General features: G+C 50.7%; 38 protein-coding genes and 16 tRNA genes (1 of these 54 cut by a window edge). 14 read left to right on the forward strand and 40 right to left on the reverse strand.

The annotated features are described in order from the left end of the window. Positions 1 to 2,995, forward strand: partial view of an efflux RND transporter permease subunit gene (locus tag UNDKW_RS29115; protein ID WP_162061634.1) — the 3' portion only. 245 nt of this gene lie to the left of the window's left edge; only the last 2,995 of its 3,240 coding nucleotides appear in the window; its start codon lies off the left edge, out of view; the stop codon is at positions 2,993 to 2,995. Between the two features lie 217 nt (positions 2,996 to 3,212). On the opposite strand, the gene UNDKW_RS29120 is transcribed toward UNDKW_RS29115, so the two are convergent. Together UNDKW_RS29120 and UNDKW_RS29125 are read right to left on the reverse strand one after the other, a co-directional pair. Next, complete coding sequence (locus tag UNDKW_RS29120; protein ID WP_162061635.1) at positions 3,213 to 4,229, reverse strand: LLM class flavin-dependent oxidoreductase; 1,017 nt, start codon at positions 4,227 to 4,229, stop codon at positions 3,213 to 3,215. 208 nt (positions 4,230 to 4,437) lie between these two features. Continuing rightward, a complete protein-coding gene (locus UNDKW_RS29125) occupies positions 4,438 to 5,256 on the reverse strand; it encodes a nucleotidyltransferase domain-containing protein (RefSeq protein WP_197893051.1) in 819 nt (272 codons plus the stop codon). 139 nt (positions 5,257 to 5,395) lie between these two features. Between UNDKW_RS29125 and UNDKW_RS30740 the strand changes: the two genes are divergently transcribed. Continuing rightward, positions 5,396 to 6,745, forward strand: coding sequence for a hypothetical protein (locus UNDKW_RS30740; protein ID WP_232063165.1), 1,350 nt, complete (start codon positions 5,396 to 5,398; stop codon positions 6,743 to 6,745). A gap of 26 nt (positions 6,746 to 6,771) precedes the next feature. On the opposite strand, the gene UNDKW_RS29135 is transcribed toward UNDKW_RS30740, so the two are convergent. The 19 genes from UNDKW_RS29135 to UNDKW_RS29225 form a co-directional block, all read right to left on the reverse strand. Continuing rightward, on the reverse strand, positions 6,772 to 7,827 hold the full coding sequence (locus UNDKW_RS29135; protein ID WP_162061636.1) for a hypothetical protein: 1,056 nt from the start codon (positions 7,825 to 7,827) through the stop codon (positions 6,772 to 6,774). Positions 7,828 to 7,834: 7 nt separating this feature from the next. Continuing rightward, the gene (locus UNDKW_RS29140; RefSeq protein WP_162061637.1) at positions 7,835 to 8,863 is read right to left on the reverse strand and encodes an RNA ligase (ATP); all 1,029 of its coding nucleotides are present in this window, start codon (positions 8,861 to 8,863) and stop codon (positions 7,835 to 7,837) included. Positions 8,864 to 8,949: 86 nt separating this feature from the next. After that, positions 8,950 to 9,025 (reverse strand) — tRNA-Met (locus UNDKW_RS29145). A gap of 74 nt (positions 9,026 to 9,099) precedes the next feature. Beyond that, positions 9,100 to 9,336 (reverse strand) — tRNA-Arg (locus tag UNDKW_RS29150). A gap of 9 nt (positions 9,337 to 9,345) precedes the next feature. Beyond that, positions 9,346 to 9,433 (reverse strand) — tRNA-Ser (locus UNDKW_RS29155). A 5-nt stretch (positions 9,434 to 9,438) separates the two neighbouring features. Continuing rightward, a tRNA-Asp gene (locus tag UNDKW_RS29160) sits at positions 9,439 to 9,513 on the reverse strand. 5 nt (positions 9,514 to 9,518) lie between these two features. Continuing rightward, positions 9,519 to 9,595 (reverse strand) — tRNA-Thr (locus UNDKW_RS29165). Positions 9,596 to 9,601: 6 nt separating this feature from the next. Beyond that, positions 9,602 to 9,690 (reverse strand) — tRNA-Ser (locus UNDKW_RS29170). A 78-nt stretch (positions 9,691 to 9,768) separates the two neighbouring features. Beyond that, positions 9,769 to 9,844: transfer RNA gene (locus UNDKW_RS29175), tRNA-Arg, on the reverse strand. Positions 9,845 to 9,853: 9 nt separating this feature from the next. Beyond that, positions 9,854 to 9,929, reverse strand: a tRNA-Trp gene (locus tag UNDKW_RS29180). Between the two features lie 41 nt (positions 9,930 to 9,970). Next, a tRNA-Ile gene (locus UNDKW_RS29185) sits at positions 9,971 to 10,047 on the reverse strand. A 10-nt stretch (positions 10,048 to 10,057) separates the two neighbouring features. Next, a tRNA-Ile gene (locus tag UNDKW_RS29190) sits at positions 10,058 to 10,132 on the reverse strand. Between the two features lie 4 nt (positions 10,133 to 10,136). Beyond that, positions 10,137 to 10,212 (reverse strand) — tRNA-Asn (locus UNDKW_RS29195). A gap of 50 nt (positions 10,213 to 10,262) precedes the next feature. Next, positions 10,263 to 10,336 (reverse strand) — tRNA-Lys (locus tag UNDKW_RS29200). A 78-nt stretch (positions 10,337 to 10,414) separates the two neighbouring features. Further along, positions 10,415 to 10,490, reverse strand: a tRNA-Ala gene (locus tag UNDKW_RS29205). Between the two features lie 141 nt (positions 10,491 to 10,631). Next, positions 10,632 to 10,716, reverse strand: a tRNA-Tyr gene (locus UNDKW_RS29210). A 16-nt stretch (positions 10,717 to 10,732) separates the two neighbouring features. Beyond that, positions 10,733 to 10,807: transfer RNA gene (locus tag UNDKW_RS29215), tRNA-Glu, on the reverse strand. Between the two features lie 52 nt (positions 10,808 to 10,859). Beyond that, positions 10,860 to 10,933 (reverse strand) — tRNA-Gly (locus UNDKW_RS29220). A 268-nt stretch (positions 10,934 to 11,201) separates the two neighbouring features. Then, the gene (locus UNDKW_RS29225; RefSeq protein WP_162061638.1) at positions 11,202 to 11,465 is read right to left on the reverse strand and encodes a hypothetical protein; all 264 of its coding nucleotides are present in this window, start codon (positions 11,463 to 11,465) and stop codon (positions 11,202 to 11,204) included. 727 nt (positions 11,466 to 12,192) lie between these two features. Here UNDKW_RS29225 and UNDKW_RS29230 point away from each other — a divergent pair. Both UNDKW_RS29230 and UNDKW_RS29235 read left to right on the forward strand, forming a co-directional pair. Next, on the forward strand, positions 12,193 to 13,797 hold the full coding sequence (locus tag UNDKW_RS29230) for an alpha-amylase family protein (protein WP_232063166.1): 1,605 nt from the start codon (positions 12,193 to 12,195) through the stop codon (positions 13,795 to 13,797). Beyond that, entirely contained in the window at positions 13,782 to 14,357 is a 576-nt protein-coding gene (locus UNDKW_RS29235; protein ID WP_162061639.1) for a carbohydrate-binding module family 20 domain-containing protein, read from the forward strand. Before UNDKW_RS29230 ends, UNDKW_RS29235 begins: the two co-directional genes overlap by 16 nt. A gap of 90 nt (positions 14,358 to 14,447) precedes the next feature. Here UNDKW_RS29235 and UNDKW_RS29240 read toward each other — a convergent pair whose 3' ends face one another. From UNDKW_RS29240 to UNDKW_RS29255, 4 genes are all read right to left on the reverse strand, one after another. Continuing rightward, positions 14,448 to 15,701, reverse strand: coding sequence for a hypothetical protein (locus tag UNDKW_RS29240; RefSeq protein ID WP_162061640.1), 1,254 nt, complete (start codon positions 15,699 to 15,701; stop codon positions 14,448 to 14,450). After that, on the reverse strand, positions 15,698 to 16,471 hold the full coding sequence (locus UNDKW_RS29245; protein WP_232063167.1) for a sigma-70 family RNA polymerase sigma factor: 774 nt from the start codon (positions 16,469 to 16,471) through the stop codon (positions 15,698 to 15,700). Before UNDKW_RS29245 ends, UNDKW_RS29240 begins: the two co-directional genes overlap by 4 nt. Beyond that, positions 16,435 to 20,706, reverse strand: coding sequence for an MG2 domain-containing protein (locus UNDKW_RS29250; RefSeq protein ID WP_162061641.1), 4,272 nt, complete (start codon positions 20,704 to 20,706; stop codon positions 16,435 to 16,437). The genes UNDKW_RS29245 and UNDKW_RS29250 overlap by 37 nt, the downstream gene beginning before the upstream one ends. 101 nt (positions 20,707 to 20,807) lie before the next feature. Next, positions 20,808 to 21,632, reverse strand: coding sequence for a hypothetical protein (locus tag UNDKW_RS29255; RefSeq protein ID WP_162061642.1), 825 nt, complete (start codon positions 21,630 to 21,632; stop codon positions 20,808 to 20,810). A 226-nt stretch (positions 21,633 to 21,858) separates the two neighbouring features. Here UNDKW_RS29255 and UNDKW_RS29260 point away from each other — a divergent pair, with 226 nt between their 5' ends. Both UNDKW_RS29260 and UNDKW_RS29265 read left to right on the forward strand, forming a co-directional pair. Then, entirely contained in the window at positions 21,859 to 22,569 is a 711-nt protein-coding gene (locus tag UNDKW_RS29260) for a YceH family protein (RefSeq protein WP_162061643.1), read from the forward strand. Between the two features lie 214 nt (positions 22,570 to 22,783). Then, positions 22,784 to 23,536: an AAA family ATPase gene (locus UNDKW_RS29265; RefSeq protein ID WP_162061644.1), complete on the forward strand. Its 753-nt coding sequence runs from the start codon at positions 22,784 to 22,786 to the stop codon at positions 23,534 to 23,536. Positions 23,537 to 23,751: 215 nt separating this feature from the next. Here UNDKW_RS29265 and UNDKW_RS29270 read toward each other — a convergent pair whose 3' ends face one another. After that, entirely contained in the window at positions 23,752 to 24,834 is a 1,083-nt protein-coding gene (locus UNDKW_RS29270) for a hypothetical protein (protein ID WP_162061645.1), read from the reverse strand. A gap of 69 nt (positions 24,835 to 24,903) precedes the next feature. Beyond that, on the reverse strand, positions 24,904 to 26,058 hold the full coding sequence (locus UNDKW_RS29275; protein WP_162061646.1) for an SPFH domain-containing protein: 1,155 nt from the start codon (positions 26,056 to 26,058) through the stop codon (positions 24,904 to 24,906). Between the two features lie 475 nt (positions 26,059 to 26,533). Between UNDKW_RS29275 and UNDKW_RS29280 the strand changes: the two genes are divergently transcribed. The 3 genes from UNDKW_RS29280 to UNDKW_RS29290 all read left to right on the forward strand — a co-directional run bounded on the left by UNDKW_RS29280 (position 26,534) and on the right by UNDKW_RS29290 (position 33,721). Beyond that, entirely contained in the window at positions 26,534 to 27,487 is a 954-nt protein-coding gene (locus tag UNDKW_RS29280) for an IS30 family transposase (RefSeq protein ID WP_162058632.1), read from the forward strand. 151 nt (positions 27,488 to 27,638) lie between these two features. Further along, a complete protein-coding gene (locus UNDKW_RS29285; protein WP_162061647.1) occupies positions 27,639 to 32,207 on the forward strand; it encodes a hypothetical protein in 4,569 nt (1,522 codons plus the stop codon). Then, the gene (locus UNDKW_RS29290) at positions 32,204 to 33,721 is read left to right on the forward strand and encodes a metallophosphoesterase (RefSeq protein ID WP_162061648.1); all 1,518 of its coding nucleotides are present in this window, start codon (positions 32,204 to 32,206) and stop codon (positions 33,719 to 33,721) included. The genes UNDKW_RS29285 and UNDKW_RS29290 overlap by 4 nt, the downstream gene beginning before the upstream one ends. 143 nt (positions 33,722 to 33,864) lie before the next feature. On the opposite strand, the gene UNDKW_RS29295 is transcribed toward UNDKW_RS29290, so the two are convergent. The 5 genes from UNDKW_RS29295 to UNDKW_RS29315 all read right to left on the reverse strand — a co-directional run bounded on the left by UNDKW_RS29295 (position 33,865) and on the right by UNDKW_RS29315 (position 40,202). Then, positions 33,865 to 35,100: a type II toxin-antitoxin system HipA family toxin gene (locus UNDKW_RS29295; RefSeq protein ID WP_162061649.1), complete on the reverse strand. Its 1,236-nt coding sequence runs from the start codon at positions 35,098 to 35,100 to the stop codon at positions 33,865 to 33,867. Then, the gene (locus tag UNDKW_RS29300) at positions 35,097 to 35,414 is read right to left on the reverse strand and encodes a helix-turn-helix domain-containing protein (protein ID WP_162061650.1); all 318 of its coding nucleotides are present in this window, start codon (positions 35,412 to 35,414) and stop codon (positions 35,097 to 35,099) included. Before UNDKW_RS29300 ends, UNDKW_RS29295 begins: the two co-directional genes overlap by 4 nt. 180 nt (positions 35,415 to 35,594) lie before the next feature. Beyond that, the gene (locus UNDKW_RS29305; protein ID WP_162061651.1) at positions 35,595 to 36,953 is read right to left on the reverse strand and encodes a sugar MFS transporter; all 1,359 of its coding nucleotides are present in this window, start codon (positions 36,951 to 36,953) and stop codon (positions 35,595 to 35,597) included. Positions 36,954 to 37,105: 152 nt separating this feature from the next. Beyond that, entirely contained in the window at positions 37,106 to 38,383 is a 1,278-nt protein-coding gene (locus UNDKW_RS29310; RefSeq protein WP_232063168.1) for a TonB-dependent receptor, read from the reverse strand. A 319-nt stretch (positions 38,384 to 38,702) separates the two neighbouring features. After that, complete coding sequence (locus UNDKW_RS29315) at positions 38,703 to 40,202, reverse strand: glycine betaine ABC transporter substrate-binding protein (protein WP_162061653.1); 1,500 nt, start codon at positions 40,200 to 40,202, stop codon at positions 38,703 to 38,705. Positions 40,203 to 40,604: 402 nt separating this feature from the next. On the opposite strand from UNDKW_RS29315, the gene UNDKW_RS29320 reads away from it, so the two are divergent. Next, positions 40,605 to 41,411: a dienelactone hydrolase family protein gene (locus UNDKW_RS29320; protein WP_197893236.1), complete on the forward strand. Its 807-nt coding sequence runs from the start codon at positions 40,605 to 40,607 to the stop codon at positions 41,409 to 41,411. Between the two features lie 66 nt (positions 41,412 to 41,477). Here UNDKW_RS29320 and UNDKW_RS29325 read toward each other — a convergent pair whose 3' ends face one another. The 4 genes from UNDKW_RS29325 to UNDKW_RS29340 all read right to left on the reverse strand — a co-directional run bounded on the left by UNDKW_RS29325 (position 41,478) and on the right by UNDKW_RS29340 (position 46,677). Next, the gene (locus UNDKW_RS29325; RefSeq protein WP_162061655.1) at positions 41,478 to 42,641 is read right to left on the reverse strand and encodes a glycerophosphodiester phosphodiesterase; all 1,164 of its coding nucleotides are present in this window, start codon (positions 42,639 to 42,641) and stop codon (positions 41,478 to 41,480) included. Between the two features lie 247 nt (positions 42,642 to 42,888). Further along, positions 42,889 to 43,953, reverse strand: a complete 1,065-nt coding sequence (locus tag UNDKW_RS29330; protein WP_162061656.1) for an alkene reductase — start codon at positions 43,951 to 43,953, stop codon at positions 42,889 to 42,891. 235 nt (positions 43,954 to 44,188) lie between these two features. Further along, entirely contained in the window at positions 44,189 to 44,776 is a 588-nt protein-coding gene (locus tag UNDKW_RS29335) for a TetR/AcrR family transcriptional regulator (RefSeq protein ID WP_162061657.1), read from the reverse strand. A 497-nt stretch (positions 44,777 to 45,273) separates the two neighbouring features. After that, positions 45,274 to 46,677 carry an aspartate kinase gene (locus tag UNDKW_RS29340; RefSeq protein ID WP_162061658.1) on the reverse strand — a complete coding sequence of 468 codons (1,404 nt, stop codon included), beginning with the start codon at positions 46,675 to 46,677 and terminating at the stop codon, positions 45,274 to 45,276. 228 nt (positions 46,678 to 46,905) lie between these two features. On the opposite strand from UNDKW_RS29340, the gene UNDKW_RS29345 reads away from it, so the two are divergent. The 3 genes from UNDKW_RS29345 (at position 46,906) to UNDKW_RS29355 (ending at position 52,382) form a co-directional block, all read left to right on the forward strand. Continuing rightward, a complete protein-coding gene (locus UNDKW_RS29345) occupies positions 46,906 to 48,387 on the forward strand; it encodes an FHA domain-containing protein (RefSeq protein WP_162061659.1) in 1,482 nt (493 codons plus the stop codon). A gap of 213 nt (positions 48,388 to 48,600) precedes the next feature. Then, positions 48,601 to 50,856, forward strand: coding sequence for a hypothetical protein (locus tag UNDKW_RS29350; protein WP_162061660.1), 2,256 nt, complete (start codon positions 48,601 to 48,603; stop codon positions 50,854 to 50,856). Positions 50,857 to 50,948: 92 nt separating this feature from the next. Continuing rightward, entirely contained in the window at positions 50,949 to 52,382 is a 1,434-nt protein-coding gene (locus UNDKW_RS29355; RefSeq protein WP_162062161.1) for a protein kinase, read from the forward strand. 55 nt (positions 52,383 to 52,437) lie between these two features. On the opposite strand, the gene UNDKW_RS29360 is transcribed toward UNDKW_RS29355, so the two are convergent. From UNDKW_RS29360 to UNDKW_RS29375, 4 genes are all read right to left on the reverse strand, one after another. Then, on the reverse strand, positions 52,438 to 53,205 hold the full coding sequence (locus UNDKW_RS29360) for an alpha/beta fold hydrolase (protein WP_162061661.1): 768 nt from the start codon (positions 53,203 to 53,205) through the stop codon (positions 52,438 to 52,440). 164 nt (positions 53,206 to 53,369) lie between these two features. Beyond that, positions 53,370 to 53,804 (reverse strand): MarR family winged helix-turn-helix transcriptional regulator, encoded by a 435-nt coding sequence (locus tag UNDKW_RS29365; RefSeq protein WP_162061662.1) that lies wholly within the window; start codon positions 53,802 to 53,804, stop codon positions 53,370 to 53,372. 83 nt (positions 53,805 to 53,887) lie between these two features. Continuing rightward, positions 53,888 to 54,667 carry a tRNA-uridine aminocarboxypropyltransferase gene (locus UNDKW_RS29370; protein WP_232063169.1) on the reverse strand — a complete coding sequence of 260 codons (780 nt, stop codon included), beginning with the start codon at positions 54,665 to 54,667 and terminating at the stop codon, positions 53,888 to 53,890. A 187-nt stretch (positions 54,668 to 54,854) separates the two neighbouring features. Continuing rightward, positions 54,855 to 55,103 (reverse strand): DUF3297 family protein, encoded by a 249-nt coding sequence (locus UNDKW_RS29375; protein WP_162044265.1) that lies wholly within the window; start codon positions 55,101 to 55,103, stop codon positions 54,855 to 54,857. 351 nt (positions 55,104 to 55,454) lie between these two features. Here UNDKW_RS29375 and katG point away from each other — a divergent pair, with 351 nt between their 5' ends. Then, positions 55,455 to 57,644 carry a catalase/peroxidase HPI gene (gene katG / locus UNDKW_RS29380; RefSeq protein WP_162061664.1) on the forward strand — a complete coding sequence of 730 codons (2,190 nt, stop codon included), beginning with the start codon at positions 55,455 to 55,457 and terminating at the stop codon, positions 57,642 to 57,644. The last annotated feature ends 27 nt before the right edge of the window (positions 57,645 to 57,671 follow it).

Genomic DNA, 57,671 nt, shown 5'->3' on the forward strand with positions numbered 1-57,671 from the left:
CACGGCGTCAGAAAACAATGGCCGCTTCGACATGCGTTTCAGCTTCAAGAAAAACATGATCGAGGCTTCGGATGAAGTCCGCAATGTCATTTCTGGCTTGCGCTATAAAATGCCGACAGAAATGCGCGAACCCATGATACGCCGCTGGGACCCGGGATCACAGCCTATCGTCAATATGGCTCTGTCGTCGAACAAGCAGACCCATGCAGAGATTTCCCGTCTGGCTGAAGATACGCTGGCCGACAAACTGCGCAGTATCAATGGTGTGGCAACTGTCGAAGTCAGTGGCTCGCTGAAACGTGAATTATCTGTGCTCTTACGTGCAGAAAAACTGCGTGAATTCAATGTATCCGTTGGCGAAGTCGTCAATGCGCTGCGCAACCAGAATACCAATGCCCCGGTAGGCAAGATACGCGGCACGCTGGATGAAGAAAGCATACGTCTGGTGGGCCGTATAGAAACACCGGAAGAATTCCAGGGCATCGTCATCAAACGTACTGGCGATCAGGTCGTGCGCCTGTCACAGGTAGCGACCATAGAAGACAGTTTTGCTGACAAGGATGGCCTTAGCATACGCAGTGGCAAACCGAATGTCGGTATCTTTGTGACCCGTGCACGTGATGCGAGTACCGTCAGCGTCGCAAAAGCTGTCAATGATAAAGTTGAAGAGATCAACAAGGAACTTGAGAAAACACAACCGGGTACCAAGCTGGAAATCACCCGTGATGGTGGCAAGGATGCACAACGCAGTCTGAACAACGTTATCGAATCCCTGGTACTCGGTGCTGGCCTGACCATCTTCGTGGTGTATGCATTTTTGAATTCCTGGCGTTCTACCCTGATCACGGCACTGAGTTTGCCAACTTCCGTCATCGCTGCTTTCATCGCCGTCTGGCTGTGTGGCTTTACACTGAACTTCATGACTTTGCTCGGCCTGTCGCTGGCGATTGGTGTGCTGATTGATGATGCGATTGTGGTGCGGGAAAATATCGTGCGTCACATGCAAAATGGTTCAGACCGCCGCACTGCCGCACTTGAAGGCACGGCAGAGATAGGCCTGGCCGTTGCTGCAACGACTTTCTCCATCATCGCGGTATTTATTCCTGTCGCTTTCATGCCTGGCATGCCGGGTGAATGGTTCCGTCCGTTTGCCTTGACCGTGGCCTGTTCTGTGCTGGTCAGCCTGGGTATCTCGTTCACGCTTGATCCTATGCTGTCGGCATACTGGGGTGATCCACCGGATCATCATACTGCGCCGAAAAAAGGCATCAGCAAGGTACTGGCACGCTTCAATGACTGGTTTGATCATCAGTCTGACCGTTACGGTAATGTGATTGCCTGGGCCCTGCATCACCGTCGTTCCATGGGTGCGATTGCCCTGTTGACGCTGGTAGCTGCGCTGGCTGTGCAAGTCAAATGGGGTGGCACCAGTTTTCTGCCAGCCTCTGACTCCGGCAACCTGATGATCACCGTGCGCACTCCTGCTTCATCTTCACTGGAGTATGCACGCCTGAAAATGGAAAGGGCCGCCGAAATAGCACGTACCTTGCCAGAGACTAAAGAAACCAATAGCAATATCACGCCTGCCGGTGGCCGCATCTATGTCGATATCGGCAAACGTACAGAACGCAAACGCGGTGCCAAAGAAATCGCGGCTGAACTGCGCGAGAAAGTACGTGTCTTGGTTGGCGCAGAATATGTGGTGCTGGATGATCTCAACAATGGCGCACAAAAGCCGGTGCAGATAGAATTCACCGGCCCCGATTCACGCAAGCTGCTGGAAATTACCAGTGCCTACATGGATAAATTGCGCCAGGTGCCAGGTGCCGTCGATGTCGGCTTGTCTGAGCAAGACCCGAAGAAAGAACTGAAGATAGAACTGAACCGTGGCCTTGCAAATTCCATGGGTATTTCTTCCAATGATGCAGCACAGGCCTTGCGGGTTGCCTTTGCCGGTATCGAGGTCGGTGACTGGGTAGATCCTACTGGTGAGACCCGCGACGTGGCAGTACGCCTGCATCCTGACGACCGCGTCAGCAAGGAAAACATAGAACGCCTGCCTATCGCTGTATCCGGCACAAGCCAGATGGTTCCGCTTGACCAGATCGCCACCATCACCATGGGCAAAGGACCATCAGGTATCGAGCATGCGAATGGCAAACGCACGATTACCGTGTCTGCCAATGCGCAGGGCCGCTCCAACGGCGAAGTGATTGATGACGCCATGAAGCTGGCCAAGTCTTTCGATTATCCACCTGGCTATGGTCTTTCACTCGGTGGTTCTGGCCAGGATCAGCAAGAAGTATTTGGTGCCATGCTGATCGCATTGTTGTCTGGCATAGGTTTGATGTATCTGATACTTGTGATACAGTTCGGCTCCTTCACGGCACCGCTGGGCGTCATGTTGTCCTTGCCGCTGTCACTGATAGGTGTGGTTCTGTCCTTGCTGGTCACAGGCAGTACCCTGAACCTGATGAGCTTTATCGGCATCATCATGCTCATGGGTCTTGTCGCAAAGAATGCGATTCTCTTGCTTGATGCTGCCCGCAAACAAGAGGCCGAAGGCTATGACCGTGAAGAGGCATTGATGCATGCAGGCCGTGTGCGTCTGCGCCCTATCCTGATGACAACCTTTGCGCTGATTGCAGGGATGTTGCCAGTGGCCTTGGGCCTGGGTGAAGGTGGTGAGTTCTACCGCCCGCTGGCGATTGCGATTATCGGTGGCACCATCACTTCGACGATTTTGACCTTGCTGGTCGTGCCAACTTTCTATGACAGCATAGAAATTTCACGTGACCGCATGATGGCAAAAATGCACAGGCGCATGGAAGAACGCAACCCATTGTTGGGATTTTGCATGACCATGCTGGAAGCATTGTTCACTTTGCTGTTCATACGCTTTATATATCGCATGTTGATGAAACTTTTTGGTCTCGTCACTGGTCGAAACCGTAAAGCAAATGCAGGTATGGATATCAAGGCAGAAAATGCCTGAGGCACAACTCAGGGAAGCTTGAAAGTGTGAAGCATTGCAGCAGTAAAGGATTGTAGTAGTGAAAATTTGCAGTAGTAAAATTTTGAAGTAGTAAAAAATTGAAGTAGTAAAAAATTGAAGTAGTAACGCTTCCCTCTTGCTGATAGATCATTGTTCTCTGGTCAGCAATTTAGTAGCCTGCGCAACGAGGTGTGCGCAGGCTTTTTTTTATTCCAATTTATATTGCGGCTGTTTTGGGGCGCAGATTTTTACTGACTTGCGCCGCAATCTCATAAGAACGCAAACGCGCAGTGTGATTGTGGATTTGCGCTGTGATCATCAATTCGTCTGCGCCGGTGTAGTTGATGAAGGCCTGCATTTTTTCAGCAATGGTATCCGGCGCGCCGAGTGCGGAGCAGGACAAAACCTGCTCCAGCAAGGCATGCTCTTGCGGGCCGATTTTTTGCAGAAAACCATGCACAGGCAAAGGCAGCTTTGCCGGGCGGCCACTACGCAAATTGATAAATGCCTGCTGGGCAGAGCTGGCCAGGTAATAGGCTTCATCATCCGTATCAGCCGCAAACACATTAAAGCCCAGCATGACGTAGGGTTTGTCCAGTTGGGCTGAGGGGCGGAAGGTGGCGCGGTAAATTTCTATCGCCTGCATCATTTGCTGAGGCGCGAAGTGCGAAGCAAACGCATACGGCAAGCCCATGGCTGCCGCAAGTTGTGCACCAAACAGGCTGGAACCCAAAATCCAGATAGGCACTTTCAGACCATGCCCGGGTACGGCGCGTACTGCCTGCTGTGATTCTTCACTGAGATAATCCATGAGTTCAGCCACATCCTGCGGGAACTCATCTGCATCGCTGGATAGGTTGCGGCGCAAGGCGCGGGCAGTGCGCTGGTCTGAGCCTGGTGCACGCCCCAGACCCAGGTCTATGCGGCCAGGGTAGAGCGATTCCAATGTGCCAAATTGCTCCGCGATAACGAGTGGCGAATGATTTGGCAACATGATACCGCCAGCCCCCACGCGTATGCTTTTGGTACCGCCAGCAATATGACCTATCAGTACAGAGGTGGCTGCACTGGCAATGCCAGGCATGCCGTGGTGTTCTGCCAGCCAGTAACGCTGATAGCCCCAGCTCTCGCCATGTTGCGCCAGGCTGAGGGAATTGCGGAAAGATTGCGCAGCATCACTGCCTTCGGCAATTGGTGACAGATCAAGTATGGATAAGGGATATGGAGAAGACATAGCCTGCAATTTCAAATGGAGAGAAAACCATTATGGGTGAAATCGCGATTCTCTGTTGGCAGGCTCAATTTTCTTACGATTGTTGCAAAATTAATTGAGCTGCTTGTGCCAGTTATTTTAATGCCGGTCTGCGTCTGGTAGGGTGCGCCGTGCGCACCATTTTTTTTCGTCGGCAAGGACAACGGTGCGCACGGCGCACCCTACCAATTTACGCAGTCTTCTTCATCACGGTATCCAGCAACAGACGGTCAAGCACCGAGAAATCCATATCGCCAGTACTGCTGGTCCTGACACTGTCCAACCTTTCCAGCTGGCTTTCAATAAAACCGTTAATGACAGGCATGGGGACTGATAATTCTGATTCCTTGGCGCGCCGTTTGATGACAAGCAATTCGGCGATGGCTGCCAGCAATTCCTGGTCTTCAACAGTCGCATCCACCATGTCCTGAAAACGCATGGGCACGGGTCCCAGGTCCCGTTCTATCCACAAACAAGCCAGCAAAGGGCGCAATACATACAGGTATTTTTTCAGCTTGACCATTTCGCCTTGCAAGTGCTCGCGATAGTTTTTGCTGGCCATGTGCAGGTAATGGTAGTAAGCCCTTTCCGGCCTGTGCACTTCTCTTGCTGCCGCCTGCAAGGCTTGCAGAAAACCCGGATCAGCGGCATACACTACCGGTGAAGACAACCACTCTATCAAGGTCGCATTGCCATTGCGCAGCAAGCCCAGGGCCTTGCGCACATCCCAGCCGCTGACATCATAGACTTCATTGACAGGCAATTCGATAACATCGCGCCCAGGGAAGACCGTCAGGTACCAATCGAGCTTGTTGGCATAGATAAAGCGCACATCATAATCACTGTCAGGTGAGGCAAAGCCCCAGCCACGGCTGCCTGATTCGCAGGCAAACAAGACTTTGACATCATGCATCTGCTCTATGCGCTGCAGGGTAGCATTGATCTCTGCGCGTATCGCCGGGTCTATGGGATGTTCTTGTTCTTCCATTGGCTGGGTCGTCGTGTTCATGGTGATCTTTGATAATGGTTTTGCAAAAAATGATACATGTTTTCAGTCTGGCAATTTGTAAGGAAATGCAATTCGTATTGTCGGCACAGGATTTCAAGACTAGCCTGATTTTCCCGTGCCGTATGCCAAGAATAAAATCATGCTACCAAATTACTCAGCAAAACTGTCTGCTCTCGCACTGATATTGACTCTCGCCGCTTGCGGAGGCGGTTCTGCGCCTGCCAATACGGGCACGACTGGCACAGGCACAACGGGTACTGGTGGCACTACAGGCACAACAGGAACCACGACTGCCACTGCGCCAGTGATCAATAGCTTCAGCGCCAATCCTGCCAGCATCAATACCGGGTCAAGTACGCAACTGAGCTGGACAGTCACTGGTGCGACCAGCCTGACGCTGAATGGTACTACGCTTACTGGCAACAGCCTCGCAATCAATCCGGCTACGACCACGACTTATACGCTGACAGCCAGTAATTCTGCCTGCAGCACAGCCTGCAATACCAGCGCTACGGTCACAGTGACTGTGAACAGCGCAGGTACAGGTAACACGGCAGGCAATGCAGTGTATGGCGATTTGCGCAAGGCTGACCTCGGTGCCGGTGCCAATCTGAATGGCAGCCTGCCTTTCCCTGCCAATAATGCGTGGAATACGGATATCTCGACTGCGCCAGTCGATCCTGCATCCGACGCACTGATTGCCAGTATAGGCCTTGGTACAGGCTTGCACCCTGATTTTGGTGCTGGCCTGTATGACGGCTCACCGATAGGCATACCCTATGTCGTTGTCGCTGGCAGCCAGCCCAAGGTCAGTGTGCAATTTACCGACTATGGCAATGAGAGCGACCCCGGCCCTTATCCCATACCAGCCAACGCACCGATAGAAGGGCAAAAAGCCAACGGCAGCAGCTTTGATGGCGACCGCCACGTCCTCGTCATAGACCGTGATGCCAATCGTCTGTATGAAGTCGGCAATGCCTACCCACAAACAGGCGGTAGCTGGAAAGTCAGTGGGGGTGCGATATTCGACCTGACATCCAATATAGTCAGACCCGGTGGCAAACCAGGCTGGACCAGTGCCGACGCAGCAGGTCTGCCCATCTTCCCCGGCCTGGTACGTTATGACGAAGCTGCCAGCGGCGTTATACGGCATGCCTTCCGCTTTACTGTCAGCCGCACCCGCCGCGCCTATGTGCCACCAGCGACGCATTACGCTTCATCGAACACCAGCAATACCCTGCCACCCATGGGCATGCGCGTGCGCCTGAAAGCGAGTTACCAGATACCTGCGAATTTTTCAAATGAGAGCAAAGCCATCCTGCAAGCCATGAAAACCTATGGCATGCTGGTGGCAGACAATGGTTCCAACTGGTACATCAGCGGCGCACCAGATGCACGCTGGAATAACAATAAACTGTTGTCAGAACTAGGCAGTGTCAAAGGCAGCAGTTTTGAAGTAATCCGCATGGACGGCCTGGTTACCCCCTGATTGCGCAGGCAGCCTTATTGGGAAGTTCATGACGGCCTGAGTGCAGCCGCTTCCTTTAAAAACCTGGCTTTGACAGTATCAGAATCAGCTTCAAGAAAGAAGTTTTCAAAGCTGGTTTCATCTATAAATGAATGACGCACTTGCGCCATTAACTCGCCTAGCCGTTTGCCAGACAGACCGGTGATGTCAGCCGCAAGTTCACCATTGAATTGTTGTTTCAATCGTTTCTTGCGAGCGTATTTTTCCAGCGCCTGATCATAAGCCCGCTTGAAATCTGGAAAGCGCAAAAAAGTCGTTTCCAGAAATTTCTGCTTTTGCTCATCACGTGCGGCCGTGCCTGCTTCTGCCCAAAGGTAGGCTGGCAGTGTGATTTCATCCTGCTCATCCAGCCACAACAAAAAGGAGTTATAAGTCGCGCGCTTTGCGTCGCGTATCCTTGCCTTATGATTACGGTTATCCAGCAGATAAATCTCGCGATTCACATACGGCGAAGACACAACATAGCGAAAGATATCTTGCAGGTTTTTGAATTGCCCACTCGCGCGCATGCTCTCATACAGAGGGGCATCATAGCCCAACAGCTTCAGTGCCTCACTAAAATCCCTGGTGATGCATAATTCTGCAAGCAAATGATCTTTGTCGTCTGGTGCCCGTAATGGATACAGCAAGCCCAGATGACCAAACTTGGTACCAAATTTATGCGCTATGCGGCCTATCAGATTACCAAAATCATTGTAGCCAAAATAGCGTGAAGCAAAATCAAATGAGTCAGATTCTGTTCTGATCAGATCAAGCTGGAACACGCCTTCTGCTACCGCCAGGCCTATGCTGGTGATGTCACCATTCAAGACGATTTCGGTCGCCTGCAATGCTGTAGCAAATTGCGCTGCATCGTAGTCACCACCAGCTTCGATCAAAATATCGAGATCACCAAAGTCTGCCTTGTCAGCATAAGCGATGATTGCCTCGATACGGCGTTGTGGAAAATTCCGCTGCAATATAGCGACAGCTTCATGTTCCACTTCGCGATAGCGTGCAGCAGGCAAACGAACTGACTCAGCTTTTAATGCATTACCACCCATGATCTTCCTACCTGTCTCCGTGTTTCAGCAAATATGTGTTTGAAATCGCCTTGAACGACATGCTGCCATCCAGACGCTTGAAGACTACACCTTCCCTGGATGTCGCCGTGTTAAGCGAACCACCCTCAGCATAATCCAGCACTTTATTCACATCGCCAGCAAAGCGTTCCAGTGTCATGTTTTCCAGCCAGGGCACTTCATGTACAGTAGCACCCAGGGCACGCAGTGCTGCCAATACATCCTGACGCTCAGCCCTGCCCAGATATCTACTGGCATCAATATCAAAAATATCGAACAGATAAAAATCCTGGCCGCGCAATTTCTCAGGGTTGCCTTGTACACCTTCACCGATGATCTCACCTTGCAGTGCAAGGTTGCGGCCATAAGCAAGCAGCGCAGTCAGTATCTGATTTTGCTTTGCCACGCGCCACAGACTATTGGCTTCAGATTCCCTGATCCACCAGTTCCTGCCGCACACACCAGAGACGCCAGCATTGTGAAAGACCGTCATACTGGAACCATCGAGCTTGATGGTGACTTCAAATTCTTCCTGCGCCTGAGTGCTCAAGATTTCAGTCAGGTTTTGTATACGCTCTTGATCGGTCTTGCGTATGTATTCAGGAAAAGCGCCTTCCACTTCACCAGACAGTGAGGCTGGAATGACTGGCTCCCATTTTTCTATACCCAGCATTTCACTGAAATCCATATCTTTGGCATTGCTGTGCTCAGCCAGTTCCGGGAAATTTTTCAGCGGTAGTATCATGCCCTGTGAAATTTGGCCACGCAGTTTAATGGTGCGCAGCCTTATTCCGTTTTTTTCATTCCAGATGATTTTGTTTTTTTCAAGAAAAGTAAAACGTGTATCGCTCAAGGGCAGGAAGGAATCGATCTCAAAATAGACACAGGCATCACCAACCTGGAATTCATTTTTCTTGACGACCACAGACCAGCCATCCACGCTCGCGCATTCTATGGCATCTGCATCAGGGATAGGCCTGATGCTGCTGACGGTTCTGATAGTGACTAATTTTCTCATAGAGATTCCTTTTTATTTTTATGTATTTTTGATTGACGGCAATTGTAAGCGAATGGAATTAAGTGGGGGATGAAAACAGGAAATAGTGGTCGAGATTGCTGGATTTGAACCAGCGACCGCTCGCATATGAAGCGAATGCTCTGCCAACTGAGCTAAATCTCGTATGGTCAAGGGATGGAGGAATGACCGCCACGAATCGGCAAAGCCGAAACGGGTCTGTGTGTGGCGATCAAAGATGGTGCGTCAGGCGGGATCAGTGGACTGTAATAGTGAAAGCGAAAGTGAAGGACATGTGCCCGGCGAACCAGGGCTAGGCGCAAAACACAGCGATAGCGGGGCTATCGCGAGTATTTGCAACGCCGCCATGGTCGGCGCGCGCATGGCAGGCACTTCGCTTTTCACTGTTGCAGTCCACTACAACCTGCAACAGTCGGTGTAGAAGACCGGGGCTCTATCCTTTGAGCTACTGACACGAATTGAAATGGAGGAAGCGGTGAGATTCGAACTCACGGGCCCCATCGGGCCTACTGTTTTCAAGACAGTTGCAATAGACCACTCTGCCACGCTTCCATAGATGGCGCCCTATAGCGGAATCGAACCGCTGGCAATTCGCTAGACAGGCGAACACTCTACCATTGAGTTAATAGGGCAAAACTGGTGCCGGCTGCAGGATTTGAACCCGCGACCCACTGATTACAAATCAGTTGCTCTACCAGACTGAGCTAAACCGGCGAAAACTGGCGGAAGATGTGCGACTCGAACGCACACAGGCTCGTGAAAACCCTCCGGATTAGCAATCCGGTGCAATACCATTATGCGAATCTTCCTTCTAAAAAATACCGCGCATGTGTGTGCACACATCCCACTGGTGAGGTAGTGAGGATCACATGATCACACGGTAAAACTGGACCCGCCTGCAGGGGTCGAACCTGCGGCCTCAACATTCGTATTGTTGCGCTCTTCCAACTGAGCTAAGGCGAGAAAAATGTTTGGCATCCCAGGCAGGACTTGAACCTGCAACCTTCGGTTTTGGAGACCGCGACTCTGCCAATTGAGCTACTGAGATAATGGCTGTGCATTTCATGCTGATGAAATGCATACAAAAACTGGTACTTGCAGATGGAATTGAACCATCAGCCTCTGCCTTATCAAGGCAACGCTCTGACCAATTGAGCTATGCAAGTAAAGATAAAATGGTGCCCCTTGCTGGTGTTGAACCAGCGACCCACCGGTTATGAGCCGGTTGCTCTCCCACTGAGCTAAAGGGACCTTATGGCTCCTCGACCTGGATTCGAACCAGGGACAAATGCATTAACAGTGCATCGCTCTGCCAGCTGAGCTATCGGGGAATTCTTAAAAACATCGGTTAAAACGACTACGCTTTAATCGATATTCTTGTTGGTCGGGATAGAGAGAATCGAACTCTCGCCGTCCGGTTAAAAGCCGGATGCTCTACCTTTGAGCTACATCCCGTGAGATGATTAAGTGTGGCATCTGACGATGCATGGTCTTTCGCTTCATGAATTACTCCTGTTATTGAAATGAAAAAAATGGTGGAGGTGGACGGAATTGAACCGACGACATACTGCATGCAAAGCAGGCGCTCTCCCAACTGAGCTACACCCCCATAATCTGTAAGGCAATTGCACGTGACATTGAAAATGCCATGTTATTTACTGCGAATAAAATGGTGCGTCCCCGTGGTAACGATCCACGCTCTCCGATTCTTCAAAACGGCGCTTTCACCTGGTTAGCTTGAGACACAAAATGGTGGATGGTGATGGAATTGAACCACCTACGTCTAGCGTGCTTGCGGGTTACAGCCGCACCCCTTACCGTTCGGGCAACCATCCTTAAAACTGTTGATACTGGAGTCTCTGAGCGGAATCGAACCGCCATTTACTGAATGAAAATCAGTTGTCCTCACCATTAGACGACAAAGACATCATGAAAAAAACCTCGGCAATAGCAAGTACTTATAAAGTCACTTTCATGATGGAGCGGGAGAAGGGAATTGAACCCTTATCTTAAGCTTGGAAGGCTTCAGCTCTACCTTTGAGCTACACCCGCATATAAACGTGTTTCATCTTCAATGATGAAACGAGTTTTTGTATTCAGCCTTACCCCAAAAGCAAATAAATTTGCCCTTGGGATAAAACTGTTTGAACTTCCCAAATTGTTAAAGAGCTTCCATGATCCGGTGTTGTCCGGTCACGACCGCGGTGGCGGGTTTAACTACTGTGGTTTGCCTTGTAATAAAACATGCAAACCAAAAAATCAAAAAGCCCGGAGCTTTTCAGGGCATCCGGGCTTTTCAGCGCTAGGGTCTTGGGTGGCTTTAACTGCCGCCTGTGACCTTCAGGGTTTCCCCTCGAATGCTTGTGTTGCTAAACCATGTGGCCGCAAAATTAATTGGGCTGACATCATTGAACATCTCACTATCGGTATCTTTAGTTGTGCGTGTATCTGTACTCGTACGATACGAGGCTTCATAGGTATTCCATGTGCCGCCTGCTGCACCGCCAACTTTGGCAACCGACGCCAAAGCCCGCGCTGTCTTGCGCAAGTTTTGTATCAGTTGTTGTGTCAAAGTTGTTTTCACGATCATTCCTAAATAGTATGGTGTTGCTTGGTTGATGTACGTATCTTGCCACAGCTTTTTTATAAAAACAAGCATGGCATGAAGAATTTATTCAATTTAATGATGTTTTTTTGCGACTGATGCAAACGTGAGGTTTGTTACTCCCTATGTGCAAAAGCGCTTGCTGGCCCTCGCCGCACTATGAAAAGCTGGCCCAAATCGCATCCCATTGATCGCCCTGGCCATCGCGCCTGATTTACGCAAAAAAGTTTTGAGCGAATTTTTTCGACCTCATCTATAGATGCGGGCTGTCAGACACCTATATTTGCATAAAGCATTCAACTACAAAAATAATGTAGTCAAATTACTTAATATGCATTGTTGTGCGCCAACAACCGGAAATACACTTGCTTTCAAAGCATTCTAGGATGAATTTCCGACTTGCATACTAAATCCTTGCTGCATAACAGCATGAATATATTTATATATTGATAGTTTTTGTATTAAAACTACTGCACAATTTTTAAGCTTATCAAAATCTCATGTAGCAAATCAATTGCCGCAGAGGTAGGTAAGCCTTGCAGCTGAGGTGGATTTTTCACCTTGGCTTGCATCAATGGTGCCGTCGAGCAAGACGGGCGGTGAGTTTGGGGCTGTTGAGGCAGGGCATAAATCAGGCTGCATGAAATTGGGGGCAATTCAAATCCTCAGGGTTTGAGTTTGCCAAGGCAAATAGTGAGGGGACAATATGAATCAAAATATAAGCAAAGAAAGTAGCAGAGGCGGTATCAAAGGCAGTATCAGGCGCGCATTACGAAAAGCATTTCTTTATAGTGTGGCCGGCATGACTGTGGCGGCGGCGAGTGCGCCTGCTCATGCCTTTAATCCGCGTGACACTTCGGTGCAGATGTTTCACTGGAAGTGGACTGATATCGCCAAAGAATGCAGCAGTTTCCTCGGCCCGCAAGGCTATGGTGGTGTGCAGATATCACCACCCAGTTCAGCCAATCGTGGCAGTAACTGGTGGGATATTTACCAGCCTGTTGATTACACCAATCTGACCAGCAAGATGGGCACGGGGGCCGAGCTGCAGGCCATGATCAATACCTGTCACGCTGCAGGCGTGCGTGTGTATGCGGATATCGTCGTCAATCACCTGGCAGCAGGCAGTGGCACTTCTACTGCTGGTGCAAACTGGGTAGCTGCCAGCAGCTACCCTCGTTTCAGCGCTGCTGATTTTCATCCTGCCTGCGATATCCAGGGCAGTGATTACAGTAATAACCGCAATGCCGTCACCCAGTGCCGTCTGGTCGGCCTGCCTGATCTGGACACGGGGGCCAGCTATGTGCAAGGGCAGATCAGGAATTATCTGAGCAGCCTGATAGGCATGGGTATAGATGGCTTTCGCTTTGATGCAGCCAAGCATATACGTCAGAGCGATTTGCAAACCATCGTGAATGGTGTGACGCATACGACCACTGCTGGCGAGCCTTTATGGATCACGCAAGAAATCATTACCGATGGCACGGTAGATCGCAATTCTTACCTGAGCATAGGCACCATCAATGAATTCAAGTATGCAACGGCGATGAAAGAAACCTTCCGCAACCTCAATGGTGCCAGCATTTCGCAAATGCGCAGCATCATGGGCACGCCTGGTAACTGGGGTGGTACCTGGGGCTTTTTCACAGACAGCAGCAAGGCCACCGTGTTTATCAATAACTGGGACACTGAGCGCAATGGTGATTCCATGAATGCCAGTAACCGCAGTGGTGCGACCAATGATACGCAGGGCAGCAAACGCTATGACCTGGCGAATATCTTCATGCTGGCCTGGCCTTATGGTGAGGCGCAAGTGCATTCCGGTTTTATCTTCACGGACACCAATGCCGACGCGCCAGCCGCCAGTCCCTTTGATGCGAATGGCAATCCACTGATCAACCAGCAATGGGATTTCATCCATCGCTGGGCTGACATCGCCAATATGGTGGCTTTTCGTGCGGTGACATCGGGCCAGGGTGTCGATAACTTTACCAGCGGTAGCGCCAACCAGATTGCCTTTAACCGTGGCGGCAAAGGCTTTGTCGCTATCAATAATGAGTTCAGTGCATGGAACCAGAGCTTCCAGACCTTGCTACCTGCCGGTACTTACTGCAATGTCGTGCATGGTGTCGCCAACGCTGGCAAAACCGCTTGTACGGCGGATGCGGTGGTGGTGGCGGCAAATGGCACGGTCACGCTCAGCATACCCGCAAATGGAGGCAACACGGTACCGGCAGTGGCTTTGCACATCAACCAGAAACTCGGTGGCGCATCGAATGACACGACCGCCCCTCGGTGCCAACTGGCCTGACGGCAACTGCCGCCAACAGTAGCAGCATCAGTCTGAGCTGGAATGCTGCTACCGACAATGCTGGTGGCAGCGGCGTGAAGGGCTATAACATTGCACGCAATGGCGGCAGCCCTGTGTTCAGTGCCAGCACCAGCTTTGTTGATGGCGGTTTGTCGCCAGCCACCACGTATAGCTACACCGTTGCAGCGGTCGATAATGCTAATAATGTGTCAGCCAATAGCATTACGGCCAGTGCAAAAACGCCGGCGGGTGCTTGTCAGGTACAGGTAAATTTCCAGGTGACCAATAACACTACCGTGGTCGGGCAGGACGTATACCTCACCGGCAGCGGGGCAGAACTGGGTAACTGGAATACCGCAAGCGCCACCAAATTGTCAGGCAATCTCTGGCCCTTGTGGACAGTGTCGCGCAACCTGAATGCCAATACGACTTATGAATACAAATACCTGACCCAGGGCGTCAAACCTCTGGCATGGGAAGTGGGCGCAAACCGTGTCATTAATGTACCTGCCTGCGGCAGCGCGCCAGTGACTGTACCGGCCAGCACTTTTCGCCAGTAAGTTATATCAGGTAGCAATTTTGTCCGGTAGAAAAGAACCTAGACCAAGGTGAGTATGGGGATCAATGACAAATGCTTGTCATTGATCCTTTTATTTTTGCAGCGCGTCTATCTGCTTTTGCAGGGATTGATCAACAGTGAACCCCGGATAGCTGGCACGGAATTTACGCCACTCTTCCAGTGCTTCCTTGTTACGGTGGTTCTTCAAGAGCTGTTCAATTTTCTCCTGCCACTCATAGGCACCTGGATGTGCCTCTGGTGCCAGTGCGGCTGACAGCGGCGGTGCAGCCGCCACAGGTGGTGGCGCCATGACTAAGCGTGGCGCTGACGGTGCGGCAGGGAATGGTACAGCCGCAGGCATATCAGCTTTTTTATCTGCCGATGCTGTCATTACTGGCTTTTCTGCCATGGCTGCTGATGACCGGGATTCTGTTTCACTGGTTTTCGCCAGCATGCCTGTAGCCTCTGCTTTGGCGGCACTGGCATTCGCCGCTGGAGAACGCATTTTTGCATTACCGGCATATTGGCTGTCTGCTGCCACTTTGTCTTCAGCGCTGACCACTTGCGCGGGTGCCGCAGCAGACATGTCTTGCCTGCGTATTGCCGACCCTGTGACTGTCACCCTCGCAGGCTCTGGTGCTGCGGCCACCATGGGGGCTGGAGCCGGAGCGGATTTTGAAGCAGATATTGGAGCAGGCGGCGATTCGGCTTGCTGCTCAGCTGGCTTGAATTCACTGCGCGGTTTTGCGGCACTGGCGCGTCTGGCGTCATCGGCCACCTGGCTTTCATTGGCTTTGCTGGCTTCCATGACAGGTGACGCTGCATTGCTCGTGCTTGCTACCGGTGCCGCTGGTGCGGCAACTTCTGCGGCGACCTTTGCCCTTTTCGTCAAGTCTGCTTGTGCCAGTTGTGGCAATGCTGACTTGTCGTTTTCTTGTGTCGCAGGTGCGGCAGGTGCCGTAGGTAGCGCCCGTGCATTCGATGCAGACGCAGTCACAGGTTCTGTTGGATAGGATTCCTGATGCTGCTGCATGACCACGGGTATGGCAAACAGTATGCTGGCAGCCAGGCTCAGTGGCAGCTTCCAGCGCCATAAAAATGATGGCGGTTTCCCGTTGCCTTCAGGGCCTGTGGCATCATTGGCTGCGGGTGGCACAATGGCTGGTGCTGTCCTTGTTGCTAACGGGACCGCAAGGGCAAGTTCTGCCTCAGCGATGATCGCCGCATCCAGCTCTGCCGACGGTTGTGCTTGCGGCAAATCTTGCAGCAGGCTGGCGAGTTCGCCCTTGCCTTGCAGGAAATCCTCAAATTCAGCTTCGCGCATATCGTCATTCCTGGATGTCATGCTGGCTCCCTTTGCGTCTGGGTATGCAATTCGGCACGCAATTTTTGCATGGCATAACGTAATCTGCTTTTGACGGTCTCCGTGGATACGGCGGTAATGGTGGCAATTTCTTCCAGACTCAGGCCATTGAATTGCTGCAAGACCAGCGCTTCTTTCTGTTCGCTGGGCAGGCTCCTGATGGCTTCATGCAGACGCTCGGTCTGCTGTTTTTTTTCCAGCCGGGTTTCTGGTGACCTGGTCAGCGGCGTCGATTCCTGTGTGCTTTCCAGCGTGTGTTCATACTGGTCAGGGTCGGCGTCAAGCAGGCTTTCGCGCTGGCGCAGTATGTCGATCAAACGGTTGCGGGCGATCTGGTACAAATAGGTTTTGAAACTCGCAAGCGCTGTGTATTGCGACCGCGCCGCATGCAGTGCAGCCCAGCTGTCCTGCACGATTTCATCTACCCATTCCTGACGTGGCGAACGCCAGTCGATAAAACGGTACAAACCCAGGCGATGACGCTGATACAACTCTTTGAAGGCGAGCAGGTCGCCATCGCAATAGAGCAGCATCAGTGCCTCGTCTGTTTGTGGTTCGGTCATCATGGCCGCTAGTTTAACGGAAAATCCCGTCTCACCAGCATAATTTCCATGTACTGTCAGGGTAAAACTGTCATGCATCCAAGCCACTTCCGGCGTTTTTCTGACAATAAGCAACTTGCCAAAAAAACGCCCTGATATTGCTTTAGCTGATGCTAAGGCGCGATGCGTATTGCCAGCGGAGTTGTCCACGTCTTGTCCGTATCGTTATAGTACAGATAGGCAGAAGAAGCGGGCCCGGTATAGCTGCCTGGCACTGTTGCCACCAGATCTACCGCCAGTTTTTTCACTTCACCCGGTTTCATGTCACGGAAATACAGTATCACTTCACGGGCACGGGTTTCATAAAAATCTATCTGTCCTTTCTCACGCATTTCTTTCAACTGCCAGTTCTGGAAAGTCAGCCCACCAGGCAAGCCCAGACGTACCAGGCTCATGGGCTGGCCGGTTTGTGTCTTGTTGCTGATAACCGCATTCAACCTGACGGTCTCACCCATTTTCAGATCAGCTTTAGCAAGGCTGGTGTTCAGGTTGATGACGGCGGTACTGGAAGATGCAGGTTCATTGCTGCGGTATTCAATCGCCATCGAATACGGCAAGGCAGATCCGCTGCTGGTTTTGAGCGTGATATTGTGCTTGCCAGGTGTCAGCAAGTTTTCAGAATCATTAAACAACAAAGGTTCACGCCTGCCAGCTTCATAGCTCTTCTCGCTGACCACGACACCATCAACCAGCAGGCTGACTTTGCCAGCCGTGGGTGCAACCCTGGTCGCCTCATCAAAAGCGATCATTGCCTTCAAAGCCAGCACAGTGGCCTGGGTTGCACCCCATTGACCAAAGCCGCTGCGGTTTGCCTGCAACCAGGTGATACCTTTGCGTGCCTGTTCCAGGTGGCCATCTGATTTGAGCATGGCCAGTATCGCCAGTGAGGTGGTTTCTATATGCAGATTGCTGCCGCCGCTGCGGGTGATGGAATGATCTGCATTCGTCCAGGAACCATTGGCATTTTGCATGCCCACCAATTTATCCACTGCTGCGCGCCGTGCCTTGTCTGATACCGCCGTTTTTGCAGATGGTGCCAGCATGGTACCGCTGGCCAGTGCCAGTTGATACGCATCTTGCGTGGTTTCCGCCAGTTTGACGGATTTGCCTATTTCTTTATCCAGCCCGGTTTCGCCAGCGCTGACCAGGGCCCAGGTGATATAGGCATCAGTCACTTCTGGTGCAGCACGGCCAAAGCTGTCGAGCGCCTTGGCATCGCGCTGGTAACCGCCATTGCCATCACGTCTGGCTTTGAGCCAGTTTGCAGTACGCGCCAGCATGGCGGTATCGACGGAACCATAGATATTTTTCATATCGGCAAATTCCAGCAAGCCATAGGCAGTCAGCGCTTCATGGCCGGGGTCACCACCAAACCATTCATAGCCTTTTTTCGGTGATTCAAAGCCAGCCAGTTTCTTGTAGCCGCTATCGAGTAATTTTCCGGTACGTTCCAGCAAGGCGCTGTCGGCCACATCATGCTGCTTCAGGTATTGCATGATCATGACGTTAGGGTAATTGGTCGATGAGGTTTGTTCAAAACAGCCAGACGGTTCACGCAACATGCCTTCCAGGCCAGATACCATGGTAGCGAGTGGCGAGGTATATACCTTGATGAATGTCTGCACGCTGCCCTTATTGGCCTTGCTGAGATCGATGTCATGCGTGACCTGTCCCTTGATTTGTCCTGACTTCTCCAGCAATTGCGGAAAGCCAGGGGCGACCACTGGTATGCTGCGCAAGACTTCATCTTTCAAACCCGATGCAGTCGCTGACAACTGCACCTGAGACAAACCCTGTGTGCCTGTGATCTCAAGCGGGATGAACATGCTCTTGCGCTGGCCAGCAGCGATAGCACCCACTTTGTTATTACTGTCACTGGCTTTCAGGAGTTTGCCAAAATTGCTGTTGAGCGTGACATTGACAGCCTGCTCGCCTTCATTGCTCAGGGTGACGGGAATCAGCGGTTTGTCACCGGCAGAAATTTCGAGTGGCAGTTTGGCCGACAAAGAAAATGGTAAGGAAGATTTAAGGATATTTTCACTATGCCCTGCCTGCCCGCCACCGACACCTTCTGCGGTGACGCGGAAAGACGTGACGGCATCCGACAAGGCCAGCTTCAAGGTGGCCTTGCCCTGCTTGTCGGTTTTTACTGAAGGAGCCCACATCACGGTATCGCGGTAATCATCACGCGGACCGGCATAATCAGGCGTATAGGCTGGAACCGGAAACACCCGCACCGCTGCCCAACTTGGCGCCAGCTCTGCCATAGGCGCTGCCATTTTTGCATCGGCACGAGCGAAGTCCTTGTCAGCCATGGGTTCTGCCGGAAAATATCTGGCTTCCATCTGTACTGGAGCCGCGGCCACAATGCGGCCCGCAGCAAATTCTTCTTTCATTTTTGCCAAGGCAGGTTTTTGCGGTGCCATAGCTACCATAGGTGCTGCGGGTGCTATGGCGGCAGCCAGTTTTTTCAATTCTGGTGCTGCTACTGGAGCAGGCACAGGCATGGGTGCTGCCGCATTCATCTCCCGCCGCCGGATATTGCTGCCAGTGACTGTCACCCTTTCCAAGGGGGTCAGCACCTGTACCCAGTCAAAGCGGCGATAGCCGCGCGTACCCATCAGCATATCCAGTGCCAGGGCACTTTTGTCTTCACCCAGGTCGGTATAAAAATTAGGCTCTTCTATCTTGCCGGGTAATTCACTTTCCAGCAAAAGACGCGACAGCATATTGGCGCTTTTGTCATCGGCAAACGACAACACCGTGTCATCGACAACCGACAGGGCCAGTTCTGCTGGCACGGCTTTGCCGCTGGCATCTTTGGTTGTGATGTTCAGGGCGACTTCGCCGCGCGGTACATAGGCCTTTTTGTCTTGCTCTACCTTGATCTCAAGCCGGTTACGGCGATTGCGGAACACCAGGCGTTCTGCCAGCGGGTCCAGATTCTGGTTAAACAGGGTAACGCGGGCGATGCCTGCAGTAGCTGTCGTGGCCTGGTCTTTGGCTTGTAAATACATGACAGCCGGTTTACCCGGGCCGGCTTCCATGCTGCCTGCATCAAATAATTTGTCGCGCACGGTGGCCGCGACCACGACCTTTTGCGTGGCGCTGCATTGCACGGCTATACGCAAGGCTTTTTCCTGTCCATCCAGATCATCATAGCTGCGCATGACACAGCCCGTTTCTTCTGCCAATGGCAAAGCATAATGCTCAGTCACGCTGCTGGGTTTGCTGATTTCTGCATGATAACGGCGACCCGTAGCTGGCGTAAACGCGACACGGCCCAGGCCATTTTTATAGGTATTGAATCTGGCAATAGTATTACCCAGATCATCCACCAACTTGCCCTCGGCATCTGCCGGTTTCCCCAGCCTGGTTTTGGCTTCAAAATAGAGACGCGCAGGCAAACCTGCCACCATCTTGCCACCTTCAGGGAAGAAAGACAGTGCCAGCTTGTTTTGCAGGATGGGTATGGATTTTGAAATCGATTCAGTGACGCCGCCATCTTCTACCAGTATCGTCAACAAGCCATCGCCAGTGTTGATGTTCTTCGGTAAATCAAATTTCACCAGTGCCTCACCCGTGGCATCTGTCGTGACATTCACGCGGGGTAATTCCACGCCATCGACAGTCGCAACTGCGACCAGGCGCTTGCCCGACATTATCTCGCCAGTAGGGCGTTTGACGGCGATCGTGGCACTGACCTGTTCACCCGCACCATAGGATTTCTTGACGAATTCCAGGGTTTTCTTCATGCGTGGAGCTTCAAATGCAGAGACGATGATGGCGCGTTCCAAGGTTTTTCCGTCACTGCTTGTGATACGTATTTTGTATTCACCACCTTGCGCCTCAGGTGGCAATTCAAAATCATTGGCAGCACTACCCGCCTCGACACGCAAGCGTTTCTTGATCACGCTGGCGCCTTTGGGCGAGATCAGTTCCACCGTTGCCGCTTGCATTTCGCTGCCAGTCAAATTGCGGGCTTTCAAGTCCCAGCTCTTGAACCAGATGGTTTCACCGGGTTTGTAAAGCGGCTTATCTACCTGTATATACAGATTGCGGCTCTCGTGCGTGTCGAAATAACTATTGATCAGGGCCGGCAATTCCTCAGCGCGCACTTGTTTGATCCTGGTCGATGCCGCCGGGGCTGGTTCAGCCGCAACCGGGCCCAGTACTGGTTTTTGCCCATCCTGGGCTGCAATCGTTTTGTTCTTCTTGTTGCCAGTTTGTCGGGAAGCTGTTGTGTCAGACTGCGGGCTTATCATCACATCACCGGTGGCAGCCACGGTCTCTGCGACATCACCAAACTGACAACCGCCCAGCATCAGTAACAGCAAGGGGCACAAAATAGGTGCTTTAAAGTAGTGACCAGATTTTTTCATCATTGACAATTTCCTGTATTTTTAGTGAGAACGGGGGCCTGGGAAACCCCCATGAAGGTGCTGCATGACATCAGGTATTTGTGGTGCGCTATATTTGCCGCGCTTTAATTCGGGTCAGGTACGAAACCGCCAGGGAAGGGATTGGCATCCTGATGGCGGCCACGCGGGATAATGCCGCGTGCTACCAGATGAGCGTAGGTGTCATACTGGATGCTGATTATTTCGTCAGGCTGCTGGCTGGCACGGCGAAAATCGGTGTTCCGCACGCTGCTGTCTATGCGCTCACCATGGCCTGTACCTATCCTCGCATCCATGGATTTTTCTGCCATGTCAGACTTGCTTTTTGCCAGGTTGCCGGTCACTTCAACAGGAGGCAAGGCAGAAGCAGTTGGGGCAGGTGGAGGTACAGATGCAGGTGCAGCAGATTCAGCCCGGCGTGAATACCATGGTTCTACAGGTACAGGCTCTCTATACTCTCTGAACTCCCTGAAAAGGGCCACGCCGATGACGCCGACATTGTCTGGCCTGCCTGTGCGTGCCGCATACGAATCAGGCAACTGGGTGAAATAAAAAGCTGCCACTTCATCCATATTCTTGCGCCAGCCCTTGATTTCTACTGGCTGCCTGCTCGCCAATACATAGCCCGATTGTTGTGGCGATGCTGTGGCACCCGTCAATACATTGACACCATCGACAGACAAGACCGACAAAATACGCCCACCAGTCTTGTTGGTGATTTCTACCGCATAACGCTCACCGGGCTTGCCCGCCACATAATTATTGCCCTGATGACGCCATATAGGCAGCCTTTCACCCGTGCTTTGATTGATGATGCTGATGCTGGCAAGCTGGCCCGCATGTGCGAATGTGCTCAACGTCGCGGTCGCTCCTATTGCCAGGGCTGCAAGTAAAGATGTCCATTTATTCATTTTGTTCTCCATAAAAAGCGCGTTCATACTCATTAAACGGAGCAGCAAAACAAAAGGGGTTAAGATTTTTAAAAAATAATCGAATAGATGGCTGCGTTCTTATGATCCAGTGTCACATTTTCAATTTTTAGGGATAATATGAAGCCATCGCGAGCTTAAGTTTCTTAAATGGGCCAAGTTACCTAAGTTATTTGAGTTGCTCGCAGCAATCACCTCAGGAAGAGCCATGAACACAGAAAACACCAGCGAATCGGCTAGCACAACGGCCAGTCCGGCAGCAGATGCACAATACCTCGACGCAGTAGAAGTGCGCGTCCTTGGCGTACTGGCAGAAAAAGAAGCCGCCACGCCCGACAATTATCCCCTGTCACTCAATACCCTGGTGAATGCCTGTAACCAGCTCACCAGCCGCGACCCCGTCATGTCAGTGACCGAGTCTGAAGTGCTGGAAGCCATAGACAGGCTGGCCACCAAGAAACTGGTCAATGCCATCCACCAGGCCGGTGCCCGCGTCGCCAAGTATGAGCACCGCATGCGTATCAAATGGATGCTGGATCAGCCCAAGGTGGCGGTATTGACCATACTCATGTTGCGCGGCTTCCAGACCGCAGGCGAAATCCGCGCCCGCGTTGGCCGCCTGCATGAATTTGCCAGCGTCGCCGATGTAGAGAAATGCCTGGACTACCTGATGGACAAATACCCGCCACTGGTCGCCCGTTTGAACCTGACACCAGGCACCAAGGAGCCGCGTTACGCGCATCTGCTGTCCTGTGATGAAGCCAGCCTGGATCAGGCAGAAGCTTCCAGTTTTGCCAGCGGCGGCGGTGCTTCAAAAAATGACAGGGTCAGCCAACTGGAGACAGAAGTCGCGCAACTGAAGCAGCAGGTAAGCGATTTGAGTGCGCAGTTTGCAGAGTTCAAGAAGCAGTTTGAATAGGTAGTTATAAGACTAAAAAGCTCACCACAGAGACACGGAGCGAGGAAAGGCTGCTTGCAAGCAGCCTTCGTTACGCAGGCGAACGACATGTCGTTCCAATTCCCTGCTACACCACAGAGGGGCACAGAGGAAAAATTTTCTGTTGAATGAATTTTCTCTGATGATCTGTTTGAGTAGCAAGAGGCGGTATGAACTCTGAATTACCCGAGGCAACATGATTTCAAAACAGTATGTCAGCCGCGTCAGCCTGCGGAGGGATATCGTCGAATCGTTTGATCGTTACCCCTTCTCTTTGCCCGCGATAAAAAACTTCGAGTATGTCGATCTGCATCCCAAGATCACTTACTTTGTTGGTGAAAATGGTTCGGGCAAATCTACCTTGCTCGAAGCGATCGCGGTTTCTTTGGGTTTTAATGCCGAGGGTGGTACCAAGAACTTCAGCTTTGGTACACGTCGCTCACATTCAGTACTGGATGAGTATCTGCGTATTGCCAAAGGCATACGCAAGCCGCGTGATGGCTTCTTCTTGCGGGCTGAGAGCTTCTTCAATGTGGCTACTGAAATTGAAAGACTGGACGAAGATACTTCTTATCCAGCTCCGCCGATTATCAAATCCTATGGCGGCATCTCATTGCACGAGCAATCGCACGGTGAATCCTTCCTTGCATTGATGACAGAACGATTCGGCGGCCAGGGCCTGTACATACTCGATGAACCTGAGGCTGCGCTGTCACCACAAAGGCAACTCGCGGTCCTGTCTCGCATCCATGATCTGATAGAAGATAATTCCCAATTCATCATCGCTACCCATTCACCGATACTCATGGCTTATCCTGATGCCTGCATCTACCAATGCGGTAAAGAAGGTATCTCTGAAATTGCCTATGAAGACACCGAGCACTACAAGGTCACACGGGATTTTCTGGCGAATCCCAAGCGCATGATGGATGTGTTGATGGAGCGTTGAGTTTTTGAATTGGGTGGATTTCTGAAAGACCAAAATGCTCACCACAGAGGCACCGAGGGAAGAAAGGCTGCTGGCAAGCAGCCTTCGTTACGCAGGCGAACGGCATGCCGTTCGATTTCCCTGCTACACCACAGAGGATTCACAGAGAAAATTCTTTGATGAACTCTCTATAAAACCTGAGTGTCTATGTGTTGATAGATATTGCCCTGACTTGATTACTTGTGATTGAGCATCGCAATCACAACGACAACAGCGATGGCCAGCAACACCGCCCCCGCAATCTTCCACGCTGAATACGGACGCTCACCCTGCACCTGGCCAGTCTGGCCGTTCACCAGAAAGCGGTAAGTTTTGTCGCCATATTTATAAGACGACAGCCAGATAGGCAGCAGGATGTGTTTGAAGCTGATATTTGAATAGCGAGGCTGCATCGCAATGATGCGCTGGTGGTCACCACCGATATCGCGGCAGATGGCATTGCGGATTTCACCTTCCATCTTGCCCTGGGCATCGACAAAGCCAGGTTCCAGTCCCACCTGGTAAGCCTCTACCGTAAAGCCGGATACATAATCGTCACGGTAACCCTGCAATTTTTCCAGACGCCAAGGCGCGAGATTTTCTGCATACGAAGTTGGCAGTGTCTTTGAACCCACGACCAGCACATCATCAAACGACACTTGCACTGCGCCCACTGCCGGGTACCAGTTGGTACGGGTCACCTGCCGGCTCTTGGTTTCGCCGTTTTCAGTATAGTTTTCTGTGACCGTGTAATCGACACCGCGCTGGCCTTGATAGGTGGTGTCGCTATCTGCATCATAGGTCCAGTAAGGGGTGTAGATACCTTTGAGGCCACGTTCCGCTCTATAAGCCTGCTTTAGCGCATTTGGCGCGAACCACAGGCCGGTAATCCAGTTGGCAAACTTGCTGCGTGCATCTGATTCCTTGATATCAAATGGGGCGATCGCCTTAGGCCTGATCTTGCGTGCAGAATAAGCGTTGGCTGCGATCAGCGGCACCGCGCAAAACGGGCAACGGTCAGACACCAGATTGGCTGCCAGTTGCGACTCTGCACCGCAGCCTGTGCATTTCACATGTTGGCTGGCGAGCATGGGTTCGTTCCCAGCCTGCTCAGCCAGGTAAGCCTGATAGTCCAGTTCTTCTACCGCCGCGACCGTGGCTTCCTTGTCTTCAGGAATTTCATTCTTGGAGCCGCAATACGGGCATTGCAGGGCATGCTGGCCAGGCGCATATTCCAGCTTGGCACCGCAAGATTTGCAGGGATAGTTTTTTGTCGTCACAGGTGATGATTCCAGAACAAAATAGCAGGCGTCGCCACCATCAGGCGCGACGCCACATCAGAGGAAGATTTACTGCGGTGGCAGCGGTGGAGGCATTGCCGCAAACAAGCCAGACAAATCAGCCTGTTCACCGGCCTTGCCCCAGGCAGCCATGCCTTGACGCCATACCAGACTGTCACGCGTCAAGCTGCCATTGCCCACGTGTGATTGCAATACACCCAGATCAAACGGCCCGGTCTGCGCACCGTTTTGCGCAACAAAGTAAGATACGGCAGTCGGCAAAGGCGGTGGCATACCACCACCTGCTGCTGGTGCAGATGCTGGAGCTGTAGCAGGCGCAGCTGCCGGTTGTGGATTATTACCAAACATCGTGCCCATGCTCTGGCTCAGCATACCACCCACGCCCACACCCATCATGGCACCAGCCATGCCCGGGTTTTGCGCTGCATCACGCAAGGCCTGTGCACCCTGGTATTGGGCGAACTGGTTCATATTGCCGATCACGCGCATCGCACCCTGCTGGTCGATGGCTTTTTCCACCTCCTCCGGCAAGCCTATGTCCTGCACCTGCACTTCGCAGAGTTCCAGACCATATTGCACAAAGTCAGAAGCAATTTTTTCCTGTATGCGCTTGCCCACTTCCGTGACCTTGGCTTCCAGGTCGATGACAGGCACGCCAATTTCAGGCATCACTTCCTTGATGCGCATGCCTATCTTGCCGCGCAGGTTTTCTTCTATATCCGCTGTCGTAAAATCAGCCTTGGTACCGACCAGCTCCGACAGCATGGCCTTGGCATCGACAATGCGTATGCCATAAATACCAAACGCAGTCACACGCACCACGCCAAATTCAGGGTCGCGCATGGTGGCAGGCCCGGCCGTGCCCCATTTCATATTGGTAAATCGGGTAGTCTTGAAGAAATACACTTCCGCCTTGAAAGGGCTGTTAAAGCCATACTTCCAGCCCTTGAGCGTACTCAGCAAAGGCATGTTCTCGGTCGATAGCTCATACATGCCCGGCGTGAACACATCCGCCACCTGCCCCTTGCCCATCTGGCCTTCATTGACCATCACAGCAATCTGCCCCTCGCGCACCGTCAGCTTGGCACCCATCTTGATCTCGTTCTGATAGCGCTCAAAGCGATGCACCATCACATCGGGACTGTCATCCAGCCATTCGACAATATCGATAAATTCATTGCTGAGTTTATTCCACAGACCCATAGTGTTCTCCAAAAAACAAAATTCTTGCAGGATGCTGGCAGGCAATTCTCTAGATAGCGGCCAACAGCTATTCGGCGAATAGGCGCAAGTGACTGAATTTCACCAGCACATTCGGCGTAGGCGAAGTATTGCTGAATTGGTACATTATCACAAGTGTGGATATGAAATTTTCTATGCTGCATTAATGTGCGTTGATAAGCTACTAAGACGCGTTCACACTAACAGTAGAGCTTCAAAATATCTATGAATTCTTCGTAAAAGCAATGATTTTGAATTCGAAAATTAACTCGTCTTGTAAATTGATGCGAAATGGAATTGAAAAAGTTACGGTTTTTAATCGCATTGTTATTGTAAATAATGTAACAACAATGTATTCGCGAGTTCAAATAAGAAGTGCAACAGAAGCTAAATTGGTTTGAATGGGAAGATGCGGTAGCATCCGAACTTCCAGACCCCCAAGTCAAAGTTGCCCGAAATGACATACACACATCTTACCCAAGAAGAACGATACCAGATTTATATACTGAAGAAGGCAGGACATAGGCAAAGTGAGATAGCAGAGGTGATGGGGCGTAGCAGATCGACGATCAGTCGAGAGATCAAACGCAATAGTGGTGGTCGTGGATACCGCCCAAAACAGGCTCAACAACGCAGTCTCGACAAGCAAGCCAGAAAGAATGGTGTGACTATTTCCGCTGAGACATGGGCATTTGCAGAAGACAGGTTGAGAGCGTATTGGAGCCCGGAACAGATCAGCGGCTATCTCCGTGCCAATGCTCTTCCTGGAGTGAGTCACGAAAGCATTTATTGGCGAATCTATGCGGACAAGCAACGAGGTGGCACGTTACACAAAACCTTGCGCTGCCAGAAGATACGCAAGAAGCGCTATGGAAATCGTGAACGACGCGGCACCATACTCAACCAGATTTCGATTGAAGAGCGCCCAGCGATTGTGGACACGCTCAAGCGCTATGGGGACTGGGAGGGTGATCTTGTTGTCGGCGCGAATCACCAGCAAGCGCTGGTCACGCTCAATGAGCGCAAATCGCGCTACACCTTGCTAGAAAAAGTGACCCGCAAAACTGCTGAGGCGGTGACGGATACCATTATCTCTTTGCTAGCGCCTTTTTCTGAATTAGTGCATACGTTGACGACCGACAATGGTAAGGAATTTGCTCAGCATGAACGTATTGCTCAGAGCCTCAATGTGCAGTATTTCTTTGCCCATCCTTATTGCTCTTGGGAGCGCGGCGCTAACGAAAACATGAATGGTTTAATACGGCAGTTTTTTCCGAAGAAAATGTGTTTTGAATCTATCACAACGCAAGACATGACTGACGCTATGGACTACTTGAATCATCGACCTAGAAAATGTCTTGGCTACAAAACACCGCACGAAGTTTTTATGGCTCAGATACAATCGCACTAACACAGGGTTGCACTTCGAGCTTGAATCCGCCATTTTCTATAAAATGGTACTCGAAAGATTTAAGAATACGAAAATATCGAACATTAAGTCCTAAGAGAAATTGACTTGCTTCAATACTGAGTTGCAGTAGTAAATATTAGGAATGCACAATATGATCAGAAGCGATGCAAAGTTAAGACCCATTTTTCCTGGCGCTTTATATGACGATTGGATAGTGAGTCATTTCCCAACATTTCAAAAAGAAAATCGCCGTACACAAGATACACATGTGTTCATCGATTTTAGTAGTTGTGAATGGGTATCACCCCTTCCATTGCTTGCAATAGCAACAGAACTGATGTCATTCTCTTTGCCGGGAAGATTTATAGATATTAATCTTGGTGATGGCGTGAGTAGTGATATAGGTGCTGCTGCTAGAGCGAGAACAAGGAAATTTTTGCTGTTGCACGGTTTTCTGGATGCATTTACAAGCAGAAAAGATCTTTGTGTCCGGTTTCAATTTGACCCCACGGATGAAAGTGGTGAATCTGGTTGTTGGTGGGAGACGGGTGCAAATTTTACGTCACTTAAGGAACATATTGAGAAGTCTAAAGGTGATTTGCTGTATGGCACAACTATAGTTTTAACCGCGACAACTTGGGAATTGCCAAGTAGTAGGGATAAGGATCTATCAGCAAAAATTAGAATGCAGGTCGCACGATTGCTTCGTCAAGCGGACTCTGCATTATTTAAATTCAAAACCGAGGCGAGAAAATACCGCGATGTAACTCTTCAGAGATTGAATCAAACTCTCTTGGAATTAGTCGAGAATGCCGCTGAACACGGATATCTCGATTCAAACACAGGTTACGTTGGATTGTATGCACGAGTACGCCAGACGGAATCAGAGGTGGCATCAGCAAGTAGACGAATGGAGATGATTAAATCTCCTTTGCTAGGCAATTTATTACTTAGTGAAAAACAGCATCAAATTGAAGTTTTTGTCGTTGATGTGGGGCGAGGTTTGCTCGCGGATGTTGCTGCTTGGCGAGATGCCGATTCAGTAATTTACTCTCAACAACCTTTGCGGCATTTAGGTTCTCAATTGTTTCGCCGCCCCTTGTCTAGGCATGATCGGTCTGACATCGCAGTAGAGCGGCAGCGCGGTAGTTCGACAGGTTTGATGCATCTTGATCGTTTATTAGGACACTACAATGACGTTACGCGAATCGTAACTGGTCATGAATGGATAGCGGGACCTCACCCAAGGCCTAAAGGGTTTCACGCCGATACTATCTCTACTGGAGGATATAAAGCTCAGCCAGATGCAATACTTGGTACATTTTTCCACATCGGCATTAGCTCTGCTGAAATTCCGCGCATGAGCGAAAAATGGTTTGCTTCTGATGAGATTTCGAATGCCCACATTAGGAATTCCGTTTTAAAAAAATTTTCCCAGTTATCAAAGGATGCGACACTTTTTCAATTAAAGAATCATGTTATTGACATAAGAAGTGAATTGGGTTTGGATAGTGTTCACTCAAAGATAATAGAAACTGCGAAAGAATATTCAGAAACCATTGTTAGAGTAAATAGAGTATCGGAAAAAAATCTCATCATCACGATGCTTTTCTCTTGGTTCGAAGGAATAGGAAAATCAACACAAAATAATTCAACACTGTTTTTATGTGATCTTGGTCGATTTCAAGCTGTTGACGTCGTATGGGTTCTTGAAAATTTTTTGGGGAAAAATTCAAGATTTAGTTTAAAAAATGTCCCAGATGATACTAAGATATTTTTGGTAACGGAGGATTTATGCTGCTTGCAATTTTCGGTTCATTTTAAAGATATCGGAAATGAAAAATATAAAGTTTCAATTGATGTCGCATCTAATCAAAATGAGTTGGAGGATCAGCTAGTTTATGTGTTGGAAAATCTTCGATTACGTGATTCGGAGACGCTTTGGAAACGTATTTCAGAATTAAAAGATAAGAATTTGGCAAATCCGATTATTGTTGAAGATGTTTTGTGGGATATTTCAGCAAGTTTTATACTGCCATACTATTTAAATTTCTCAGTACTTGTTCAAGACACTGAGGCAGCTAGATGTGTGCGAAGGGCGCTTCGTCGCTTGTTAGCTTTGTTCCCTGATGCAAACGATCATGCTCTTGATAGTTTGGTTGGTCCGTCGCTTCATGATGCGAAAAAGTGGTTGGTTCGCCCAATTAAAGAAACTAACTCACAAGTTCTTGTTGGTAGTTTATCTGTATCAGGCACTACTCTGAAAAGGTACAGAGGTGCCCCAAAGGTGCATATTGCTGGAGTAATTGATTGCATACAAGCTCCCTACTTTGATTTAAACAACAACGAAGGTGATGTTCTTCATGTAGCTGCGCTTTTGTGGGATCCGTTATTTATTAAATCTGATCGGAAAAAAAGCCCCGCACGCTTCAGGAGATTGGGAAAAACGGCATTTGTCGAGCCAATTAGAGGAGGATATGAAGCGGTTGCTGCGGTATACGACGAGAATCTATACAAGGAAATCGAGTTCACAAATTTGATTAAACTTGGTCACTGGTCGTATGGTGATAGGCACAGTTTATTGGACATAAACGCGGAGCTTGCAATTGAACAGTCTGGAGCCAGTGAATCCGGTGCAATTCCTTGGATATCAGCTCAACTTACAGAAATATGTAAGAGTCGTCCGGTCGTATTAGTCTTTCCAGTAGATAAACTAGCATATCGCTTAGCACATCATGTAGAGAGGCGAATTGAAAGATCTATTAATGGGCATGATGGTTTTTCGATTTTGCCAATTTCGTTCTTGCCTCGATTTGCAGGAGGTATGACTCGATTTGCTCCGCTTGTATTTGAAGCTGCGAAAAAACTCGCTAAACCAGTCGATAAGAAAGTACCGTTAGCAGTATTCCTAAACTTTGGATTTATAACTAACCGAACTCTAAGGCATGTTGTGCGTCAGTTATATGACGCAGGTTTTGATGAGGTCAGGGCAATGGGGTTGTTGAACAGGTCGTCTACTCCAGTACTAAATATTGAATTAAAACGTGATTTCGAAACATCAGGAAATATGACGATTCCGCAAACTTATTGGAGGTGGAATGTCCCGACGTTAGGAACAGGCAATCATTGCTTTCTTTGCTCTGCGTTACCAGCGCTTGGTAGATTAAGGCGTGTAGTAGACGAGGCCCATTCTGATTTGCTAATGCCACTTGAGCGAATTGGACGAGAGTGGTTGCCAAGAGATGTAGCAGATTTTTGGGAAGAATTCGGTTTAAGTCCTTTGTCTTTATCCCATGAGTTTATTGCAGAGTTAGAGCCAATCTTTGCAAGGATTGAGTTTGAGAATTTTCCGTCTAATTCAACAACGTTAACTGCTAGGCTCATTGAACATATCCGCGCAACTGGAGATACTGAGCTTCCACTAAAAGTGGTGGATAAATTACTTCTTATAAATGGAAGTGAGTGTGCGACAGAAGTACTATCTACAATCTTAGCTCTAGCAGGAGGAAATTTTGCTGCTTCTGATTTGCATGATTATGTAGCGCTTCTCTCTGAGTCTGCAATTCAATTAGGTGCTGTTCCTTTTGTTGAAGATACTATTGATCGTTGTGCTAGGTTACTTGGATTAGTTTCGCTTGTATTTTCTATTCAGAGCAAGACGTGCAAGCTCGCAGTATTAACTCAACTTTGTGAAAAACTAAAAGTGGTTAAGATATTGGATGCAACTGAACTTAGAATTGCTCTGCTGGCGTTGACAACTGATTCAGATGAGTCAAATGAAGTTCAAGACGAATTTCGTAAACAATGTTTAGAGGTGCACACAACTGAATTACTAGTTCGGAATTACCACTCAATTCGCCCAACAAAAGGTACCGCAAGAGACTCTTGGGATAAATTGACTCAAGCATTTGGTCGTTCAGGAAGTCATAGTCAAACTTCAGTATTTGGAAAATTAGTCGCTGAATTATCACGTTCACTGGAACCAAAGAAGATATACATGTACATTGATCATATCGGTAGTTTACTTGGACAATGTGACCAAAGTTTTGTGATGGACTGCTTGGGGATTGACTTACGACTTGTGATCAATGGAACTTTAAAAATTTCTGATGAGTCAAAAAATATTAATACAACGGCGGCTAATTTATTGAAATCCATTCATTTAACTTATGAGGAGGCAATACATAAACTTCATAATACTCTTATGAGATTCGGTGATCGAGTTTCACCGTTAGTTTGTGTTCTTTTTTACGACATGTTAAAAGAGCAAACTACCGAAAATGGGCTGATTTTGACGAAAGACATAGTTTTCTCAAAGTATGCGTTAACGTGTGAATGGCCCACAAATGTGAGTGGCTATTTTCCACTTTGCCAGCATGTTAAAACTCTATTTTGCGAAATATTTTCAAATGTTGCCGGGAAAAGCATACTTGCACCTCCACCTAGGTGTGAGCCCGAATTTTGTGATTTAAATGAGAGTGCTAAAGGGTGGCTTAGATTTGATATGCAAAGAGAGCAAGTAAGTCGTGGCATTACTTTGATTTTAGTGACTGGTGTTGAAAAAAATAAACTTATTTCTAAGTATGTTCCTAAAGTTCGCGGCCTCGATGAATTCGGAGTCGTGGTGACGTCTCAAATTATTTCATCAAATGATTATCAATATTTTGAAGTGCGCGTAAGAATTCCTTCACTTGCGGATATTATTTTGGAGAAGCCATGAATCAATTTAACAATAAGCAAGTTCTAGTTTTAGTTATTGATGATCAGTTGGTTACAGATAGCGACGATACCAGCCGAAAAGAAAAATATTCAAAGTGTTTGGATCTCATTAATAAGGCTTTAGCCGGGAAATGGACGCTAGAGATTTGTTTTTGTCCAGATTTAGGCTCTTTGGCTGCAATAAAAACCTTTCCTGGGCAACCAAGACTCGCAATTGTGGATATGGTTTTAGATGGGCCAAAGTGGACTTCTCAAGCAGTCGAAAAATTGGACTTAAAACTTCTCTCTGAGCACTGGCCTTTAATTTTGGTAAGTGCACATTTTGGTGCCGATGAGGCGATTGCTCGCGCAAATAAGCTTGTTGTTGGCGACGGGAGTGGCACAGGTGCGCCATCGCAATTTTTAATGTGGTCTGCTATAGCGCGATCTGTAGATGGAATTGATATTGATGATTTGGCATTTATTTTTGATTCAATACTGTCGCGATCGCATGGACAAGACCTTTTATTTCGTAAAGGACCAGATGAGCCAATAGATATCTTGCATATTACGGACCCACATTTTGGTCGGGCCCAATGGGATGTCGGTTCGTTAATGACGCTTCGCGTTGCGAGGTCAACTGTAGGGTTGGAAGCTGCCGATTTTTTGGCAATTACAGGAGATATTGCCGATCAAGGAACCCCGGAGCAATATAAATTGTCGTTGGCGTATTTTCGTGCTCTAGCCAATAATAATGTGGTGACTCGATCCGATACGGGATTACCTCGTGATAGAGTTTTTCTTTGCCCAGGAAATCATGATTTTTCTCGGAGAATTGCTTTAGGAGCAAATATTAGCGGGAAAGACAAATTCACAGTTAAAGAGTCTGGTGATGTCGAAAATGAATGGGTTCGGTCATATGCTTGGGAGCCTTACGTTCAGTTCGAAGCTGAGATCGCGGGGCATTCAGATAGATGGATACCTTCGCCAGGGTACAGGATAAATTCGCGATTTTCGAGTGCTGGGATTATTATTTTAGAACTGAATGTTGAGCGATATGACATTCAGCAATACCAAAAAGGATTGTCCGATGATGAAATACGACAGTCTTTAAATCAAGCGGCTACAGATGTGCTGAAAATACGCCACTCGAAAGAATGTGTCATTGTTCTTGCACACCGGCATGAAGATTCTGGATGGAACACTCTTGCACATATAATCAACAATACTCTTACGGGGCTTGCTGCTGACGGACCAGTTTTGATGATGTGTGGCCACGAACATAATGAGAAAGTGCGATCTGAGTTAGATGACAAAGTACTTTTGGTAAGAGGGGTTCCGCCTGTCGAAGGAGCAACTCTCCCTTCTAGTGTTTTACCAATAGTGAACTGTGTTCGATTGTTGCGAAAAGATGGTGTTGTCGATGGTGTTGAAGTGCATCAATTCCATCAAAGCGCGTCTGGTTGGCTTGTCAATAACAGTGGGAGTAAGAAATATGAACACCATCGTGGAGCGTGGAGACTCAATTCTAATTAGCTAAATTTTAGAGAAGAGCTTCATTTTTAAGGGATTTTTATTTGAATCTTTGATGTTCATATAGATGATATTCTTGTGATATTGGGTGTAGTTGATTATTTTAATTGTTCTAACAAATTAGAGAATTTTGTGTGAACTTAGATCTAGAATTTTGATCGATTCGCCTCAATGACTTTGCCCACCATCGCCAATGTCTTTTTCGAGATAGGCAAATCCCTTGCCGCATTCTTGAAATCAACACCAGTAATTAACTCCAGCATCTCATCGATAATATTTTGCGCGTCTTTTTCTTTCATTCCACAGTCTTGCGCCACTTTCAAAATGTGTACCCGCGTTGGTGATTTACCTTCACCAGCGACATCCATGAAATGCTCACCGCGATAACCGGCGCAATACGTCAGATCATAGGATGGGGCGAGTTCCCATTCATTGTTTTTGTTGAGCAGGTAAGACAGGTTTTTTGCGTGGTCATCGCGGTTGTTCATCAATACGTTAAAAACGCAACGTTGTAAGGCTTTTTTTAATTCTCGCGCATCCCTAGTCAGCCTGCGGGTTGCTCGCATGAATTCGCTATAGCCTAAAGAGGGTATCTGGAAATGAACGTGCAACATGCCTGCCAGTGAGTGGACGTGGATGCGTTGCTCATTATCGCGGTCAAAACGTTTGGTGCCGAATGCTGTCATACCGTCTGGTAATTCAAAGAATTGCGTTTCACCCATGCCGAGGCCGCATTTGCGCGCCAGCCGGGCATACAGTTCTTCCAGTGCACAGCTATCGCTGGCATCGTCTTTTGCCGGAAATTTAATGAGCCAGGATTCTGCATCTGGCATGTATTCAGTGCTCATTTTCCCTGTCGCAGGCTGGTAGTAAACCAGTGCCTTCGGTCGTGCACCGCCGGGTGAGCCACCTGCCTTGGCAAGCTCGTCCAATACTTCATAGCTGTCATCTGTGAGTATTGCCTGAACCTCTTTCGCCAGATCGATCAGGGCAAGATCGCTGACTGCCAGATGGGTTTCGCTGCCGGGTTCATAGGTCAATGCTCCCATGGTGTTGTCGCCAAGATAGGCGAGCATGTCCAGCACGGAGACAGTGTCGGTATCTATGCCTTTGGCTTTCATGCGGCGGCTCATCAACTGCAAGCCCCAACTGTCGGGCAAGGAGTCGTAGATTAATCCTGGCACGCGCATGATAGGCAGGTAATCTGCCTGTTTGTCAGGGTAGGCAGATGACCGCAGTGGCAAGCGTATGGGAGATAGTTCCAGGCCACTTGCGAGTGCTGCTGGCGAATACTGGAACAAGATATCGCGGCCATCATCGGCCAGTGTACCCAGCCAAAGCGACTCGCCTTGCGCCTTGTAATTGACCTTGAGCTCTTTCATGATGGGCTCTTCGGTTTGCGATACGCCCGCTGCCTGGCTTGCACTGCAGACTTTGCCCGCATCTCTTCTATGGTATTGGTTTGCGGCACCAGAACTGTCTGCAAATCTGGCGTGGCATTCAGTGATTCAAGTATGCGGACAAAATTGGCCAGAGTGCATTTGCCAGTGCGTTCAAAGCTGCTGACAGTTTGGGCAGAGATGCCTGTGCGTTGCGCCAATTCTTCTACGCTGATGTTCAACAGCAAGCGTCGTTCGCGTGCACGTTCGCCGAGATTGAGGCAAATCTCATCAGGTAAGAGTAAGGAGAAATCCATTGGTTTTATATAGATTAAGGTTAGATAATCTAACTTTCCAATAGAATTATACTGGTTATGGTCTTGATATAGGCTTATTTTTTGAGCAGAATGCCCTGTAAAATGTTGCTTTTTGATTAGCCCCCATCCTCGTTATGACAAGAATGAGGGTATTTGTAGCATGGGATTCGGAGAGTTAACTTACCCTGCCTGATCCACCCTCTCCAGTCTCCCCTCACCGGCTCCCCAGCTCCTCAACTTATGCCCCTTCACCGCATAAAAGAAAATCATCAGATAACAAGGCAGCATGACCCAGTAGGCGGTTTGGGAGTTGCCTGCGTCTGAGAATTTGCCGTATAGCATGGGCAGCAGTGCGCCGCCGGCGATGCCCATGATGAGCAGGGCGGAACCGGCTGCGGTGTATTTGCCCAGGCCTTGCAGAGCCAGCGGCCAGATGGATGGCCAGACCAGGGCGTTGGCCAGGCCCAGCATGGCGAGGAACATGACGGTATTTGGTACCACTGGCACGCCTGCCCAGCCGACTATTGCCTGGGCAATGCCGGTGTCCGTGGCGGAGCTGGTGGCGACGCCGACGGTGAACAGCAGGCCGCTCACTGCTGAGAACAGCAGGGCAGTTTTTTGTGTCATCAGTTTGGGGATGGTGGTGGCACCGAGGATGTAGCCTATGACCATGAAGCTCATGGTGTATGAGGTCAGCACGGTGTAGTTGTGCACACCGAGGTTGCGGCCATACAGGCCTATGGTGTCACCGGCGATGACTTCGACGCCGACATAGGCAAACAGCGACAATGCGCCCAGCACCAGTTGCGGGTATTGCAGCACGCCCCATCTGGTGACTTCGGGCTGGTTCTTTTCTTCTTCTGCCCGCAATTCTGGCAGTGAAGAAAAGTGCACGATAAGCATCACCACCAACAAGCCAGCCGCCATGATGGCATAGGGATAGACCAAACGGGATGACAGCTCAGAACGCAAGGCCAGACGGCCAGCATGATCAAGTGCTGCCAGTGCAGTGTCAGAATATTTTTCTATGCCGGACAAGATCAGTGCAGAAAACACCAGCGGCACGACGATGCCTGCGCCCTTGTTGAACAGGCCCATGATGCTGATGCGCATGGCGGCGCTCTCGCGTGAACCTATGCAAACGATGTAGGGATTGATGGCGGTTTGCATGAGCGTCATGCCGGTGGCCAGTGTGAACAGGGCCAGTAAAAAGAAAGCGTAGTAGCTGGTCTTTGCGGCGGGGATGAACAGCAATGCCCCTACTGCCATGATGCCCAGGCCCAGTGTCATGCCATTTTTGTAGCCGGTACGGCTGAGTATGGCGGCAGATGGCAGGGCCATGACGGTGTAGGCGATATAAAACGCAAATGTCACCCATAGCGCCTGGAAGTTATTGAGGTCGCAGACTATTTTTAAAAATGGGATCAGCGAGCCATTGAGCCAAGTGGCAAAGCCCAGGATAAAAAACAAGAGGCTGATAAAGAACATGGCAACGACCACATCCTTTGTTGATCCCGTTGCTTGATCATTGTTGTTCATGAGGTGTTCCAGACATATTTTAAATGGTCACTTGAGCTGACGAACTATCATCGTCCTTGCCGGGACATCGGGCAAAAAAAGCCTCCCCCACAGACTGATCAGGGGAGGCTTTGTGTTACTGGCCTGGATACTCCCGGCCATCATCGTGCAGATCAGAACTTGGCCCTGACACCTACGCTGTAACGTGCGCCGTTTTCATACACGCCAACTGGCAGGCCATCTGTGGTGTTGGTGCGTATCACAGAATTGGTCAGGTTGACAGCTGTCGCAAACAGGCTGATCTTTGGTGTGATATCCCAGTTGGCCGTGGCATCCCACTGACCATAGGCGCTGGTGACATCCTGTCCACCTTCATCCAGGCCACCGTAGGATTTGGAACGATAGTTATACGACAGACGGAAGCTGATGCCATTCTTCTCATAGTAACCGCTGGCATTCAACTGATTGCGTGAGTTGCCGATGACATTCAGTTTTTGTCCGCCAGCGATGGAGCCAGCTTTTGCGTCGGTGAAGGTGTAGTTCACGATGGCGCCAAAACCATTGCCAAAAGCCTGTTGCCATTGCAGTTCCAGTCCATTGATGACCGCGCCATTGTCGGCATTATGCGGACGTGTTACCGGGCGCGTTACGCCACCTACATTTTCTTGTGCGGTCGAGGTGTAGATGAAGGTATCCAGGCGTTTTGTGAACAATGTTGCAGACAACATCGATGCATCAGCAAAATACCATTCTGCACCTATCTCTGCCTGGTCAGCATGGTAAGGCTTGAGCAAAGGATTACCTGCGGTGGCTGCATTGGTGGTGCCACTAACTTCAGTACTGGCGCTGAGGTCACTGTAGGTGTTACGTGCCATGACGCGGGCTATGGCACCGCGTATGATCAGGTCTTTGCGCAAGTCATACACGACGTTCAGGCTGGGCAAGACATCGTTGTAAGTGCGTGTCGTGCTGCCGATGACATGGTTGCCTTTGCCGGTCAGGTCTTGATAGGCTTCAGATGTCTGCTCAGTCTTGACCAGGCGCACACCAAAGTCACCACGCCATTTGTCTGCAGCAAAATCAGCCTTGACATAAGCTGCCGTAATTTTCTCTTGTATTTTGTAGTATTCGCCCTTGGCTTCGTTATAGACCATGCCCTTGTCATACATGGCAAAACCTTTGCTCGCAGCGAGTGCGTCATTGACCCATGCATATTGTGTCAATGAGCCAGAGGTTGCGGCAGCCTGGCTCAACAGTGGTGATGGGCCAGTGGATAAATCGGCCAGGCTGAAAGACTGCCAGCCAGTACTGCCTGGGCCTACCGTGCCTATGGTGCGGTGATTTTGCACGGTGTTGTCACGATATTTCAGGCCCAGCTTGATGTCCTTGATGAAAGAGCCAGTCAGGTCCCATGTCAGGTCACCCTGTACATAGTTTTCTTTGCTTTCCATCTTGCGCACCCAGTCACGTGCATTTTGCAGCGTGAGCTTGGTTGGATCGAACCGGATGCATATTACCAAAGGGGGCTGCTTTCTGGTAGGCATTGTTCTTTTGTGTACACAATCACGTTTGAGATGTAACGCCTTGCTATGCTCACTGTGGAAGTGGTCACATATCCGTAAAATCGTAGGTTGGGCTACGGTTCACCAGCCCAACACTCAGCCTGGGAATAACGTGTACGTTTATTAAACGCCCAGTGTTGGGCTGATACCCCGTAGCCCAACCTACGAACCTTCGCCCGACATACAGCACATACCGCGCGCCGCATGTTTAACAATCCCTTTTCCTCACGACCACCCTCTCCAGCAAATCAAATCCCCACTGCGTCAGCAAAGCCAAAGCCGCCGCTGGCAAGGCGCCTGCCAGCAGCATCTGATTATCATTCAAGGCCAGGCCTATGGTGATGCGTTCACCGTAACCACCGGCACCGATGAAGGCGGCGATGGTTGCCGTACCTACGCTCATGACTGCTGCGGTTTTAACGCCTGCCAGTATCATCGGCAAGGCCAGAGGCAAGTCTATATTCAATATGCGATCTCGCGATGACAGGCCCAGGGCTTGCGCTGCGAGGCGTAATCCGGCTGGTACTTGCACCAGGCCTACACAGGTATTGCGGACGATGGGCAGCAAGGCATATAGCGACAGGGTGATCAGGGCGGGGACAAAACCTATCCTGCCCAGCAGAGGGATCAACATCGCCAGCAAGGCCAGTGAGGGGATAGTTTGCAAAATGCCGACAGTCGCCATGACGACTTCACGCAAGCGCGGGGCAAAGGCGGCGATGATGCCCAACGGGATACCCACTAAGCAGGCTAGGGCAACTGATAGCAATACCAGCGTCAGATGTTGCCAGGTCAGTTTCAAGAAATCTGCACCAAACAGTTTGGACATGAAGCCTGCGCGCTCAACATTTGCAGGTGACTTTGCCACAAATTGCTGTGCCGCCTGGGCAAAGCTCAGGCCATCAATTTCTACCGCCGCATTCATCGCTATCATTTGCGCATTGTCTATCTTGCTCTCCAGTTTCTGTATGGCTGCCCAGGCTTGCGGGAAGCGGGCGGGGACATCCAGTCTGTACAGCAAGACGGCGTCATAACGCGGGAAGTAATTTGTATCATCCACCAACACGCGCAAGCCCAGTTGTTTGATCTTGGCATCGGTGGAATAAATATCAATGACATCTACCTGTTTTGCAGTCAGTGCTTCATAAGCGATGCCATGATCCAGCCCACTGGCTTGTTGCGGCAAGTGATAACGTTTGACCAGACCCGGCCAGCCATCGGCGCGGCCCAGAAATTCATGCGATAGTCCAAAGCGTAAATCAGTTTTTGCCGCCAGATCAGTCAGTGATTTTATGTCAGGAGCATCAGGCCGCATCGCCAATGCGTAGGTATTATTAAAGCCCAAAGGCACTGATACGCCCAGGCCCTGTTTAGCCAGTTCTGTCTGCATCTCCTGCATGCTGATGGCGTTTTCATGCTTGAGTATCTCGGTATTGATGGTACCCATATATTCGGGATAGACATCAATGCTGCCATTCTTGAGTGCATTGAAGACAATGGCAGTATTGCCCAGCCCTTGCTGATGTAGGGCAGGATTATGTGCTGCCGCAGTTTGCGTCAGGATTTCTCCCAGCACATAGGATTCAGTAAAGCGCTTGGAGCCAACTTTGAGTGTATCGGCGGCTTGTGCCTGTACTGCAAAACTGCTTAGTAATAACAGTTTCAAGGCTAAAGACAAAAGGTATTGCAGCCTGCACCAGATCAGCATGGGTTTGTGCTCCGCTAAATGTGATCGAAACTGCGATTGACGGTACCGTATTCTACATGCCGTTTGCAAATGTCCAATTCCGCCTTGATTCTGGCGGAACTGCCGCTATTCCTGTGTCTGACTCAGACCTACACTTCTAGCTTGGGATTATTAATCAGAAGACCTCTCAACACAGAGGCACAGAGACACAGAGAAAGACAGGAGAAAAGCCTTTTACGGGAGGTCATTTTTCTTTGTCATTGCAATTAGTGTGCAATAACAAGAATTTCTCTGTGCTTGTCCTCTGTGTCTCTGTGGTGAGAGGTTTTGATATTCAGTGGTTTGAAATCAGGAGTGCTTATGTCGAAAGTGGAATTTACGCAAATACCGATACAGGAAATCACATTTAGTCCTAAACAGGACATGCATGCTGATGACCCGCTCAGCGACTTCAGCGCACGCGAGATCACGCTTAATGAAGTCAGCAAGCGTGTCTATGTTGCAGGATCTGGGCCTGCCGTCATCGTCATGACAGAGATGCCCGGCATCAGCCCGCATGTGGCACGCTTTGCGCGCTGGGTGCGTGATGCTGGTTTTACGGTGTATATGCCCTCTTTGTTCGGGCGAGATGGCGTCGTGGTATCAGCAGAAGAGGGAGCGGCTGTATTTCAGAAAGCCTGCGTCAGTGCAGAGTTCCGCGCCTTTGCAGGCAAAGGTTCCAGCCCTGTCACGCTATGGCTGAGGGCGCTGGCAAGACTTGCACATGAAGAATCTGGTGGTCCTGGTGTGGGGGCGATAGGTATGTGCTTTACCGGTAATTTTGCTTTATCGATGATGCTGGAACCCGCCGTGCTTGCACCAGTGGTATCGCAGCCATCCTTGCCTATGGATGACCCGGCAGGCACTGGTATAGAAGCTGCTGACCTGCAGGCTGTACGCCAGCGTCTGGAGACAGAAGACCTGACTGTCATGGCTTACCGTTTTGCCGGCGATGCATTTTGCCGTGCCCAGCGCTTTGCGGCATTTTCAGAAGCCCTGGGTGAGCGCTTCATCAGCAAGGTGTTGCCTGACAGCGCTGCCAATCAGGATACTGCGCCTTTTTTTAAACGTTACGTAACAACACCGCATAGCGTGGTGACCGCACACCTGATCGATGAGACAGGTCAGCCAACCATCGCTGCGCGGGATGAAATACTGACTTTCTTTGCCCATCGCTTGAAGCAAGCCTAAGAAAGAATGTGCAAAAAAAATGCCTGGATCAATATCCAGGCATTGGCATTATCACTTTAAAGGAGTTTACTTCTTGAACGCGGTCACCGCAGCACGGCCAACGGCTGGATCATCTGTGAAGAAGCCATCGATGCCGGCTTTCAAATAAGCCGTGATCTCAGCGATGGAATCACCACGCTGTGTCAATGAGGCAGCATCACCCAGACGCATGCTGGGTGGCAGGAAAGGATTCTCCGGGCGCAATGTCCAGGTATGCACTTTCAAGCCAGCGGCATGCGCATCAGCAACAAAGCTGGTCGCCGCGCCCAGTTCATTCTTCGCATCACGCGGGATGATGACTTCCTTGTAAGGTGATACGGCATCTGCATATTGCGCGATTTCTTTCAAGCCAGCAGGTTTGACCAGGTCAGCATAAGTACGGTTGCTGCCAGCAGCGATGAAGTCATACGGTGCATTGCGTGGTACGCCATTGACAGGCGGGTTGAGCGGATTATCAACCAGTTGCACCAGACGCATGTCTGTCATGCCACGCAATTCTTTCAGGTTCGCCACTTCAAAAGACTGAATGAAGACCGCTGCATTTTTTCCCTTATAGCCATTCGCGACCAGTACATCAACCAGACGTTTTTCCAGCGGCAAGCCTATAGATTTGAAATAGGTAGGATGCTTGGTTTCAGGATAGATACCGATGACGCGGTTTTTTTCTTTGGCCTGTTGCTTGACCAGGTCGATGACTTCTTGCAGCGTCGGTATTTCAAACTGACCATCAAAAGCCGTGTTGGCTGGACGATTCGCCGGTATGCGTTCCTTGGCGCGTATGGTCTTCAGTTCCGCCAGCGTAAAATCTTCCGTGAACCAGCCAGTGACAGGTATACCATCGATGGTCTTGGTAGTTTTGCGGGCAGCAAATTGCGGCAGTGTTGATACATTGGTTGTGCCGGAAATTTCATTCTCATGACGCGCGACCAAGACACCATCCTTGGTGGCAACCAGGTCAGGCTCAACAATATCTGCACCGTCATCTATCGCTCTTTGATAAGAAGCCAGCGTATGTTCAGGGCGCAGTGCAGATGCACCACGGTGGCCGGTGACTGTCGGCAATGGTGGCCATGACAGACCTGGATTTTGAAAATCAACAGGCTCGCTGCTATTGCCACCACAGGCGCTCAGACTCAAGCTCGCAAATACTGCGCACAGCAAATGCGCAGAGTTTTTAGATAAATTGCTCATCAAAGTATTCCTCAATATGCATTAGAAAATGAGGCCAATATAATTGGTCAGATATGTTTCGCTGCCATTATGTTGGCGTTGGCAGGAATGTAAGGCTTGAGAGTTACCAGATGATGACTTGAGGAAATTTATTACAAACTGTTGCACCTCTGTTTTTTTAAAAGAAAATGAAAAGGCCGACCATCATGGCCGGCCTTTCACGGTATTACTTGATCTGCATTACTTGAGCTGTATTACATGTAGCGCATCATGCAGCTGGCAGGCTAGGATAATCCGTATAGCCTTTTGCACCTGGTGTATAGAAAGTCGCTGCGTCAGGTGCATTCAAGGCCGCGCCCTGCTTGATACGTGCAGGCAGGTCAGGGTTAGCCAGGAAGCTGGTACCAAAAGCTACCGCATCCAGTGTGGAATTACTGATCGCTTGCGCTGCTTCTTCAACGTTGTAACCCATATTGCCGATCAACACACCTTTGTAGTTGGCGCGTGCAACGGTCATTACATCACCAGTCTGTGCCTGGAAGAAGTCAGAACGCATCAGGTGCAAATATGCCAGGTTGAATTCATTCAGACGTGTCGTCAGATAAGAAATCAGGGCCAGTGGGTCGCTGTCCTTCATGCTGTTATAGCTGTTGATTGGGGACAGGCGCAGGCCGACTTTATCAGCGCCAATGGCAGCACTGACTGCAGTCAATACTTCAAACAAAAAGCGCGCGCGGTTTTCTATCGAGCCACCATAGCTGTCAGTGCGCTTGTTGGCACTGTCACGCAGGAACTGATCAATCAGGTAGCCATTCGCACCATGCACTTCTACACCATCAAAGCCGGCAGCAATTGCATTTTTTGCGCCTTGTGCATAAGCGGCAACCAGCGCCGGAATTTCATCCAGACGCAATTCGCGTGGCACTGCATTTGGGATTTTACCGTCTGGTGTATGCACTTCGCTGTCAATCGCGATAGCGCTGGGGCCGACGTTTTCAACACCATTGTTGAATGCCGGAACAGCAGCACGGCCAGCGTGCCAGATCTGCATGAAAATCTTGCCGCCCTTTGCGTGCACGGCGTCAGTCACGACTTTCCATGCAGCGATTTGTTCTGCATTGTAGATGCCTGGTTCAGCATAAAAAGCGGAGGTATTTTCAGCCACCATCGTGCACTCAGTCACGATCAGGCCTGCGGTGGCGCGTTGACTATAGTATTCCGCCATCAGGGCGTTGGGCATATGACCAGCATCAGCACGTGCACGTGTCAGCGGGGCCATCAGGATGCGGTTAGCGAGGGATACAGAACCGGTTTGCAGAGGATTGAATAACATTTCTTAATTCCTTTATTGGGCGTGTTGGGGGCAGCAAAAATCGATGGTAAAACTCATATGGGCAAACTTAGGGTAAAACTTATTGGGTAAGCAAATCCAAAACTCTATGTGTAGCCAACCCAGGGTACTTCAAGACAAAAATTAGACTGGTCGTCTAGAAAAAACTTATAAGAATAAATGTTTCGTTACTATTGTTTGCTAAGAGGAATATGTTTCTTGTTTCAAGCTCAAAACTTTACAGCTTGAGCATCTTGCGGGTGGCTAACATGGCACTCTCCAGCGCACTCATGTCGCGCCGCATCTTGGTCAGCAAGCCTGCACCCAGCCACATCTGGTACAGGGTCAGTGCACATGCATCAGCATCCAGGTCTGCAGGTAGCGAACCGTCGATAATACCTTCACGCATGCAATCGGCCAGCCTGGCAATGATACTGTCCGTGCCACGTTGCAAGGTGACGCGCATGGCTTCAGACAAGTCAGACACCTCGCCACCGAGTTTGGTCGCCAGACACTGGCATTGCACACCCTCACCCGGGCGCTCCGGTAACCAACCCTGCCAGTAACGCATGAGGCGTTTGGCTGCTGGTATGTCTGGGTTTTTCAAAACCACATCAACTGCTGCCAGGTAGCCGGCAAAATAATCTTCCAGCAAGGCTTCGCCAAATAATTCCTTGGACTTGAAATAATGATAAAACGAGCCCTTGGGTACTGCCGCCGCCTTTAATACCTCGTTCAGGCCGACCACAGAAAAGCCCTTGCCCAGGATAATGGGCTTGGCTGTATCGAGGATATGTTGCCTGACATCGGTGCGTGGAGTGTTCATAGTTTTGAATTCTAAAACAAATTAGACCAGTCGTCTAGTGATTTTTTTGCAGAAAAATGCGTCGAAAAGGGACGAGAGCAGGTAAATAAGATTGGTCAGTGTTTTGAACGTGGATGTCATAGGCCGCGTATATTGAATCGCTTGATTGGTTGGCAACAAACGCAACCAGGCTCCAGCCTGCACTGGTAGGCTCACTATTGTCAGGAATAATCTCCTTGACCAAGCAATAACGAGTAATCTCCCTCCCTTTCAAGGGGAAGGAGCTTCAAGCATAATCGCTGGCAAAATTATTCAATTGCAGAATTAAGTTTCCAACGTAGAAAAATCGTCGAGACGCTGTACGTACTTGACGCTCCGAACGAGTAAAGAGAATTATTCCAGACAGCGGTGAGCGTAGGCAGGAACGCAGCGGCGTCCGTTGATCATCATAGACATCTTTTGCTGGCAAGCATCAAACCTGAAGTTATCGTAACAAAAGCTGCAATCCCCCAAATCCGTCATCCTCCAAAAAACTCCGCATGTATCGCCTGCAAAGCCAGCTTCCTGTCCTCCTGCTGTACCAGCATATACGCCGCCACCTCGCTGGCACCTGCAGCCGCGAGGCAGACATGCACGCCTGCCGCAATCGCTGCCGACAGGGCACGGCTGGCGATTGCGCCACCTACATCTGATGCCTCCAGCACACCGTCACCAACCACTGCGACAATAGCCACATCCGCGTTGCGTGACACTTCCACCACACCGGCCAGGTGATGTTCCACCAGTGCAGCGTAAGCCGCATCCAGATGGTCGCGTGATACCAGTATATTGATGGCTGTCTGCGCCGTAAGCACGCTCTTGATATTGATGCCATTGGCATCCAGCGTATTGGTCACCTGCGCCAGGATGCCAGGTTTGAATCCCACGCCAGGGCCGTGTAATTTCAGTATTGCCACGTCTTCTGTCGATGTCACACTCTTCACCACATCACGTGTCACCTTGCGTTGTGCATTGATGATGGTATACGGCAAGAGACCACGCTTGGGACGGGTGATGTTCAAGATACGGATAGGAATATTCTGGTCGAACAAAGGTTCTACCGTGCGCGGATGCAAGATCTTGGCGCCGAAGTAAGACAGCTCTGCTGCTTCCAGATAATTCAATTGCGTAATCGTATGCGGTGCACTCACCGTGCCAGGGTCGGCGCTGAGGAAACCATCCACGTCCTTCCATACATCCAGTGATTCTGCACCTATGCAGCAGGCGATGGATGCTGCTGAGTAATCTGAGCCGCCGCGGCCAAACAGGGTCGCCTTGCCATCACGATCTACTCCATAAAAGCCCGGCACGACGATGACTTCATTGCCTTGCAAGGCTTTCGAGACAGTCGGGGCGCTCGCATCAAAATCACAGGCGGCATTGCCAAATACGCCATCGGTGACCAGACCTATGTCTTCTGGCAAGGCTTCGCGTGCGCGTATGCCATGGCTGAGCAAGACTTCGGTCAGCAACAGGCTGGACAGACGTTCACCATAGCTGAGGATGGCATCATTGACAAAGGTGGGCACATCACCTATGCAGTGTATGCCGGTCAGATAACGGTCGAGCTGATCAAGGCGTACTGACAGGGCTTTTTCTATACGTGCGCGGTTGGTGGCATCACTGATATTGGCTTCCAGTATCTGCTTTTTCAGGACACGCAGGTTTTGTGTGTAATCCCGGCTTTCGGCCAGGGCAGCTGCGGTGCCCGCGCCTTCTCTTGCGGCTTGCACACAGGCGATGAGGGCATTGGTAATGCCATAAAAGGCAGATACCACCAGCACCAGTGGCTGTTGATAAGTTTGCACGACATTGACAACGCGGTTGATATCTTCAGGCTGGCGCAGATTGGAGCCACCAAATTTAACGACAATTTTTTTCATTGCAATTTCCAGGACAGGGATAGCGTGTTGATCACAGACATCCCGCAGACAGGATGCGAAATGAAGTATATCGAAACGACAAGGGTAATGCAGTGAGCCGGGCAGGTCAACGCGGCCACCATCTACGGCGAAAAAACAGGAGGCGAAACACTGCTGTATTCCCCCATTTGATCTGGCGCATTGTCTTTATAGTTGTAGCATCGCCCGTATTATGACCTATGCCTCATCATGAAAAAATGCCAAGCCCCGGATCACCCCCATTGCACGCATTGGGTGGCAGAGGGCGAGGCCGTCTGTGCTGCAGGTCATTCCCAGGCAGCCAGCCCCCGCAGACAGGAGTTATTGCATGCCTCTGCTGGCAAGCTGATGCAAAAGCGTGTAGCGGTGGCACCCGGTAATCTGCATCTGCATTTCAGCGGTTATGACCCGCGTGCCGCTGGTGGCCGTCAAACCATAAGGCTGGAGTTGCGTGGCATGTTGCCACCAGATATCAGCATCATCGAAGTGCAATTGCGCTCGGAACTGATAGCCGCTGGTGCTACAAAGCAACGCCTGCTGCGCACTGCATCTGGACTATGGCAACCCTTGTTGCTCAGCTTTTCTTCCAGAAACAAAGAACATGGGCAATACCCGCTTGAAATCAGCCTGTCGCATGAACAGGTATCGAAGGCCAGGCGTACATGGCTATGTACCAGCGTCATCTTTGTGCCGCGGGCAGACGCATCGCTGACAGAGATACACAGTGTGTTTTTAACCGCACAAAAGAATATACGGGTCGTAGCGGAAGATGGTGGAATTGCCACGCTCAGCGGATTGGGCCAGTCGAACGGTTATGCGCAAGGCAATATGAATATTGAAATCAGTGCCACGGATGCCTCTATAGCCAAACTGGACATGCGTCCACCGTCAGGCAAATATGAAATCGCCATGGGCACTATTGCCTGGGATGAAGAACTCATGGAAATCACTGGCGAACCTGAAGCCCCGTTGGCAATAGCCACTTCTGCCAGGCCAGAGAAAGTGCCGCCAGCCAGGCCAGCAACAAACACGTCAAAAACAACTGCAACACGATGGGCCGGCCTCACGGGACAACAGACCCGGCCTCACAGCAATATGCGGCTCTTTGCCCTGGATGAGTATGTGCTTGGCCGAATGGAGCAACATCCACAGGCTGACATTCTGCTCAGTCACCGCACCAGTAGCGCAGCAGAAAATGTCAGACTGACACGCCGCATCAGCGCCCGCCATGCCCTCATCCGCTGGAAGGGCGTGCGAGCAGAAATCACCGATGTCTCGCGCTATGGCACTTTGCTCGATGGCATGGTCATGGAAAAAGACCTGCCCTATGCTTTAAGTGCAGGCATGCAGATAGAGTTCTGCGCCAGCGTCAGAGGCATAGTCCGGCTACAGGTCATGGCGATACTGCCGCATGCCATGATCATTGCCGAGATAGATGCAGGGGCAGGAAGCGATTTGTTATACCTGATCAAACCAGAAACCCGCCCCCAGGCCGCCGCACAAAGTCCGCCAGCAGGCTTGCCACTGGTATTTCATTTTCAGGGTGGGTTCTGGCACCGGGACATAGCGACATTGCAAGAAAACAGCCTGGATGCACACACTGATTTGAAGGCAATTCCTCAGTTGGCATCAGTAGGTCGGTATGCAAGTGTGCCTTATGCAGGCGTACAGGACTATGGGACAAGATACTGATTGCCCGCAAATAAGACATTTCTTAACATTCTTCAGCATTCCTCTGTGCCCCTGCCCAATGTGTTGAAAGGTCTTGTCTTTTCCATACAAATCACGATCTGGCCCTAAAACCCCCTTCTGTTCCCGTCTTTCAAATCTACCCCCGGTGCTACCATTTTTGCTCAGGTGCAGTTCCCTCGTCCCCGCACCGCGCCGCGATAGAAGGAGTTCCCCATGTTCAGCATCTTTGCCAGTTCCAAGCTCAAATGCCCTCAGTGCGACCATAACAATATACAAGATGCAATTTATTGTACGCATTGTGGCCTGATGCTGAGCAGCCCTCGCCATGAGACGATATTGCGCCACAATCGCTGGCTGCCAAAAGAGAACGAGGTCGCCATGTATTTTGGCGTGCGTCCACTCAACAGCATTACCAAACAGGATTTGCATATCCCGGTCAGCGCCCGCGCGTATATATTGCAAGAAGGACGTTTCGTTGAATTGCAGGCCGGTGACTATATAGGGCAAGACATCAGCAGCCAGCTCATGGGTTTGCAGACCGACAGAGCGGCAGAAATCTTGCTGACGCGCCTGAATCCCTTTGCCCTGCTGTTCAGTTTTGAAGACCTGCATACGGCAGAATTTCTGGCTATCGCAGCCAAATTTGTCATCAGCGTCAAGATTGCCGACGTGCCTGCATTTGCCAAACACTTCATGGCTGCGCCAGGCATCATCACCTGCCAGCAATTGCAACAATTGCTGGAACCCATGGTGCGTCAGATTGCGCTTGAATTCCTGGGCGCACAATCCTTAAGGGACTTGCAAGACAATGTCCACCTGCGCCAGCAACTCGATGAGCGTTTGCTCTCGACACTGAATTTGTCGATTGCGGAATATGGTTTCGTCGCGACCCAGGCCGTGACCCGCGAAGTGCGGCATGACAAGCTGACAGATGACAGGGAAAAAATCAGTGAAAGAATAAGCAGCATGCATCTGATTATCGATGGTCAGCGCGCCAAGCTGGAACAAAGCAAACTTATCGATGCACTCTATACCAATAGTGAATGGCAAAAGATCGCCAGACAGGAAGAGCAAATCCGCCTGCGTTACCGCCATGAAGAAATGCGCCAGCAGTTTGGCAAAGACCTGGGCTGGCTCTACATGCAAGGCCATGCAGAGGATGCAAAAAAACGCCTGAGCCGTGCCAAGTTGCGCCAGGATGAAAATGAAAGACTGCAAACCATACGCGCGCGTGAGCTGGAATTGTATGGCCGCATTGCCGATGCCACCACCCGCAAACATGCGCTGGAACGCGGTGCCGCAGAGACCATCAAAGAACTGGAACACGGTCTCAAGCAGAAATCCGAACATCGCCAGAACGAAGCAGACCAGTGGCTGCATATACGCACCATGGCACGTATCAAGATGCGTTCAGAATCAGAAATCACCCAGCTTCAGGGTAAGGAAGCTGCGCAACTGATGCAGCAAAAAATCCAGCATCAGTTAAAAAAATTCCAGCTCGAACACGAGTTTGCGCAAGCCAACCTGATCGCTGACCAGGAACAGCAAAAAGTCCAGACAGAATTATTGCGCCACAGGCAAAACCAGTTGGCACGCCGTGAGCAGGAACTGGAAGAGGAAGAACAAAAAAGCCGCCTGATACTGATCAGCATAGAAGCAGAAGCCAAGGCCAGGGAGTTCCAACGCATACAGGCATGGGAAGAAGAATTGCAACAGCAGCGCACACGTGCGTTGCAACGTGAAGACAGCATCAGCGATGTGGATACTGCATTCAAACTCAGCCAGGTGCAGGAAAAGATCAATGGCATCAAACGCAACGACAGCCAGGCCGATGCCATGGCCCAGCATGAAAAGCTGCTGACGACGTTGAAAGCCCATGCCCTGTTTGAACAACAAACGCAGCAGCAACAACATCAGGCCAGGCTGGCCGAGGTGGAAATAGAAACCCTGCGCCAGCAACTCAGGCAGCAAGAAGATGAACGTCGCTGGAAAAAAGAACTGCAACAGGCAGAAGCCGAGCGGGCTGACAAATTCGCCAGACTCAGCCTGGAACGCGAACAGCGCCAGGCTGAACAGGCGCATGATGCCCTGCTGGCCCGCATTGCCATAGAGCGCATGAACGCCATCGCCAACTTTAGCGAAACCGGCAAGATCGCCACTGCCGATCCAGCCAATGCGATTGCACTGGCCGAGATCGTCAAGGTTCAGGCACAAGCCAGCCTGACGGCTGAACAAATCCTCGCCATGCAGGCTGGCAGCTCAGAACATGCTGCCAATGCCATGAGTGCCCTGGTCAGTGCGCAGCAAGGCATGAGTTGGGAGCAGGCCGTCAAGATGTTGCAAGAGCGCATACAGGACGAACGCGGGCAAAGAGAAGCTGAACAGCAAAGGCGTCATGAGATAGACCTGAGCATGGCGCAAAACCTGGGCAGCCGTGTAGCGCAGTCGGGCCAGGCAGGTAGAAAATAGGTAATTAAAGAATGTAGTCGAGTACAGCAAAAATTGATCTTAAGCCCTATACCCCTAGCCCTATACCCATTTGAAGAACCCAGCCCCTGACAATGCAAACGCCACTACAAAAAATCCGTGAATTGCGCGCATTGCTGGATGAAGGTCTGCTCACAGAAGACGAATTCACGCAACGCAAAGACGCTATTCTCGATAATGAGCTTGCCCCTGCTATTTCCAGGCAGACCAGCAAAGCCGCGCAAGAAGCGGCACAGGGCACTGACCTGGGTTTTCTGGCGGGGCAAGAAGTGGGTGGTGTTTCCAAACGCTACAGGCTGGAAAAACTCCTGGGGCAAGGCGGCATGGGCCAGGTGTGGCAAGCCAGCGACCTGGCAACCCAGGCTGAGCTTGGGCATAGCGAGACGGTTGCGCTCAAGATCTTGCCGCCACAACTTACCCAGAGTGCCCTGCATGCACGCCTCCTGGTGGAAGAAGCCTCGCTGGTGCGCAGGCTCGCGCATGAGCATATCGTCAGGGTCTATGACTGGGCCCGCGACCCGGCCACCAACAGCTATTTCATCATCATGGAATATCTGGACGGGCACGATCTGGAAAACTATCTCATCAAGCATACCCGCTGCACCCTCAAGCAAGTGCTGGACATGCTCAGCCCTGTGGCCGATGCACTCGATTATGCCTGGGGCAAACACAAACTCGTGCACCGTGATCTGAAACCGAGTAACCTCTTGCTGACAACAGCAGGTGACATCAAACTGCTTGATTTTGGCATCTCGGCACGTTTGCGCAGCCATACCCAGGCAGGCTTGATTTCAACCAGCATGACCCCTTCGCGTTCTCCCTATGCGGGTACCGCAGGTTACCGCGCGCCGGAAGCTGGCAGCCATCAGCACAGTCCCGGTCTGGATGTGTATGCCGTTGCTGTCATGATTTACCAGATGCTGGAAGCGGCCATGCCCTTTGGCGAATATCGCCACCCTCAGCAGCAACCGATACAACCAGCTGCACTGAACGCCGCCCAATGGCAAGTCTTGCAAAGTGGTTTTGCCATCCAGCCAGACCAGCGCCCTGCCAGTGTGCGTGCGTTATTGCAAACTCTGCAGGCTGCAGCCAGGCCGCTTGGCAACGCAGCACAAAGCAAGGCAGCCAGTCATGGCAAACAGCCAGAAATAAAAGAATCCCCAATAGAGGCAGCAGCCCGCCAGCGCGCCGAACAAAGACGGCAACGTAAGGAACTGGAAAAACAAAGACGCGAACAAGCCAGCGCTGCCCTGCGTGCACTCATTGCCAGACAAAATCGTCTGCATGCCATAGAAGATGCCCAGCGTCGTCAGAAAGACGAACAACAGCGCCTGCACAAAGAACAGCAAGAACAAAAACGCCTGCAGGAAGAGGCGATGACTGCGGTTACACATAGCGGTGCACCAGGGGATGTCACCATTACATGGGAAGAAGCACAGCGCTATCTTGCCGCCATCAGCCGCAACACAGGATCAGAGAACGGGCAAGTTCCTGGCATGACAGCGTGAATGCAAAAGGCCCGTCCCATTTTAAGGCGACAGGCCTTGATCTCAATTCAACAGCTTAGTTCCTGACCGCAGCCAGAATCGCTTCTGCAACCGCTTTAGGCTGGGACAACATCGGCACATGGCTGGTTGGTAGCGTGGTTGTCACGGCATTGATCTTTTTCGCAAACGCCGCTTGCAAGCCCGGATCTATCATGCGGTCCTTGCTGGCGACGATGTAATAATTTGGTTTGTTTTTCCATGCAGCGAATGTCACCGGTTCGCCAAACACCTTGGCTGGCAACAGGCCTTGGGTAGTGGCCAGCACCGCCGTTTTTTCTTTTGGCACATCTTGCGCAAAGTTGGTCGCAAATGATTCCGGTGACAATTCCAGATTACCGTTCGCATCAGGTTTCAGGGTCGCGATACCTGGCGGTACAGGGTAATCTTTACCCAGGCCGCCCAGTGCCTCACCTTCAGATGGTGCAAAGGCGGCCACATACACCAGCGCCTTGATTTTGTCGCTGACACCCGCCTGTGTGATCACCGCGCCACCCCATGAGTGGCCTACCAATACTACCTTGCCAGTCTGTGCATCAACTACACGCTGTACCGCAGCTACATCATCTGCCAGAGAAGACAAGGGGTTTTGCACGGCGACGACTTTCACCCCTTTGGCTTGCAGGTAAGGCGTGACCTGGTTCCAGCTTGAGCCATCGGCGAAAGCGCCATGGACCAGAACTACCGTGGTGTCATTGCCAGAGGCAGCCAATGCATGGCCTGGCAAGGCAGCAGCAGAGGCAAGGGCGACAGACAAGATCAATGCAGTTTTACTTATGTTTTTCATGATGAGCTTTCAAAGAAAATTTAAAAACAGATAAATTGGTTAGCGCGCTAAGTATTTAAATGGCATTTCCTGTCTTTTGCGCTTTGCCATGTGCTGAATAATAGCGCGCTAATAATTAGTGCGCAAGTTAAATTTGAATATTTTTATTGCTGCTTGTTTTCAATTTAACTGTCGAGGTGGCTACTCAGCTTGTTCAGGCCTGCCATGAGTTGCTGGAAATCAGACAGCTGCAAGTCGCAGGCAGCGGCAATTTTCTGACTGATACGTACTCCGGCTGTGCGCAGTTTATTGCCTTCGTCCGTCAGCGTCAGAACCCGATTACGCTCGTCTTTTGGGTCGCGGTTACGCAGCAGATAACCTTCTGCTTCCAGCCGCTTGACCACAGGCGTGATAGAACCAGAGTCCTGTCCCAGGCGGTTAGCCAGATCGCGTATCCCCAGGCCTTCTTCTTCCCACAACACCACCATGACCAGGTATTGCGGATAAGTCAGATTCAACTCGGCCAGCAGCGGCTTGTACAACTGCGTCATCTTCAAGGACGTGGAGTACAGGTTGAAACACAGATGGTCTGCGAGCAGGGGTGGTTTGCGGGTAGTCATTTGGTAAAAGCTTCTTTGGAGGAGCTTAGCGTAACGTAATTTGGGGTAGTGAGCAAATGTGAGTGGCGTTGGCCCGGCCCAACCTACGACGAAGGCCCACCTAGGTTATTTTTTATCCCGCCCACCAACTCCCGCATCTGCACATGCAATTCATCTTCCCACTCCACTTTCAACTGCTGCTTGGCCCGCAGATAGTGATCAGTGAACACTTCGAGATACATTTCCAGCGCCTGTGCAGCCGCAGTCTCGCCCGCCAGCCCCAGGCACAGAGCCGCGACTTCAGACGTACACAAATGATCGTCCCGCCGGGAACGGCGCAAGCGATAGCGTGACAACTGTTCCGGCAACAGGCTCAACACCGGGAACTGCGCCAGGTAAGGACTTTTCTTGAATATCTTGCGTGCCTCTGGCCAGGTCGCATCCAGCAAAATGAACAGCGGGCGCTTGTGACTATTCTGCTCTGCATCTACAGATGGCAACTCCATAATCACCCGCTCTGGAGCCACAAATTCACCGGGAAATACTACATACGGCTGCCATTGCGGGTCCGCCAGCACGGTCAGTAAAGCCGGATCGACTTCGGTACGCGCCCAGCCAAAAGCCATGGTATCGGGCACCACGTCGGCAATCAGCCAGCCGGTGTTGCTGGGTTTTAACGTCTCATGTTCAGCCATCAGCAGGCATACTCCGGCGCGGGTAGGCACGATGGGGCGCAACTCACACATGCAATGACTGAGTATCAGCCTGCAAGCACCGCAACGCTCGCCCTTGGGCCCGCCACGTGCCAGAAACGGCCTGGTACTGCGTTCCAGACGGGCAGAACGCAAGCGCGACACAGCATGTGGTGAAGAAATGAGCTTCATAGGTGAATCAGGATTGGTCATGCAGGCAACAAAGACAGTATGCCCGTTCAGACCGCAAACAGGCAGGCAATATTATCGGGGAAATTGGCGTCCTGCTGATACATCCAGACGCCCAGACGGCCAGTTCTGGCCTGAAGAAGCGGGTACTGCAAAAAAACAGTACCCGGCTGCAACCAAGTAATAGCAATCAGCGGTAAAACGCCTCAACCACGCCCTTGACCTTGATCATCAGGGGATTGCCTTTGCGATCACGTGCCTTGCCAGCAGCAACACTGATCCAGCCTTCGCTGATGCAATATTCTTCAACGTCATTGCGCTCTTTGCCATTGAGCTTAATACCGACATCGTGCTGAAACACGGCGGCAACATGATAAGGGCTGCGCGGATCAACCGACAGGCGATCTGGCAATGGGGGGAGTTGTGTAGTGTCGTTCATGACCGCAATTATCTCTTAGAAGTGGTGGCGATTCAATGACTCTCATGCTTCGGTATAAATAAGCTAATATTAAAAACGCATTGGGCTAAGTCGCTTTCAGGTCAACAATATATCGCTCAGCCCATAAGCCTGTCATAAACAAAGCCTTAAATGTAGTCACCAGTAGCAGTTTGCGTAAAAAAGAAGCCCGATCGGGCCAGAGCATCAATCGATAGTCAAAACAAATTGAATCAATAAATTAAATTAAGTATACCTATTGCTCATCCATCTCTACAATCGATCAGGTAGTAGAGTTCATCGCATCCTCTTGATGAAATGAGCTCGCGTGTCACTCAATCAAAGGAGATAAGAATGTCTAACGAAGCAAAATGCCCATTCTCTGGCAGCGCCCGCACCGCAGTCGCAGCCAGCCACGCCAACGCAGACTGGTGGCCGAACCAACTGAACCTCAAGATATTGCACCAACACTCCCCGGCATCCAATCCGCTGGGCGAAGATTTCAACTATGCAGAAGCATTCAAGACCCTGGACCTTGATGCCGTCATCAAAGACCTGCATGCCCTGATGACAGATTCGCAAGAATGGTGGCCTGCTGATTACGGTCACTACGGCCCCTTCTTCATTCGCATGGCCTGGCATAGCGCGGGTACCTATCGCACCAGCGATGGTCGCGGCGGCGCTGGCGCTGGTGCGCAGCGCTTTGCACCCCTCAATAGCTGGCCTGACAATGGCAATCTCGACAAGGCACGCCGCCTGCTCTGGCCTATCAAGCAAAAATACGGCAACAAACTGTCCTGGGCAGATCTGATGATATTGGCCGGTAATGTTGCGCTCGATTCCATGGGCTTCAAGACCTTTGGTTTTGCCGGTGGCCGTCCCGACATCTGGGAGCCGGAAGAAGACATTTACTGGGGGCCAGAAGGCAAATGGCTGGACGACCAGCGCTATAGCGGCGACCGCGACCTGCAAAAGCCGTTGGCCGCCGTGCAAATGGGCCTGATCTATGTGAACCCGGAAGGCCCGAACGGCAAGCCCGACCCGCTGGCATCAGCCCGCGATATCCGCGAAACCTTCGCCCGCATGGCCATGAATGACGAAGAAACAGTCGCCCTGGTTGCCGGTGGCCACACTTTTGGTAAAGCCCACGGCGCAGGCGACCCTGCACAGGTAGGCGCAGAACCGGAAGCCGCCAGCATAGAAGAGCAAGGCCTGGGCTGGAAGAACAGCTTTGGCACAGGCAAAGGCGTGCACACCATCACCAGCGGCATCGAAGGTGCTTGGACGCCAACACCTATTACCTGGGACAATTCTTACTTCGAAACCCTGTTTGGCTATGAATGGCAACTCAATAAGAGCCCGGCCGGTGCCCATCAATGGATACCCACCGACCCAGCTGCAAAAACCACCGTGCCTGATGCGCATGATCCATCCCTGCGTCATGCACCAATGATGACGACGGCAGACATGGCCCTGCGCACTGACCCTGCGTATGAAAAAATCTCGCGCCGTTTCCTGCAAAACCCGCAAGAGCTGGCAGATGCCTTCGCCCGCGCCTGGTACAAACTGACTCACCGTGACATGGGCCCCATCAGTCGTTACCTTGGTCCTCTGGTACCGAAAGAAGAATTGATCTGGCAAGACCCTATCCCTGCAGTCAATCATGCCCTGGTTGATGACAAGGACATTGCCAGCCTCAAGGCAAAGCTGCTGGCATCCGGCCTCAGCATATCGCAACTGGTGAGCACCGCCTGGGCATCTGCTTCCACCTTCCGTGGCAGCGACAAACGCGGCGGCGCAAATGGGGCACGCATACGCCTGGCACCACAAAAAGACTGGGAAGCCAACCAGCCAGAGCAACTGGCCAAGGTGCTGGCCAAACTGGAAGCCATACAGTCAGAGTTCAACGCCGCCCAGTCTGGCGGCAAAAAAATCTCGCTGGCTGACCTCATCGTCCTTGGTGGTACTGCTGCCGTTGAAGCCGCGGCGAAAAAAGCGGGTTATGACATACAGGTAGCTTTCACCCCTGGCCGCATGGATGCGACGCAAGAACAGACCGACGTAGAATCTTTTGAAGTCCTCGAACCTGCTGCAGACGGCTTCCGCAACTACCTGCGCAAAGGACTGGAAGGCTCTGCCGCCGCACTGCTGATAGACAAGGCACAACTGCTTAAACTCAGTGCGCCAGAAATGACCGTGCTGATAGGTGGCCTGCGTGCCTTGAATGCCAATGCCGCTCAGTCGCAACTTGGTGTTTTCACCAAACGACCAGAAACATTAAGCAATGATTTCTTCGTCAACTTGCTGGACATGAATACCAGGTGGCAAAAGTCCGGCACAGAAGGTGTGCTCGAAGGCCGTGATCGTGTGAATGGCGAAGTGAAATGGACAGCCAGCGTAGTCGATCTGGTCTTCGGCTCCAACTCACAACTGCGCGCCCTGGCAGAAATCTATGCAAGCAGTGATTCGCAACAAAAGTTCGTGCAAGATTTTGCAGCGGCCTGGAGCAAGGTCATGAACGCGGACAGGTTTGATTTGCTGTGAACCTGAAAAACTCGCATGAATTGAGGC

This window comes from Undibacterium sp. KW1 (genome assembly GCF_009937955.1).
GTDB lineage: Bacteria > Pseudomonadota > Gammaproteobacteria > Burkholderiales > Burkholderiaceae_D > Undibacterium.

Bases quoted from the DNA above. Each gene is read 5' to 3' on its own strand.
- UNDKW_RS29120 (WP_162061635.1), bottom strand. From the start codon at position 4,229: ATGTCTTCTCCATATCCCTTATCCATACTTGATCTGTCACCAATTGCC.
- UNDKW_RS29125 (WP_197893051.1), bottom strand. From the start codon at position 5,256: ATGAACACGACGACCCAGCCAATGGAAGAACAAGAACATCCCATAGAC.
- UNDKW_RS30740 (WP_232063165.1), top strand. From the start codon at position 5,396: ATGCTACCAAATTACTCAGCAAAACTGTCTGCTCTCGCACTGATATTG.
- UNDKW_RS29135 (WP_162061636.1), bottom strand. From the start codon at position 7,827: ATGGGTGGTAATGCATTAAAAGCTGAGTCAGTTCGTTTGCCTGCTGCA.
- UNDKW_RS29140 (WP_162061637.1), bottom strand. From the start codon at position 8,863: ATGAGAAAATTAGTCACTATCAGAACCGTCAGCAGCATCAGGCCTATC.
- UNDKW_RS29230 (WP_232063166.1), top strand. From the start codon at position 12,193: ATGAATCAAAATATAAGCAAAGAAAGTAGCAGAGGCGGTATCAAAGGC.
- UNDKW_RS29240 (WP_162061640.1), bottom strand. From the start codon at position 15,701: ATGACATCCAGGAATGACGATATGCGCGAAGCTGAATTTGAGGATTTC.
- UNDKW_RS29250 (WP_162061641.1), bottom strand. From the start codon at position 20,706: ATGATGAAAAAATCTGGTCACTACTTTAAAGCACCTATTTTGTGCCCC.
- UNDKW_RS29255 (WP_162061642.1), bottom strand. From the start codon at position 21,632: ATGAATAAATGGACATCTTTACTTGCAGCCCTGGCAATAGGAGCGACC.
- UNDKW_RS29260 (WP_162061643.1), top strand. From the start codon at position 21,859: ATGAACACAGAAAACACCAGCGAATCGGCTAGCACAACGGCCAGTCCG.
- UNDKW_RS29265 (WP_162061644.1), top strand. From the start codon at position 22,784: ATGATTTCAAAACAGTATGTCAGCCGCGTCAGCCTGCGGAGGGATATC.
- UNDKW_RS29275 (WP_162061646.1), bottom strand. From the start codon at position 26,058: ATGGGTCTGTGGAATAAACTCAGCAATGAATTTATCGATATTGTCGAA.
- UNDKW_RS29280 (WP_162058632.1), top strand. From the start codon at position 26,534: ATGACATACACACATCTTACCCAAGAAGAACGATACCAGATTTATATA.
- UNDKW_RS29285 (WP_162061647.1), top strand. From the start codon at position 27,639: ATGATCAGAAGCGATGCAAAGTTAAGACCCATTTTTCCTGGCGCTTTA.
- UNDKW_RS29290 (WP_162061648.1), top strand. From the start codon at position 32,204: ATGAATCAATTTAACAATAAGCAAGTTCTAGTTTTAGTTATTGATGAT.
- UNDKW_RS29295 (WP_162061649.1), bottom strand. From the start codon at position 35,100: ATGAAAGAGCTCAAGGTCAATTACAAGGCGCAAGGCGAGTCGCTTTGG.
- UNDKW_RS29300 (WP_162061650.1), bottom strand. From the start codon at position 35,414: ATGGATTTCTCCTTACTCTTACCTGATGAGATTTGCCTCAATCTCGGC.
- UNDKW_RS29305 (WP_162061651.1), bottom strand. From the start codon at position 36,953: ATGAACAACAATGATCAAGCAACGGGATCAACAAAGGATGTGGTCGTT.
- UNDKW_RS29310 (WP_232063168.1), bottom strand. From the start codon at position 38,383: ATGGAAAGCAAAGAAAACTATGTACAGGGTGACCTGACATGGGACCTG.
- UNDKW_RS29315 (WP_162061653.1), bottom strand. From the start codon at position 40,202: ATGCTGATCTGGTGCAGGCTGCAATACCTTTTGTCTTTAGCCTTGAAA.
- UNDKW_RS29320 (WP_197893236.1), top strand. From the start codon at position 40,605: ATGCATGCTGATGACCCGCTCAGCGACTTCAGCGCACGCGAGATCACG.
- UNDKW_RS29325 (WP_162061655.1), bottom strand. From the start codon at position 42,641: ATGAGCAATTTATCTAAAAACTCTGCGCATTTGCTGTGCGCAGTATTT.
- UNDKW_RS29330 (WP_162061656.1), bottom strand. From the start codon at position 43,953: ATGTTATTCAATCCTCTGCAAACCGGTTCTGTATCCCTCGCTAACCGC.
- UNDKW_RS29335 (WP_162061657.1), bottom strand. From the start codon at position 44,776: ATGAACACTCCACGCACCGATGTCAGGCAACATATCCTCGATACAGCC.
- UNDKW_RS29340 (WP_162061658.1), bottom strand. From the start codon at position 46,677: ATGAAAAAAATTGTCGTTAAATTTGGTGGCTCCAATCTGCGCCAGCCT.
- UNDKW_RS29345 (WP_162061659.1), top strand. From the start codon at position 46,906: ATGAAAAAATGCCAAGCCCCGGATCACCCCCATTGCACGCATTGGGTG.
- UNDKW_RS29350 (WP_162061660.1), top strand. From the start codon at position 48,601: ATGTTCAGCATCTTTGCCAGTTCCAAGCTCAAATGCCCTCAGTGCGAC.
- UNDKW_RS29355 (WP_162062161.1), top strand. From the start codon at position 50,949: ATGCAAACGCCACTACAAAAAATCCGTGAATTGCGCGCATTGCTGGAT.
- UNDKW_RS29360 (WP_162061661.1), bottom strand. From the start codon at position 53,205: ATGAAAAACATAAGTAAAACTGCATTGATCTTGTCTGTCGCCCTTGCC.
- UNDKW_RS29365 (WP_162061662.1), bottom strand. From the start codon at position 53,804: ATGACTACCCGCAAACCACCCCTGCTCGCAGACCATCTGTGTTTCAAC.
- UNDKW_RS29370 (WP_232063169.1), bottom strand. From the start codon at position 54,667: ATGAAGCTCATTTCTTCACCACATGCTGTGTCGCGCTTGCGTTCTGCC.
- UNDKW_RS29375 (WP_162044265.1), bottom strand. From the start codon at position 55,103: ATGAACGACACTACACAACTCCCCCCATTGCCAGATCGCCTGTCGGTT.
- katG (WP_162061664.1), top strand. From the start codon at position 55,455: ATGTCTAACGAAGCAAAATGCCCATTCTCTGGCAGCGCCCGCACCGCA.